Below are 40,878 nucleotides of genomic sequence, written 5' to 3' on the forward strand. Positions count from 1 at the left end.
AGTAATATATTCATGTCTGCACACAAACCTGCACGCATGAAAGAACCTTATGTAAATGAAACCAGTGTAGATCGTAATTTTTACGCAGCTGATAAAGCACAAGTAATGAAAGTTTCCAATACCTTAGGTTGGGATCAAAATTCAACTTTTGGTGACCCCATGTTTGTCAATCCTGAAAAAGGTGATTTTAGAGTAAAAGAAAATTCACCAGCTTTAAAAATGGGCTTCAAAAATTTCCCAATGAATCAATTTGGTGTGAAAAAGCCATCTTTAAAAGCCATTGCCCGTACACCTGAAATGCCAATTTTAAAGGCTAATAAGGTTGAAAGTGAAGTCACCCAAAAGGTAAAATGGCAAGGAGCTACTTTTAGCAATTTATCAGGTGAAGAATTTTCAGCATTTGGCGTGAGCAAAGAAGAAGGGGGCGTTGTGCTTTCAGAAATTTTAAAGAATAGTCCTTTGGCAAAAGCAGGTCTTTTAGAAGGCGATTTGATTCAAGCTGTAAACGGAATAAAAACCTCTAATGTTCAAGAATTTGGGAAAGTAACAAATGCGCTTAAAGGAACAGTAAATTTAAAGGTAGTTCGTAATCAGCAAGTAATGCAAATCAAACTAATTAACTAGAACAGAAAATATAATTGTAAACAAATAAGGTCATCTATGAAAGACAAACAAACATCCACTATTCAAAAACTAGGAATCTTAATACTGTCATTAGTATTGATGATTTCTTGTGGAAAAAAAAATAAATCCGAAATGAATATAGAAAATCAAACAATAAATAAAGAAGTACAAATGGAAACAAATAGTTATGGAGATGACGTTAGTTTTATGAAAGATTATATTCAAGTAATTGAATTATCAGATGAAGCCGGCCAATCCAAAGTTGCAGTTTCAGCTGCATTGCAAGGTAGAGTGATGACCAGTAGTGCTAATGGTGAAGATGGCAGAAGCTATGGTTGGATTAATAAAGCATTATTTGAATCAAAAGAAATTCAAGAACACATCAATGTATACGGTGGAGAGGAACGTTTTTGGCTAGGGCCAGAAGGCGGACAATACTCTATCTTTTTTAAAAAAGGAGCTGAGTTTACCTTAGAGGATTGGTACACACCAAAATTAATAGATTTAGAACCTTTTGATGTGAAAAATGTATCGTCAACCTCGGCTACGTTTACTAAAAAAGCATCTTTAAAAAATTACTCAGGTTTTCAGTTTGATATGGAAATTGAACGTGAAGTTGCTATCCTTTCTAAAGATGACATTCAAAAAGCATTGGGCTTGCATACGCTTCCAGAAAACTTAAAAACAGTAGCATATCAAACCACCAATATACTAACCAATATTGGAAAAACAGATTGGAAAAAAGATAGTGGATTGTTGTCTATTTGGTTGTTGGGTATGTTCAATCACTCCCCAAATACCACTATTGTTATTCCTTATGTTCAAGGAGATGAAGCCGAATTAGGAAAGGTAGTAAATGATAACTATTTTGGAAAAGTGCCTTCGGATAGATTGGTAGTAAAAGAGAATGCTATATTCTTTAAAGGCGATGGCGAATACAGAAGTAAAATAGGCTTAACACCAATGCGGGCAAAAGATATTGCAGGGTCTTACGATTCAGCAAACGGAATTTTAACCATTGTAAAATACAACAAACCTAAGAATGTTACGGATTACGTAAACTCTATGTGGGAAATTCAAGAGGAACCATTTAGTGGCGACGTCATTAATGCCTACAATGATGGTGCACCAGAGCCAGGGGCTAAACCTTTAGGGCCTTTTTATGAGTTAGAAACATCTTCTCCTGCTCTGGCATTAAAGTCAGGTGAAAGAGCCACACATATACAATCAACTTTTCACATTGAAGGAGATGAAGTTACTTTAAACCCAATTGTTAAAGCACTTTTTGGGGTGAGTATTAGCGATATAAAAACAGCTTTTAAATAAATTTAATTATAAACGAATATGAACTTAAAAAATTCAATTATAATTGCATCAACCGCTTTAACGCTGCTGTCTTGTAATTCTCAATCAAAGAAAAATGAAACAGCACAATTACCGTATGATGGTAGTTGGGAATCTCTACAAAAAATGCCTGTTCCAGACTGGTTTAACGACGGAAAAGTAGGCATCTTTATCCATTGGGGTCCTTACAGTGTTATAGGTCATCGTAAAGGTGGAAGCGGATATGCAGAACACGTTCCAAAAATGATATATAAAGATTCAACTTATTACTATCCTTATTTAAGAGAACGTTGGGGAGCAGCACCACCAGAATTTGGTTATAAAGACATTATTCCGGAGTTTAAAGCAGAAAATTGGAATCCGGAAGAGTGGGCCGAATTGTTTGCCAAAATAGGAGCCAAGTACGTAGTGTTAACTGCCGAACATCATGATGGTTGGGCTAATTGGGATTCAGACTTAACCCCTTGGAATGCTATGGATAAAGGTCCTAAAAGAGATTTGGTAGGAGATTTAGGAAAAGCGGTTAGAAAACAAGGTTTAAAATATGCACCATCATATCACAGAGAACGTCATACTAGTTTTTTTACCAAGGAGCAATATGTAGTAAATGCAAAAGCTCAAGATGATATTTTAGAAGAAATCAAAAGAAATCCAGAAGCAGCATCGTTGTATGGGCCTTTTGGGTTTAGCAAAGAAGCTGTTGATGAATATGTAGCAAGATGGAAAGAAATTCAAGATAAATACAAACCTGATTTTTTATGGATTGATGACATTCCTATTTTTACAAGAGATGGAAACAATACACTAGTAGAACCCAAAGTATTTAAACCAGAAATTCAGTATTACTATGACCAGTGTAGATTGATGATTACCGATTTTATGAATAATGGAGCCAAGAATAATCAAGAGGTTTACTTAAACAATAAAGGGAAAAATAGAAATTGGCCAGACGGCATAGGTTGTTTAGAAAAAGACAATTTAAAACTAAAAGTAATTGGTCCTAAATGGCAAAGTTGTACCACATTTGGTACTTCTTTTGGATATTTAGAAAATGACAAGTACAAATCTGCTAATGCAGTTATTGACGAAATGGTTGAGGTTATATCTAGAAACGGAAACTTTTTAGTAAATATAGGACCTAAAGCCGATGGAACCATTCCAGAGCCTCAATTAGAGTTGTTAAACGAAATGGGGAATTGGTTGAATATAAATGGAGATGCTATTTATGGAACCCGTTATTGGAAAGAAAATCACCAAGAAAATGGAAATTTAGCGTTTACAACTAAAGGAACAACATTATATGCTATTGCATTGGATGAGCCATCTTCTTCAATTTTGATAGAAGCAACCAAAGGCTGGACAAATAATGATGTTAAATCTGTAAAATTGTTAGGAGCAGATACTGAGGTTTCTTGGAACATTACAGCAAATGGGTTAGAAATTATTCCTCCAGCAAATTTAGGAAAAACGGACTATGCCTGGTCTTTTAGAATTGAAACAAATACCAATCAACATACACCAAGTGCCATTCAAAGAGATGCTAATAAAGCTTTAGAAGGGACTAAAAAAGTAGATTTAGATGGGCAACATTAAAAAAATTATACAACTTATTATTTGTTTTTGGTTAGTAGTTTCTTTTGCTCAGGAAAAACGACCAAACATCATTTTTATTATGGCAGACGATTTGGGTTGGCAAGATGTAGGTTTTATGGGTAGTAACTGGTTTGAAACACCTAATTTAGATGCTTTTGCCAAAGAAAGTTTGGTGTTTACAGATGCTTATATGTACCCAACCTGTTCGCCATCAAGAACCGCTTTAATGACAGGAAAACAGTCGTTCAGAACGGGCGTTTACAACGTGCCTGTATTGGAGAAAGGAGATAATCAGCACAATATCTTTTCACGTTGGACAGTGGGTTTGGAACATATCATGTACGCCCAACCTTTAAAAGAAGCAGGTTACAAATCTATTCACTTGGGTAAATGGCATGTGGTAGGACCAAATCCAGAAGAAGAAGCAAATTATCCGTTTGAAAAACCATTAAAACAACCTGATAACGGAAATTTAGACTGGCTACAAGAGCATCAATTGACTGAAATTCAGCAGTATTATCCAACAGGTAAAGGCTTTGATGAGAATGTTGGTGGTACCTGGTGGGGCGATCCTGCCAGAGGTTATGTTAAAGGGTATCAATCTGAAAGTGGTGGATACCGAGCACCCTTTAAAAATCCTTTTATTGAAGATAAAAAAGATGACGAATGGTTAACGGATAGATTAACTAATGATGCGATTGATTTTATAAAACGCAATAAAAACGAACCGTTTTTTGTAAACCTGCATTATTACGCACCGCATAGACCAACGATTCCGAGAAGCAAAGATCAATACCAAAAATTTTTAAACAAAGCTCCAGATGCCGTTACAGGACAAGGTGAAAAACGATTGGAAGAAATAGCCGGTTATGCGACTATGATTGCTTCGATTGACGAAAACGTAAAACGCATTTTCAATTATTTAGATGAACAAGGTTTAAGAGAAAACACGATTGTAATTTTCACTTCGGATAACGGATTCAACGGTTTACAAAGCAATACTAACACACTACGAGGTGAAAAAGGAACCATTTACGAAGGGGGTATTCGCGTGCCTGCTTTTATCAATTGGAAAGGAAATGTTGTTGAAGGAATTTCTAAAGTCCCTATTTGTGGGATGGATTATTTTCCAACCTTTTTAGACTTGGCACAAGTGAAAAATTACAAAGGAGTTTTGGATGGAACTTCTATTGTTCCCTTATTGAAAAATAAACCTTTTAAAGAACGTGCCTTGTTTTGGCATTTGGCGAGTACTTACAAAAATCCACCTTGTTCTGTAATTAGAAAAGGCGATTGGAAACTCATTCAGTTTTTGAATGATGGCAAAGTGGAGTTATACAATTTGAAAGAAGATTTAAAGGAAACAGAAAATCTTGCAGATAAAAACAAAAACAAAACTGGTGAACTATTAAGCCAACTTACAGCTTGGCGAAAGCAAAACAACGTGCCGCTTCCACCAGCTTCCATATTGGATTTTTAAATATGACTTGAAGTATAAATGTAAAAAAAGTGATTATTTGGATTTACAGACAAAGTATACCAATTACCACAGATGTAATTAAGCATAGCAAATTAAGTACTTAAAAAGTTATTTTTTTAAAAATCTTATAAGAGGTTTAATGAAACTTTCAAATTTTTCAATATGTGGCAAGTGTCCAACATTTTCTATTTCTACTAATTCTGAATTAGGTATTTCCTTCTGTGTTTTCTTTCCCAATTCGTTATATAAACCCATGGTTTTTTGCCCTTCTTCTGTCACTAAGGGTTTACCCAAAGCGGTTCGATCTCTAGTTCCAATAATTAGTAATGTTGGTGCTGTAATATTCTTAAACTCATATACTACTGGTTGCGTAAAAATCATATCATAGGTCAAAGCATTGTTCCAAGCTATTATTTTATAATTTGAATTAAGTGTCCAACCGGCAAGTAAATTTACCCATTGGTCGTATTCAGGTTTCCATTTGTTATCATAATAGTTTACTAATTGATACTTTTTTATACCATCGTAACTTTTTTTAAGTTCATTTTGGTACCACCATTCAACGGGTTGGTACGGTACAATTAATTTCCAATCTTCAAGGCCAATTGGGTTTTCCAAAATGAATTTTTCTGTCATTTTAGGATACATTAATGCAAAGCGCGTGGCTAACATGCCGCCCATAGAATGTCCTAAGATAGCTGTTTTTTCAACTTTTAAAGTGTCTAATAATGTTTTTGTATTTTGCGCTAATTGTTGAAACGTGTAATGAAAATGCTGTGGTTTAGAAGATTTTCCAAAACCTATTTGGTCTGGAACAATAACACGAAAACCTTCATTAGTTAAGGCTTCAATAGTAGTTTTCCAATAGGCACCATTAAAATTTTTACCGTGAAATAAAACGATGTTTTTGCCATTATAATTTTCGGGCTTAACATCCATATAAGCCATTTTTAAATCTTGTTCTTGTATTTTCAATTCTAAAACAGAAACAGCATAAGGATATGGATAGTTAGATAATTCAATATCTAGCCATTGTAAATTATCAGTTTGTGCCGTTATAAATTGAAAAGAAAATAATAGGGTGAGTATCGGTAATAAGCTTTTTTTCATTTTTTTCATTTTTGCTAATGGTAAATTGTATAAGTATTTTCAGATTGAAACAAAGATTGAATATACTACAAATTTAATGTTTAGAATTTACCCAGCCGTTACTTATGCAAAATGTTCTGTTCAGTATTAATTTTTTTGTTGATTTATATTCTACTTAGTTGGTATTACTTTTTGAATGGTGCCATCCTCATTGTAATTTAATTTATCAAAACATATGGATCGGCGGAAAGGGTGTGGGCTTCCGTCGTGACCCCAACCAAATTTCTCTTCTACATCAGGATGGTTGCTGTAGTACAAATCCGAGTTATGATAAAACATATACCATTGCCCCTTGTATTCAACTATGGAATGATGATTTGTACCGCTATTCATTTTTTCTAAAATGACGCCTTTATACTCAAATGGTCCTAAAGGATTGTTAGACATGCAATATTTTATTTCACCACTATTTCCAACATAAGATAAATAATAGTTTCCGTTATACTTATGCATCCACGAAGCTTCAAAAAAATCATCGGTACCTTCTAGTAAATGAACAACACCATCATATGAAATCATATCTTTATTAAGCTTAATGGCATTTACAACTAACTGTCCCATATATAAATAAGCTTGCCCATCATCATCAATAAATACACCGGGATCAATAAAATCTCTGTTACACACAACGCCTTCGGTATCCATTGAAATAAGTGGTTTACCTAAAGGATCAACAAATGGACCAGTTGGTTTATTGCTTACGGCAACACCTATATGAAATTGATCAGTTGGAAAATAAAAATAATACTTCCCATTTGCTTCTATACAGTCTGGTGCCCATGCGTATTTTTCGGCCCACTTCACATCTTTAATATCTAAAGCAACACCATGATCGGTCCAGTTTACCATATCGGTAGTTGAAAACACATGCCAATCTACCATATCGAACCAATCGGCATTATCTGGGTCGTGTGATGGATAGACGTAAAGAGTGTCGTTAAACACACGAGCAGAGGGATCTGCAGTATACATATGTCTAATAAATGGATTTTGACCAAAGGAAATACTTCCAACGAATGCTATTAAAAAAATGGGACTAACATGTTTCATATATTCTTATTTAGTTATTGTTTTTAGTGGTCCTTTATAGCCATTGCGAATTTGTGAGTTTAGATTTTCTGGAAAGAAACCCACAGGATCTAGTAAACGAGCAAATAAATTTTATTTAGCTAAAATTAGCAATTTTTTTTATACTGGCTTGGGCAACATCTTTATTTCAATTTAGAAATCTCTGTGTAATAGTTTTGTGGTTTTTTTTATTTGATTAACATCAATTATATATCGATTTTTAAGTAAGTAATTAATGAGTTTATTATTAAGTGTTTACGTAAATAAATTACTGTTTTTGTGGCTTTTTTTTTGTATGTTATATACGTTGCGAATCAATTATCAAGCGACTTTTAAAAGTTTTCCTGCTTATTTGTGGTCTTTGTTAATATTGTTTAAAAATGTTGAATTTCTCTGTGGTTATGAAAATCATTATTCAAGTGATTAATGATTTTTTAAACGGCCAATATTTGTAAATCCCTAAAAATGGGGATTGATTAAACTTCTCACAATTAGTAACTTGTTGCTTCTAAATAAACTTATCCCTAAGCACTAAAGAATTTAATTTAAACACAAAAATTATGATTTTTGAGGTGCTAAAGATTATTAAAGAAGAATTGGATTCCTATTTTCAGGATGAAAAAATTGTGTCTTTAGATAACATTGCTGCTATTGATATTGATAAAGATGGTGGTAATGGTAATATCATTGTATTGACTTTGATAAATATTCAAGAGGAGTTTGCTTTAAAGAACATATCTAATAATTACGTAAATAATACAGAGGTAAATTATAGGAATCCGAAAGTCAATTTAAACCTCTACGCGCTTTTTAGTAGTATTAATTCCAGTTACGAGGAAGCTTTAAAAAACCTTACTAAAATTATTGAGTTTTTCCAAGGAAAAATGGTTTTTACTCAAGATAATACAAACTTTATTCGTGAAGGCGATTTGATGCAGGTAAATGATTTTGAGTTTATTACTAGACTTTATACCCCCACATTCGAGGAACTCAATTTTATTTGGGGAACCCTTGGAGGTAAGCAATTTCCATCTGTAATTTATAAGATTACGTTGTTAAATATTGAACGTGATTTAACTCTTAAACAAGGTGAATTAATTACCGAGATCAATCATAATTTTAAAAACAAGTAGTATGTTTTATAAACCGCTTTTTAAGGTAAATATCCATCATGGCTATTTTTTGGATAGTAACGACAAGAAGTTTCTTCCTGTTGATGAAACCGATGATGTGCTGAGTGAAATTGAAAAAAAAGATGCCTTAGGCAAATATGCTATAAATGAGTTTTTAACTATAAGTCCTTACGGAGCTACTTTAAGTTTGCTTAAATACCAAAGATTGCTACTACGATATAATTCAGAGGGTTTTTGTCTTCTTATTTCAGCATTAAAAGAAGAAAACAAGTATGAGCCTTTTATTTTTTTAAATGAAACAACCACCTTCACTTTCGAGGTTCGAGCCACGGATGCTTACTTTAATAATTATACTAACCTTAAAGATCTTAATGAAAATAGGTTATATCTTTTTACAAATCAAGTACCAGAAGGACAATCTGTGAATTTTAAGAATGTATTTGTTGATGATGGCGGACCTATTGATGACCGTTATTTGTTAAATTCCAAAGCTTCACAAGATTTAATTCGTCAGTTGAATGAAGAAGAAGAGGCATTTCATACTTCAAAAAATCAATTTTCATTAAGTTATATTATTAACCTTATAGAGGAAAATAAAAATTTAACTGCGCAAGAAAAAAGAGATGAAATTGCAGCCTTACTAAACGCAAGTATCCAGAAAAAAAGAAAGAATAATGTTATTGGGTATTTACGAATATGTGCCAAGGGAGATAATGATAGCCATATTTTAGACTTTGACGATGCTAATAATAGGAAACAATACCTTTTAGAAACACCTCCTAGTATAACTTTAAGTTTTGTAAACAGAAAAACCTTCTGGAGGTATATTAGTAAATCTGATAACGCAAAATTAACAACTAACAGGAAATTATGGTCTATGAAAAATGGTTTCATAGAAATTAAAAGCGACCATTTTGATATTAATGGTTTAGAACCTCCCACTACAAACCCTGCTAATTATGTATTTCCAAATCCAAGAGTGACTTCTGTAAAAAAAGAGGGTGAAGATTATTATTCTGAAATATTTATTTAAAAACAAAATTTAACATTTAAAATTATGGCAAATTACAAAACACCAGGAGTCTACATCGAGGAGATTGTTAAATTTCCACCTTCAGTAGCTCAAGTTGAAACGGCAATTCCTGCTTTTATTGGTTATACGGAAAAGGCTAAAAAGAAAGAGGCCGGAGATCTTATTATGAATCCAGTACGAATTTCTTCAATGCTGGAATACGAAACTTTTTTTGGGTATGCAGAACCGGAAACGACCATTGGCGTAAATATTATTAATGCAGGTTTAAATAACCAAGAGGTAGTAGTATCTCAACCTACCAGTCCTTCACATTTTAAAATGTATTACAATATGCAAATGTATTTTGCAAATGGAGGCGGTCCATGTTACATAATAGCCGTTGGAACTTATACAACCTCAAAAACAAATAATTCTATTGCGCCAGTTATTTTGCAAGAAGTAGGAAACAATGGATTTAAAGGTCTTATGGATGGTTTAAATCGCTTAGAAATGTTGGATGAACCCACTTTAATTGTATTTCCTGATGCTACTTCCTTGATAAGCGACAGCGATTTCTATGGTTTGTACGAAGGAGCATTAAAGCAATGTAATAAATTACAAGACCGGTTTACAATTATTGACACTTATAGAGATCAGGAATACGACGATGGAAGTGGTGATGTAAATCCTGTAGAAGCTTTAAGAAGTAAAATTTCATTGGAAAAGGATTTCTTAAAATATGGTGCTTCTTATTATCCGTTTTTAGAAACCATACTAGATTATGCGTATAATGAAGCCAATGTAAGCGTAACTGGTATAGAAGAAAGCTTATCCAATATTGCTGATGGGGTAATTGATGGAATCGATTTATCAGAACTTTCTAGTCTATTACTAGCACTTGTAACCACTAAGGATAATATTGATTTAGCAACTCCATCAACTGCCATATCCTTTAAACCAACCGTGATCAGAAACACCCAAGATATTTTTAATTTTTTAAATAATATTAAAGATAATATCAACGGTTTAATTGATAAAGCAAATGCTGTAGAAGGAAGCGCTTTAGATCCGACTAGTAATAATATGACAGTTTGGATGGATACAAATTTAGAAGCAACACTATCTAGTTTAAGTGGACTTATTTTTAAATTAAACGAAGACGATAGTCAAACTAAATTAATGAATACTTTACAAAATAACTCAACAAACATCTTTGCATTACTTGGGTTAACGGATGAAGTTGATATGACTAATAATGGTATTTATACGAGTTTAGAAGGCCAAATAACAGCAAATGAATTATTCCTTTTTCATGAAGCTATTGTGGATTTGGGCGTGGTTAATGTACCAACATTAGCACAATTAAAAGATGCCAACAATGCACTTTATAATTTAATAAAAGCAGAGATTGGCTTATTACCAATAAAGCTGGCTCCAAGTGCAACAATGGCAGGCGTTTATGCAAGGGTAGACAGTACCCGCGGAGTGTGGAAAGCACCAGCAAACGTGGGTTTAAGTTATGTTGTTAAACCATCTGTACAAATATCTCATGAAGCGCAAATGGCCTTAAATGTAGATGTAACTGCAGGCAAATCTGTAAATGCAATTCGGGCGTTTGTTGGTAAAGGTAATTTAGTCTGGGGAGCTAGAACACTTGCAGGTAATGATAATGAATGGCGTTATATTTCCGTTAGACGGTTTTTCAATATGGCAGAGGAATCTATTAAAAAAGCAACCGAACAGTTTGTTTTTGAACCTAATGATAAAAACACCTGGGTACGTGTTAAGGCAATGATAGATAATTTCTTAACACAACAATGGAAGGCAGGTGCATTGGCAGGCTCTACACCCGATAAAGCATTTTATGTAAAAGTGGGTTTAGGTGAAACTATGACAGCTCTAGACGTGCTTGAGGGCAATTTGATTATTGAAATAGGTATGGCAGCAGTACGCCCCGCAGAATTTATTATTCTAAAATTCTCGCACAAAATGCAAGAAGCTTAATAAAACCAAAAATAGATTTCAACAAAGCAATTTTCAATTTTAATAGTTGAATAAGTCTTTCCGTAAAGCGGAATTCATATACCACAATAAATAATTTAAAAACATAAAATATCATGGCAACATATCCATTACCAAAATTTCATTTTAAAGTAACCCATGGCGACGTAGAGTTTAATTGTACGGAAGTGTCGGGATTAGATTTTGAGCGTGAAGTAATCGAATATAGAGCAGGTGCAGATAACGTGTATTATAAATCGAAACAACCTGGCTTGGAGAAATACAGTAATATAACTATTAAGCGAGGCTCTTTTGCTAATAAAAGCAAGGAGTTCTATAATCAATGGGTTAAAACCGTGTTTTTTCAAGAAGGGGAAGATCAATTCAGAGGCGATTTAACAATAAGTATGTTAGATGAAAAACACGAGCCTGTAATTACCTGGAAAGCTCAAAATGCTTACATCACTAAAATTCAGTCTACCGATTTAAAGGCAGATGGTAACGAAATAGCTATTGAAACGGCTGAATTTGTACACGAAAAACTTTCATTAGCATAATATGGCGTCTTATTATCCACCCGTAGGTTTTCATTTTAAGGTTGATTTTACAGATATTTCTAATAATAAAAATGACCACCAATTTCAATCGGTTTCTGGTTTATCAGTAGATCTTGAAACTGAAGAAATTGCTGAAGGTGGAGAAAACAGGTTCAAACATAAAATACCAGTACGAACTAAATATCCCAATTTAGTTTTAAAACGGGGAATGCTTATGGGTTCTGGAGTTATTTCTTGGTGCAGAAAAGCCTTGGAAGATTTTGAAATTGAACCAATAGATGTTACGGTAAGTTTGTTGGACGAAAAACATGAACCATTACAAACATGGAGCATTTCAAAAGCATATCCTGTAAAATGGAATGTGGCTGATTTTAATGCAGAGGAAAATAAAATCGTAATCGAAACCCTCGAATTAGCTTATAATTATTTCAAAATCTTAGACTAATGCCAATAGAAATAAAGGAACTATTCATAAAAATTAATGTAGACGAAAGCACGAATCGCACGGGAACTGTAAAAACATTGGAACGTGATAAATCTGAAATCATCGCCATATGTGTAGAAGAAGTGATGGAGCGTATTAAGGAACAAAAAGAGCGATAAGCCATGAGTGAAGGTAAGTTACAAAAGCTGATAATAAAGGCATATAAAGATGAAAAATTTAACGATCCTGTTGAAGATGGTGAATTTATTACATTGTTAAATCCAGAAAAGTATGTCATCGTTTATAAACCTGAATATCAGGAGGAACAAGGGCAGGGTACTAGTGCTGCACAACCAAAATTCACGAGAATATCTCCACAGGAATTGAATGTGGAATTACTTTTTGATAGTACAGGAGTTATAGATGGCAAGCCAAACCAAAAGGATGGAATTATAGATCAGATTGATAGGTTTAAAAAAATTGTATTTGATTATAGCGGTGAGGAGCATAAACCATATTATTTACAAATAGGATGGGGAGCGCTCCTTTTTAAAGGCTCATTGATAGACCTTTCTATAGAATTTAAATTATTTGCTCCCGATGGCACGCCCCTTAGAGCCTTGGCAAAATTAAAGGTTAAGGGAGCTGTAGATGAAGATTTAAGGGCCGCTAGAGAAAATAATAAATCGCCAGACTTAACACATAGGCGTATTGTGAAAGCAGGCGATACTTTGCCTTTAATGACTTTTAGAATTTATGGAGATTCAAAGTATTATTTGGAAGTGGCAAAATCAAACAATTTATACAATTTTAGAAAACTAATACCAGGACAAGAATTATTCTTTCCTCCTTTAATAAAAAAAGCATAAATGAATAATAGTGGCATTATCCAAACATCAAAAAATCCAGATCTTGTGACCTTCAAGATCTTAACGGATGGTGAAGAACTTTCAAAGGTTTACCAGGTAATAACTATTACGGTAACTAAAGAAGTTAATAGAATACCAACCGCTACCATTATTTTGTTGGATGGTGAAGCCTCTGTTAGGGATTTTAAATTGAGTAATGAAGATCTATTAATACCAGGAAAAAAAATTGAGATTACGGCTGGATACCATTCCGATGAGGAAACTATTTTTAAAGGGATTATAATTAAACACAATATAAAAATACGGTCCAGCACAGCTCACCTCATTGTTGAATGCAAAGATGAAGCTGTAAAGATGACTATGGGCAGAAAGAGCCATTATTTTTATGAAAGTAAGGATAGCGATGTTTTCGAGGAAATTCTAGCTAAATATTCATTAGAAAGTGATTTAGAGGCAACGAGCTTTGAGCATCCGGAGTTGGTTCAATACAATACATCCGATTGGGATTTTATGGTGGTTCGGGCACAGGCTAATGGTAAATTGTGTTTTGTTGATGACGGTAAGTTAACCATAGCTGCACCAAATATTAGGCAGTCCGAAATAGAAACTGTTACGTTTGGAGCATCCATGTTGGATTTTGATGCAGAAATAGATGCTAGACATCAGGTGAAAAAAGTATCTTCATTTGGTTGGAACCATGCCAATCAGGAACTATTGGAAATTGATGCTAATAATCCAGCAGTAGAACTCAATGGTAATTTAAGTGCCTCCGATTTAGAAGATGTTATAGGTTTAGAATCCATAGAGCTTAGGCACGGTGGGGCCATAACAGATTCCGAATTGCAAAATTGGGCCGATTCGAAATGGCTATTTCAGCAAATGGCTAAAATTAGAGGTCGCGTTAAGTTTCAAGGCATTCCAACTGTAAAACCAAATACCATGCTAAAACTTGAAGGTGTTGGCGATCGATTTAGTGGTAATGCGTACGTGTCTGGCGTAAGTCATACCATTTCGGAAGGTAACTGGACAGTTAATGCGCAGTTTGGACTAAACCCAGAATGGTTTTCAGAAACTTTTGATATCAACCCCAAACCAGCCGCCGGATTAGTATCTGCTATTCCAGGATTACAAATTGGCGTGGTTTCGCAATTGGAGGAAGACCCAGAGGGTGAAGAACGTATTTTAATACAAATTCCAATAATAAATAATAAAGAACAGGGCATTTGGTGTCGTATAGCATCTTTAGATGCAGGAGAGAACAGGGGGGCGTTTTTCAGACCCGAAATTGGCGACGAGGTTATCGTTGGTTTTATTAATGAAGACCCAAATGACGCTGTGGTTTTAGGAATGCTTCATAGTAGCGCAAAACCGGCACCATTTACAGCTAGCGATGATAATCATGAAAAAGGGTTTGTTACCAGAAGTGAAATGAAGGTAGTGTTTAACGACGACAAAAAATCCATTAGCATTTCAACACCAGCAGGAAAAATGATATCGCTAGATGAAGATGCAAATAAAATAACGGTAGAAGATGATAACTCAAATGTTATTATAATTGATAGTAATGGTATAAGTATGGAAAGTGGTGGAGACATTACTATAAAAGCATCTGGTGATGTGACTATAGAAGGCACAAACGTGGAAATTAAAGCCAATGCTGAGTTTAAAGCAGAAGGATCGGCCGGAGCCGAAGTGTCTACTAGTGCCATTGCTGTTTTAAAAGGATCATTAGTACAAATTAATTAGTTTATGGGAGCACCAGCAGCACGAATAACAGATATGCATGTATGCCCAATGGTAACAGCGGGTGTACCACATGTGGGAGGCCCTATTTTACCTGCAGGGGAACCAACTGTTATTATTGGAAATTTGCCAGCAGCAAGAGTAGGAGATATGGCAACCTGTGTAGGGCCTCCAGATACTATTATTATGGGGTCGTCCACCGTAATGATTGGTGGCATGCCAGCAGCAAGAATGGGAGATTCTACCGCCCATGGAGGCACCATAGCTCTTGGAGAGTTTACAGTTTTAATAGGGTAGTTATGAAAATTATAAAATCATTTTTAGGAACAGGTTGGGCTTTCCCTCCTGAGTTTATTAGAGAGCAAAAGCAAACTAAAATGTTTTCCAATGAGGATGACATAAAAAGTAGTTTGCATGTTTTGCTAACAACGCGGTTAGGAGAGCGCATTATGCTTCCAAATTACGGTTGTAATCTGGAAGAATTAATATTTGAATCGCTTAACAGAACACTAATAACTTATATCACCGATTTAATTAAAACAGCCATTCTTTATCATGAACCCAGAATAGATGTAAATAAAATAGATATTTCTGAGTCTGATTCTTTAGAAGGGAAATTAATTGTTGCGATAGATTATACGGTTAGAGCAACCAACTCTAGAACTAATGTTGTATTTCCTTTTTACAAAAATGAAGGAACAAATATATAAGCAAAATGAGCAATTGTAACAACATAGATAAGGTTTTAAAAAGACATGGTACAAGTCAAAATGAACGGTTTATAACCCAACTGAACCCTGAAAATTTTGAGTTGAACGATTTTAATGTTGAAGACTGGATTCTTTTTGCTTATAATTTTGCGAAGCATGTTAATTATTATAAAACTTCAGATAGCAATACACCGCATGGTGACTGGCAGGATTTTTTTAATTGTTTCGATTTTGTAAATACAGATATTTTTTCCCGTGAAAGCGAAATCAAAGAATATAATCTTCAAAAAGAACAAATTTCAAAAGTGCTTTCTTCCTTTAAAGAAGCAGGAGAATTAACACCACATCTTACCCTTTTTGTGTGTTTTTTACAACTTTTGGAGCAGACTAAGAAACGATTTAATAAAATAACGAAGCGGCATCTAGATTTTTATTTTAAGAATGTTTTACAGGTAAATAAGCGAGCAGCCATTCCTGATAAAGTTCATGTGCTTTTTGAGTTGGCAAAAAAAAGCATTCAAGTTCAAATTGCCGAAAATTCTGAGTTAAATGCAAATAAAGATAGTAATGGTACGCCTTTAATATATAAAACATCAGAAGAACTGATAGCTAATCAGGCCATGGTTGCTTCTTTAAAAACAATTTATAACGATTTAAATCTTAAAGAATTAAAGTCGAGTGGCGTAGCGAACACTTTAGATGGAGCTGAAGAGCCATTACCCAAAGAAATGCCTTATTGGTTACCATTTGGGTATCCATCAACAGAAAATAAATTCAAAGAATTACCTGATGCTACCGTTGGTTTTGCCATTAGTTCTCCTATGTTTTTACTTCAAGAAGGCAAAAGAACTGTTACAATAACTTTAACCTTTGATTCTGATATAACAAATAACGCAAAAACGACATGGAAAGAATCAAATTTAGAAATAGGAGATTTTAGTAAGGTCATTTCAATTTTTGGTAGCGGAAAAAAGGAATGGATAGATGTATCAGAATTAGCAAAAGATGATGTGGCAACTTTTATAAAAACAACGATCACTTCATCCAAAACCTTAGAAATTGAATTTCAATTAGGGAAAGACATTCCGGCCATTGTAAATTATAATGACGAGGTTTTAATTGAAAAATACAATACTACTTTTCCTGTATTTCGTTTTAATATTAATATGGCGCTACCAGAAGGTTATAACTTTTTTCGAGCCTTAGGAAATGCAACATTACATACCATAAAAATAAATGTGGATGTTAAAGAAGCAAAATCGCTTCATATTGAAAATGATAATGGCATTTTAAAAGCTGAAAAACCGTTCTTTCCTTTTACATCTCAACCAATTAAAAAGTCTAATTTTTATATAAATTACGAAGAAGCTTTTAAAAAGGCTTGGAAAAATATTACCATTAATTTTTCATGGAAGAATACACCAGACGATTTTGTAAGCTGGTATGAAGCTTATTTAAAACCAAGTATTTCTAGAGGAAAAGTAAGTATTTTTAGGGCTGCCTTACAAAAAGAACTTATTGCCGAAAATAAAATTGTAAAAAGTGACGCCTATTTTACAGCAGAAACTGCCATTCTTCATTCCGAAGAATGGGATGTTGTAGAAAAAAAGAAAATTCTTTTTCTTGCTGATGAAGATAAAAATTCAAAAGTAAAATTAGGATATAAATGCCACTTAGCTTTTAATAATCCAGGTGAAAACTATCCAATAAATAAGGCTGGTCCTTTGCGTTTATCTCTAAACGAATCTTTTCTTCAAGAGTTATTTCCTCATATTTACGCATTAACTATTACGGCAGAAGGCATCAATGATATTGTAATTCCAAATCAGCCTTATGTGCCAATGGCAGAAGCAATAACTTTAAATTATTCAGCAGAGGAAACTAGAATTATAAAGCAGCAATTATTGCCTATTAATCAAGGGAATCCTCTAGAGTATTTGAACACAGAAGAAGCTTATAAAAAAGAACGTATTAAACTTTTTCATATACATCCTTTTGGACAATGCGAAGAGCATAATTATTTAAAAACGAAGCTTCAAATAAAAGGTATTAAAGATGCTTATGATACGACACAAGTTAAAACCCGTTTAGTTCCAACTTATTGTGGAGGAGGCGAGTTGTTCATTGGCTTAACAGACGCTCATGTTTTGCAAAACATAGCACTTCTAATTCAAGTGTTAGAAGGTAGTGAGAATCCACAGGCAGATTCATTCGAAGACCAAGAGGATATACAATGGGCCGTACTATGCAGAAACAAATGGAAAAGTTTAAAAGATGATATTTTAACCAATAGCACAGGTAAGTTTTTAAGCTCGGGAATTATTAAGTTCACAATTCCTAGAGAAGCAACAAGCGATAATACGCGTTTACCTGAAGGTTATATCTGGATTCGAGCAAAAATGCACAAAGATTACAATGCAGTTTGTAAAGTGATTAATATTCATACACAGGCTGTTTTGTCGACTTTTGACAATAGAAGTAATGAATTTTCACACCTTTTGAATGGGCTTCCAGCAGATACTATTAAAAAATTAATCACACGTGTACCTCAAGTTAAAGGAGTCTCACAGCCATACAGTTCCTTTGGAGGCATTCCAGAAGAAACAGATGAAAATTTTTATAGAAGAATTAGCGAACGTTTAAGACATAAAAACCGAGCGATAACTATGTGGGATTATGAGCATTTAATTCTTCAGAAGTTTCCTGAAATATATAAAATTAAGTGTTTAAATCATACAAATGTTCCTGTAGAAAACAACACTGCAATGGATTGTTATGTGGCAGCTGGAAACGTTACGCTAATTGTAATTCCTGATACAAAAAACAAAAATATGTTTGATAACTATCAACCACGAGTGAGTAAAGGATTAATTAATAGAATAAAAATGTTTATAAACCAGCACAATACCCTGCATATTAATACAAATGTAATCAACCCGAGGTACGAAGAGGTTAAAGTAGCACTTGAAGTTCAGTTTCATGAAGGTTATGATAAAACATTTTATAGCAAGCAGTTAGAGTTGGATATAACAAAATTCCTTTCTCCTTGGGCTTTTGATACAACTAAAGAAATAGTTTTTGGTATAGATCTCCATAAAAGTGTACTGATTGATTACCTAGAAAAATTGATTTATGTGGATTATATACAAAATGTAATTTTAAAAAACAGCAATGGTCAGGATTTGAAAAATGTGGTTTCACCTACTAATCCAAGATCTATTTTGGTGTCCTCAAAAATACATGAAATAAGTACTGATTTAACGCCTTGTAAAGGTGAAAAACCTCAAACAAACCAGATATGTCAGTAAATAACAAACATATAGCAATACCAAAAAACGTTTCAACTCAAGATGATTTGGATTTTCATTATCTGCGTAGTTTGGGTATACAATATGTTGAAGAATTGGGAGGTAGTTTATGGACTGATTTTAACTCTCACGACCCCGGAATAACCATCTTAGAAATGTTATGCTACGCCATTACAGATTTAGGTAACAGAATTGAAATGCCCATTAACGATTTGTTGGCATCACAAGAATTGGAGTCCAAATTGGAAAGTCAGTTTTTTAAAGCATCAGAAGTTTTTCCTATCAAACCAGTCACCGAAGATGACTATAGAAAACTATTTATTAATATTGAAGGCGTTAGAAATTGTTGGTTAACAAAAGCAGAGAAAACCGTTTATGTAAATTGTAAGCATGATAAATTATCCTACAATGCTTCCGATTTTGAACAGATTCCAAAAGCATTTATAAAAGAATATAATTTTAAAGGCCTCTATAATATTCTAGTAGATTTTGAGGGTATTGATGAATCTTTAGCACATGATGAAAGGCAAATTGAAATGGATAGAATTAGCGTTGAAATTCGTGAAGTCTATCATAACAATCGAAATCTTTGTGAAGACCTCATAAAAATTACTGCAATAGGAACACAACCAATTTCAGTATGTGCCAGTATTGAATTAGTTTCAGAAGCAGATGAGGAATTAATTTATGCTAAGGTAGAACATGCGATTAATAACTATTTTTCAAGTGCATTGCGTTTTTATTCTATAAAAGAAATGCTAGCTAAAGGCTACACACCAGATGAAATATTTGATGGTCCTTTGTTAGAAAAAGGATTTATTGACCCGAAGGAACTAAAAGCTGCCAAATTACGAAGTGAAGTTCGGAAATCTGATATCATGAAAATAATCATGAATATTGAAGGTGTAAAGTTGATAAAAGATCTTTCCATAGGTCATTGCGACTCAAAAAAACCTTTACTAAATGAGTGGTTAATTTGCATTGATGAGAACAAAAAACCCATACTTTGTAATAAAAGTACCTTTAGTTTTTTTAAAGGTGTTTTGCCTTTAAATATTAATAAAAGTCAAGTTGCTTCTTATAAAAAAGAATTGGAAGAGGAATCTGGTTTGGGCAACGAAATATTAGAGAATGAAAAAGATCTTAATTTTCCCGAAAGTACATTTCGTCACTCAGGAATCTATGCTAGTATTCAGAATGATTTTCCTGAAACTTATGGTATCGGTCAATCAGGTTTAGCTGCTAGGGTAACCGAAGAAAGGAAATCGCAAGCCAAACAACTTAAAGGCTATTTACTATTTTTTGATAAAATTTTAGCGAGTTATTTTCAGCATTTATCTAAGGTAAATCAGTTGCTTTCCGTAAAAGGTAATCTTAATAAAACCTATTTTACTCAAGTGCTTACAGATATTAAAGGTTTGGATGAAATTGTAAATAATTATCCTAAGGATGATGATGATTTAACCAAGCTTCTCTACAATGCTCAGGATAATCACATTGAGCGTAGAAACAAGATATTAGATCACCTATTGGCACGTTTTGCCGAAAAATTTGGAGAATATGCCTTCTTAATGAAAACGCTTTATGGTTCTGTTTCTAACGAGATTGTGTTATCTAATAAAAAGGCTTTTTTAAACGATTACAAAGCTCTGGGCCTTGAAAGAGGGGCGGCATTTAACTATTACAAACAATCTGAAGAACATCTGTGGAATACCAGTAATATTTCGGGAGTACAGAAAAGAATAGCGCGGTTATTAGGAATAAAAAACTATAAAAGAAGGAAATTAAGCTCTTCGTACGCTGATGTTTTTTCTATTAAGAATTCAGATTTAAATACGGTTTTTAAATGGCGTATTAATGATGATAAGGGCATCGAAATTCTAACTTCTACGGAAGCATTTAAAACCTTAACAGCTCTGCATAAAAGCATGAATTCGGCCGTTTTGTTGGTAGTTCAAACTTCAGAAAATTTGGTGGAAAATTTATTTAATGAATTGATAAAACAAGGTATAGAAGCACTTAATAATGCCATTGTTGGTAATATAAGGTTGCATGCCAATGAAGAAAGTCTTTATTCATTTGATATTATTGATGAAAATAAACCTGTTGATAGTGATGCTTATAGTATAGCGAGATGTCCAAAAATATTTAATACAATTTCGGAACTGAAAAAAGGAATATTAGAAGTAGTTTTTTTTATGAAATTCACGTTTACAGAAGAAGGTATTTTTTTAGTAGAACACATTCTGCTTCGTCCGAATCATTCAGAAGAATCACCGGCTCATTTTCTCCCAATATGCACAGATAATTGTAAAGATGTTTGTGGAATCGATCCTTATTCTTATCGGGTTAGCATTATTATGCCAGGATACACCTTTAGATTTTCTAATCCAGATTTCAGGAATTATATGGAGATGGTTATTAAACAAGAATTACCAGCACATATCCTTCCTAAAATATGTTGGGTTGGTTATCGTGAAAATGATTTAGATAACAACAAAGAACTACGTCTACAAGAAATTAACAATCAAAAGGAATCAATATTGAAACAGCTTAATAAGAAGATAAAAGAGATTCAAGGTACAGAACCCAAACCAGAAAATGAAGCTGAGCAAATTTTGGCATTGGAAGCACAAAAAACAGAAGCAGAAACTTATTTTGATGGAATAAAAACGGCTTATATAGAAAGCACAAAGGATAAGTTGAACGACTTAGCAGAATTTGAAGACAAGTATAAAGCTTTTTTATTAGCAAAAACAACGTTGGGAGATACACAACCAGAAGAACTAGAACCTCTAATAATTGCCATGGGGAATTTAAATACTATTTACCCAGTAGGCCGTCTCTTAGATTGCGACGATGAAACCGATAATCTGCAAGGAAAAATAATATTAGGACAAACGAATATTGGAACACTATAAATAATACTCCGATGAAAAAGCTAACTACCATAACAACACAGTATAGTAAATTTAGTGATAATCAAGTGCTTACAAAAGGCCAGCTAAATGAGTTTTTAGATTATTTTGAAGATCAGGATCATCTGTCTAGAACCGCATTAAGTGGTGTGGGGATTGTTTGTGGTTTTAAGGTAATACACAACACTACCACAAAAGCGATATCGATAGGTAAAGGCTTTGGAATTACAACAGATGGGGATTTAATAACCTTAATGGAGCAAATACCTGTAGAGGAGAATGAAACTCAAAATAGGGGATTGCAATTACTTAGTGAAGACTATAAGACCTATACGCATTATAGCGATTTCCAAGACAATAAAGCTAATTATAAGCCTTTTTTCTATAATGAAGCCTCCCAAATAAAGCTTTTTGAAATTTTTGCCGAATCGGAAATCGATGTAACTACTGGTAGTTATAAAAATTTGAATGAATTAGAAGGATTAGCAGATAAAGTGGTGTTGCTTTACCTTGAAAACTATCCAAAAGAAGGGGACTTGTGTACAGCACTAGATTGTGATAACCAAGGTATTGAGCAAATTGCACGATTGCGAGTATTGTTGGTTTCTAGTGAAGATGCAGTAACTATTGCTAGCTTAGATACTTTATTTACCAAACACAATATTTATGAAAAAATACTGTCACTTCCACAAATGGCTGTTCAAAGGGTAGTTCTTAATGGTAATTTTGGGGGTAATAATAATATTTCCTCTTATGATAAGTTAGCGGTTTCTTATAAATCTAAAATAACAGCAGCAAAAAATAGTTTAAAAAAAGCTTACAATGATTTTTTTGAAGGGTTTTCTAATCTTTTGGGAATAACGGATTCTAGTAAAAATGCAATTTTAAAATATATAGATGAATTGGATAATTTTACAGATTTATACGGTGTTCAATATAGATATTCTCAAGTCATAAATATTAGTGATACCTTCAATGAAATACTTAATTTACTTTTAAAATTAAAGGAAGAATGCAGTCCTGATATTAATGCGTTTCCAAAACATCTGCTTTTGGGCAGATTAGAGTCAGTTAAAGAATATCCAGAATTACGACATGATTTTTATTATTCACCCACACACAATACTAATAATGTTTCATTAACTAAAAAAGTAAATTCACTTATTAATCGTGTACAATTATTATTAAAAAATTTTAATTTAAAAAACACCAACGGTATTGTTATAACACCCTCAAAAAAGAGTGGTGAGTTAGGAGGAAAAGCGATACCAGTGTATTATGATGTGGATAAAAGTTTATTAAAACATTGGGATTTTGAAAAAACGTTTAATTATAAACAAGGCTATAACTTAAGTTACCACAAAACAAATTTATCCTTAGAAAGTTGGGTTCAAAACCCCTTGAATTATGAAGTTCCAAATTTAGATTTTTATAGAATAGAGGGGTATTTGGGAGAAAACCCTGACAAGTGTGTCGATGTCATTGATTCTATAAAAATAGAAAAAGGACTAGACTTTGACAGTTTGGTTTTTAATTTGGATCTAGATTCAGATGCGTTTGCAAGTTTTGTAAAAAAGCATCCTTCCATATCTTATAAGGCTGGTGTAGAAAAGGGAGGTACGTTTATCTTGCTTTCCAATTCAAATAAGGTAGTAGCAGATTTTTGTATTTCTTATAAAATAAAAGAACAAGAAAAAGAACAAGGATGTTGTTCTTTAATGGAATGTACCTTCCCTTGGATAAGTTCACTTAAATACTTAAACAATCTTTCTAGGAGTATAAAAGGAACACAAAGTAGAAATAAATTTATGCCTAAAGATTACGTGTTAGATGTTATAGAGTATAAAATTAATGGAGTGCCTTTAATTAGTAGAACAACACGTATAAATATTCCTTTAAATCAAATATTTCTTCGCCGAATGCATGCTATTACTGATGCACTGAATACAAGATTTTCAAATGGTGTTGTTTTCGATTTTAATGAAAGTCAGAAACGTTTTGTTATAACACGAGCTAAAGAAGATAATTATGTAATCCGTTTACGGGATGCTACTTTAGGAGGGAACCCGATTTATACTTATAGCAATAGCGGAATGTTTAGAGAGAATAAAGTGTTTAGGCCAGATGCCATGAGATGTCGCAGCCTAAAAGGTCATAATGCTGCCTTTTATGAAAAACTTCATGCATCAATTGCACCTATTAATAAAGACGACGATTATGGTACTTACAATGATAAGTGGGCAAAATGGTATGCTTTACGCGATAAACTTATTAATAATAAGGATATAAGAGAATTAGGATTAACTAGAATGATTACCTCAGCAGAACAATTGCCTAAAGAAATTCGTTCGAGTATTTCTAAAATTAAAACTGATTTCGGATTAACAAGAGAATTCAACTTTCAATTAGATGGCGATTGGGTGAATGGACTATGGGTAGATAATCTTATGCTATCTCATCATAAAAAGAATCGTAAAAACACGCATGACGATATTGTACTTTTTGTAAACCTTAGAAAGTTATTACACAATGAAACTGGAGTTACAAAATTATCTATTTATATCACAGGCACCAATTATTCAGAGGAATTTGATAGTATTATTGAAAGGTATAAAACAATAGCCGATTTTTATTTCGGAAGTCCGAGTGGTGAAAATGCAATACAGATATAAGATGAAAAATTGGTTAAAAATAGAACAAAAAAAAGGGTATCAGTCGTTTTTAATTTGCAACACGAATGATACCCAATGGGTCCTATTACTGAAACTTCTTTGCTTTTGTTTTGCTTTACAATTTACATTTTGTCTTAACATATTGCCAAGTCTATTGTCTATCGCTTTGCTTAACTATCACATGAACATCTACTGAACTTAAACCCAGTAATTCATCTCTGAACTTGAGCATAAAGATAATAAAAAAAAATATAACATGATGAATTATAGATAAATATAAATGAATTTATAAAATAAATTAATATTGGGAACGATGAGGATTGTATTGATAGTGCAGTAAAAACATTATTAATAATATAATGGAATAGTTGTTTTAAAGACTGGTAATCCAAAATCAAAATACATTAAAGTATTAGTTTAAAATTTTGCATACATATGATTTCAAATCAAAAACATAGCATTAATAAAATTGTTCTAGAAGTTTATACCAATAGCACTAGCCTTGGCTATGAATTAAAAGATAATCTGCCTGTGTTTTTTAAAGATGATTTCTTGCCCAGTTTAGAAGATTACTTTTCGAGTATAGAGCATTTGCTTCCTCCCAAAATATTCCATATTCCAAAATTAAATTTAGAAATTAATGTGGGTAGTACGAATGGTTTTGAAGCTCTTAAAACAGAAGTTAAAGAAAAGCTTATTTATGAAATAGCAAATATTTTAAAGTCGCCATCGGAGTCTAAAAACCTTATTTTGATTGATACTCAAGAGCGGGAAGTTAATTCATTATTGTTTTTTATTGAGCATGGCTACCTACCATGGTGGCATTCTATAGAGGTAAGTTCACTTTTTACAATTGAAGGATTTAAATACATTGCAACCAATACATCGCTTCAAAACAAGCTAAAAGAACTGCTTAAAAAAGCAAATTCTAAAAAGCGATGCATACTTCAATTTTCAAACAAAGAATTGCAGTTTTTATTACGAGCTGTGTTTAATGAAGACGAAAAAATAAGTGTTGTAAATCAGCAAGTTGTTGGTAAACTAAAACAACTAACTACTCCATCAAGAGCGCTTGTTTGGGTTTTAATTATTGATTACTTACTATCAAAAAATGAATCTGTTTTAATTCAAAAACTTCATAATGAATTGGTGTTAACTTCAGGAAGTAATGATAAAAACAGGCCTGCCTTTGCAGAAATTACCTTAATTATCCTGAAACAATTACTTAGTTTAAGAAAAGCGGATATCAGTAGCGTTTTACAAAATCAATTTAAGGGAAATTCACAAAAAAAGGAAACTATAATTTCAAGTATTTTATCAATTTGTAATCAATTAGGACTTGCTGATACAGCAGATAAATTTGTGAAATCGGTTGGATATGAATTTGCAGACAAAATAAATAAATTAAAGTTTTTTGATACAGATAATTCCAAGGAAAACACATCACATCAAATAAAAAACGAATCCTTCAGTACGTTTAATTTTGAAGAAGAAAAGGAGGTTTTAGAAACAGATGCCTCATATTACATTCAAAATGCAGGACTTGTTATTACGCATCCTTATATACCACGGTTTTTACAGCATTGTGGGCTTCTGGACGATAGTTATGCGTTTACAGATAGAGAAATGGCGGCGCATACATTGCATTATCTGGCCACTAAAGAAGAACAGCAATTGGAAAGTGAAATGGTATTCGAAAAATTTATCTGTGGAATTCCAATAACGCAAAGTATAAATAGGCACATACAATTATCGGATACCATAAAAAACCAAGTAGAAATACTTTTAAAATCAATAATAGAAAATTGGGGTTCTCTAGGAAATGTTTCAACAGATTTGTTACGACACGAATTTTTGAAGCGCGAAGGTAAATTGTGTTTTAAAGACGATAATCCAAAAGTAATTATAGAACGAAAAACGCAGGATATTTTAGTCGATAAACTTCCATGGGGAATCAGTCTATTTAAACTCCCATGGATGGATAAAATAATATACACCAATTGGTAAATAATTAAAATTTAAAATCATGAGAAGACGCTATATTAAACCACCACCAAGCCAAGGAGTAGTTGGCGACCCCTTTATTAAACCTAAAGTTCAAACTAAATTAGAAATTGGGAAATCTGACGACAAATATGAAGCTGAAGCCGATAAAATGGCGGACCAAGTAGTAAATAAAACGGGAGCCGGCGAGGCTGTTCAAAAAACGGAATCTTCTGAAGAAGAAGTTGCAGTTCAAAAAATGGAAGAAGAAGAAGCTTTACAAACTAAGGAAGAAGAGGAGGCAATTCAAAGTAAAGAAGAGGAGGAAGCTGTTCAAATGAAGGAGGATGAAGAATCAATACAAACAAAATTCGATGATAAGCCAGTAAAACAACCTTCAATTGAAAATAACCTAAAGAATAGTTCTACAGGCAGCAAAATGGATGATACTATACAATCTGAAATGCAACAAAAATTCGGAACAGATTTCAGTCATATAAAGATTCATAATGATGGGGCGTCGGCAGCAATGTGTCAGGAATTAGGAGCTCAGGCATTTACTCGGGGCAATAATATCTATTTTAATGAAGGGAAATATAATCCAAATTCAGCGGAAGGAAAACGTTTGTTAGCACATGAGTTAACGCATACCATTCAACAAGGCAAGTAATATTCTAATTAATTATTAATTTAAAAAATCAAAACTATGAAAACACTAAAGAGATCAGTAATACTATGTTTTGTAGCTATCATGCTAAGTAGTTGTATGAGTCTTTACGACCATTATACGTACACCAACACTATAGAGGCTAAAGTAGAGGCCTTAAGTTTAATGGATAACAGTCATGAGGAATATGCGCTATACAAATTAAAAGCCGACGATTTAAGAAATAAAATGCAATCCATGGTTTTATATGAAAAAGGAAAAGCCAAAAATGAAATTACAGTAAAAATGTGGGAGGTTATGGGAAATGAAAATAAACTGATGGGAAGTTACCTTAAACTTTGGGAAAATAAAGGAACCTTAAATCCAGCATTTATTGAGGAAGCAAAGCCACAAATAGAAGAAGCCTTCAATATTTTAATTCAATTTGAAGAGAAGAAAGATAAAAAAAGTGAAAATGTATTAGCAACCTTTATTAATAACCTCTAAAAAAAAATATTATGGATTTCGATAAATTATTTAAAGAATTAAAAGAAGAGATTTTAGCCGAAGCCAAAGCGCAATACGGTACTCAGGGAAAAGATATAATTGCAGACATGGAGGCGTATCTGGCTCATTCTAAAGAAAAATTGAAAAAATGGGCGTTGTTGTTTTCTCAAAGAAAGATTGATAAAGACGAGTTAGCTTGGTTACTACAAAGCCAGAAAGACATTCTTGTATTGAAAAGTTTAGAAAAAGCAGGAGTGAGTAAAATAAGCCTAGGACATTTTAAAAATAAAGTAATAAGTGTGGTCCTTTCAAAAATTCTAATTCTAGTTACTTAACTCCCATTATGTTTGCTGCTAAAAGTAATACACAAGTTTCTAAGGCTTCCCCGTCAATTATTAATAATGGTCGGGACAGCTTTATTCAGCCTAAACTGAATATGGGTAAGCTAGGAGATAGGTATGAAATTGAAGCGGATAAAGCAGCAGACCAAATTGTAGCCAAAGGGAATGAGCCAACACCGTTTTTTTCTTCCAAGGCATCCGTTCAGAAACAATCAGAAGAAGATATACAGCAAAAACCTGTAGTTGATGGTATTTCATCTGGGATTCAACTTAAGGAAAAGCCAGAGAGTCCAACGGTAATACCAATAACCACTATTCAACCCATGTTTGCCGAAGATTTGCAAACAAAAGAAGAAGAGGACGTACAGGAAAAAGAGGAAGAAGATGTTCAAACTTTACAAAAACATTCTGATGGAGGTGAAGGTAATAGTACTGCCTCTATTGAAAGCACTTTAAACAATTCAAAAGGAGGTGGTAGCCCGTTAGATACGAATACCAAAAGTGAAATGGAGTCTGGGTTTGGTACAGATTTTAGCAATGTTAGAGTTCATATTGATAGCAATGCAGTCCAGATGAATCAACAATTAAACTCTCAGGCATTTACCAATGGTAGTGATGTTTATTTTAATGAGGGGAAATACAACCCAGGAAGTGATTCTGGAAGGCATTTGTTGGCGCATGAACTTACTCATACGGTGCAGCAGGGGGCCAGTGTGCAGCCTAAGATGATACAGAAGAATGGAGGTGACGAAGCTGTAATTCCGGAAACAGCTGTAGTAGATCCTCCACAAGGTGTAACTCCATTATCCGAGGATAATAATGAGTTTATTTTTAGCGAAAGTGGTCTCGTTTCTAATTTCAACCAACGTGAAGCAAAAATTACTTTACCAATACTAAGTTTGCCACGATTCAAAGCAAGAAACGAAGCACGAATTAATAATCTTAGAATACGTCTACAAGATGTTCAAAAATTAGAGGAAGCGGGTCAAACAGTTCCAACAACTCAGGTTGACCCAATTAATCCTCAAAAGCAAGAATGGCAAAACAATATCAGGGGTAGTGTTCAAAGACGAGCAGAAGACAAAATAAATGAAGCTAGAGCAAGTGGAGGGTTTAATCGTACAGAAAATGAATCGGACAGAACTTACTTTTTTAAAGGTATCGAAAATCAAAACTTATTGATTTTTGGTGATGAATCTCAATTTCTAGAAAGAGCTGAAATTCCAAGTTGGGATAGTGGAGGCAATCCTACAAATTTTCAAGTTGATCACGTTTTTGAGACGCAATTGGGAGGTCAAAACAGGGTAAGTAATTATGAACTATTAGAGGCTTCGGCAAACGGTAGCTCTGGATCCAAAATCATGTGGGAATTAAACAGAAGAGCCAAAAGATTATATGATGTTCTTGCCCATCCATATTATCAAGATAGAGTTGGAACTGAAAAACCAAATCTTCCAGCAAGACCTGGACTCCCACAACAATATATGAATAAGTTTTTGGGAGATTTGCAATTTAGCTTTGAATTTGCCGAATACGAATTCAATCTTAGTGTGTCTGGAAACCCAGAGCGATTTTGGGATTTTGGTCAAATATCACGTGGTGAGCATCTAAATAAAATTCGAGCTCTAACTGGCACGGAGGTTAGTGCAATGGGAACCGAAGATGACCCTGCTCTTTTTGCGTCTCCTACTGGTGGAAACCGCCTGCCTATACCCGAAGATTATCCAGAAGATAATTGGTTAAATAGGGTTGATTTACTACAAAGACCAGATTTCGATGCAGGAACTTTATTGGTACATGCTTATTACTCAGGTGGAAATACCAGTAACAATATGATTGGTTCAGAAAACCCTGTACTCGAATTAAAGTTAGGTCGAATTCCTGGCACATATGGGTTTTATATCGATTGGGAAAACACACCTAATAAAAATTCACTTATTCAAAGTTTAAGGCTTCCAGGAATGAGTCCTATTCGAATGGATCAAATAGATCTAACAGAAAATGGTTTTTACGGGGTTGGAAAGGTCTTACCCACTGTTCCATTAATTGGAAATGCGGATATCGACATAGTTATTGATGGAGATAGTATAAGGATGAGAAAATTATTTACAGCACAAGAGTTTGATTTTCCATCACCATTTAGCATTGAACAAGCATCGTTAGAAGTATCTTTTGGAACTGATGGATTGGGAATTGTTGGGAGCGTAGATTTTGGAATAAACAATGTAGGAACGGGTTTTATCGGTGCTTCAGCTTCAACAGGAAGTGGTTTCGAACTTGAAGGAGCATTCAATTTCGATTCAGAACTGTTCGATCCTGCCGAGATAAATGTAGAATATAAAGACAATATCTGGACTATTGGCGGAGAAATAGGCATCCCCGAAGGCAAAGTAAGAGGTGTTAAAAATGCTACTATAACGGCCACATATAGCGAAGGTAATTTCGCAGCAACAGGAGAGGCTGAACTAGACATCCCGGGCATTCAAAGGGGAACTATGAGCGTGAATTATGGTGATGAAGGCTTCTCCATAAGCGGTAATTTCGATCTCAGTGATGATATTCCAGGAATCCAGGGTGGAAATGTGGAAGCTCGAGTTTCAAAAGCTGAAGGCGCAGAGAACTATGATGTATTTGTTTCAGGTACAGCAATTCCAGATATTCCTGGAATTAGCACATCATTAACCGTAACTTACCATAATGGAGCGCTAACAATAGAGGGCTCCGCTGCCTATAGTAGAGGTATGTTAAGTGGCTCCATTGAAGTTGGCGCTACAAACAGAACTATAGACGAGGATGGGCAACCAACAGGCGAACCCGACGATACTATGCGGGTTTATGGTGGTGGAACTTTGACTTTACAACTTACTCCATGGTTAGCTGCTACAGCAGGGGTTAAACTCTTACCAAATGGAGAAATTGAAGTAACGGCACGATTGGCAACAGATACTTACGATGTGTTTGCGAGAAGAGAGTTTAATAGAAACCTATTCACGGTACCCACTATTGAGATTCCATTGTTTGCCATTCCTTTAGGGCCTAGGAGTCTTGGATTGGTAGCTCAAATTGGTGGAGGATTAGATTTTACAGCTGGTTTCGGTCCTGGTCAATTAAGGAACTTATCAGCAGAAATTACATACAATCCAGAAAGAGAAGAGGAGACTACTGTAACAGGTCATGGTGAATTCGGAATTCCTGCGGATGCTGGATTAACATTAAGAGGTGATCTTGGACTTGGTTTAAGTGTTGCTATTGCAAGTCTTTCAGGTGGTATAGAAATAGCAGGTAGTTTAGGCCTTGAAGGAGAGGCATTGGCATCGGTGGATGTTAACTGGAGTCCGCAAACAGGAATTATTTTAGATGCAGAAGGTCGAGTAACCGTTAACCCTAAGTTCATTTTTGATATAAATGCCTTCGCAAGGGCGAGTTTGGGCATCGGATTCCTTTCAATATCAGAAACGTGGAGATACAATCTGGCCTCTTTTTCTTGGGGACCAGATATTCAGTTTGGATTAGTGTTTCCAGTTCATTACCAGGAAGATCAACCTTTTGACATATCGTTTGATGATATTGAAGTTATTTATCCAGAATTAGATGTGGTAGACATGGCTGTAGATCTCGCTAGAGATATAAAAGATGATATTTTTTAAAATTTACGATTATGATAAACCAAGTTGAAAGATTAAACAAGGAAGGCGTAAAATTATTTTTAAATGGAAAATTTGAAGATGCTAAAAATAAATATATGGAAGCATTGGAAATAAATCCTAGTTTTCCAGCTACTTTAAACAATATTGGAATGTGTTTTTTGCAAGAACAAGATTTTATAAAAGCAGAAACTTATTTCAATAATGCCATCAATGAAAAGGAATCTGACTCTTATTTGCTTAATTTAGGACATGCTTTGGCTAATCAAGGATGTTTTGAGAAGGCAGAAAAAAAATATAAAAAGAGTATAGCAATCAACCCAACTTCTTTAATGGCTTATAAAAGCTTAGGGTCATTATATCAGAAACAAAAACGTTTTTCCGAATCAATTAAAGTTTGGGAAACTGTAATTAATAATTATAGTAGAGATCCTTTATTTATTATAGAATTAGCAAAAGATCTTATTCAACTTAGTGAATATTATAGTGCATTAGCAGCACTTTATGAAGCAGAAAAATTTGAGAAAAACAGAGATTTAACATGGTATTATATGTCTCTTATACATTTTCATTTAAAGAATTTTGGCCTTGCCGAAAAGGCAATTAAGAGAAGTGTTGGTATAAAGCCAGATAACCAATCTTTTAGAGCAATGTTAGCTGCAATTTATCTTGGTGTTTCAGATATCAAAAATGCTATTAAACAATGGGACTTTATATTAACATTAGATAAAAATAACACACCTATTAGATTAGACAAAGCAGTTGCATTATTAGCGTTTGGTTATAAAAAAGAGGCATTGGAAATCTTCGAATTTATCTTGAACCAGGATAGTAGTAATGAGAAGGCCAATTATTACAAAGCTTTAACTTTATTAGAAATTAATAAATCAGATAAAAATGCTATTAATACATTAAAAAATATAAGTAGCAACGAGTCATTATTTTCAAAACAAGCAAGCGATATACTTATGAAACTTAATTGTTAAAGTAAATAACACCATCAAAGGTTGTATTTCTTTTTAGAGATTAGTTAAGCAACCATTAGATTGAAATATACTACGCTTATATAAGTTTCATAAATTAATTAAAACCAATTTTAAAATATGCTTTTCAATTACCTTTTTAATCGATTAGATTCTCGACTTTCTTTTGAATTAAGGAATGTATCTAAAGTTGTTGAATTTCCAAAATTGAAAGCTTCAAAATCGGTTTTGGAAAGTTTTATTCTTGAAGAAGCGTTAAATGAAGATGAGGTTTTTGTGTTGTTATTAGCTTTGGTTCCTCACATTCAACCTAATTTTCTTAGTGGGATAATTTCAGATTATTTTCCTGCTGGTGGTGAATTTCCTGAGTTTGGTGGTGTAAAAGGAAAGAATCACAGAGGTGTTTTACCAACTGCTGAAACTGCTGTATTTATTTTAGCGGGTAATAATCCTCAAAAAAGATTAGAGGCCATTAAATGGATTCAGTTTAATAATAAACTCGTACAAAATAATATTGTAGATATAGCACCTGCTCCTTATGGAGAGCCTGTTTTAAGTGGATTGTTAGTCCTCGATAATGAATACATGCAATTATTTACCACAGGCGAAGTTTCAAAACCAAAAATGTCTGCTAATTTTCCAGCAGAATTAATTGATACAGATTTAGAATGGAGCGATTTAATATTAAATTCTAAAACTTTAGACCATATTAAAGAAATAGAAACTTGGTTAAAATACAACGATGTTTTACTGAATGATTGGAAAATGAAAAGCAGAATAAAACCAGGTTACCGAGTTATGTTTCATGGTGCACCTGGAACAGGAAAAACCTTAACGGCTAATTTACTTGGAAAATATACAAATCGGGATGTGTATCGAATTGACCTTTCCTTGGTAGTTTCCAAATATATAGGAGAAACAGAAAAAAACCTTTCTAAACTTTTTGATAAGGCCAAAAGTAAAGATTGGATCTTGTTTTTTGATGAAGCCGATGCTCTTTTTGGAAAACGAACTAATGTAAGAGATGCTCATGATAAATATGCCAATCAAGAAGTTTCTTATTTATTACAACGCATTGAAGCGCATCCAGGTTTAGTTATTTTAGCTTCAAATTTCAAAGGAAATATAGATACTGCTTTTACAAGGCGATTTCAATCTGTAATTGAATTTGAATTGCCAACATCCGAGGAGCGTTTAGCGCTTTGGAAGAACAATTTACCCAAGTCAATTCCCTTAGAAAAATCAATTTCATTGGAAACTTTGGCTAAAAAGCATGAAATAACTGGAGCAAACATTGTTAATATCATTCAACACGCCTGCTTAAAAACCATTGCTGAAAAGCATAGTGATATTCAGCATTCCTACCTTTTAGAGGGCATAAAAAAGGAATATCAAAAGGAAGGAAAATCACTTAATTTGTAATATTTTTCTATTTAATTTTGTGTAACACTTGTTTAAATACTTATTAATCAGTACATTTAGCATTCAATAACTTAATGTCTAAATGTCGCAGATAAATAGCAATGTGCGACTGTTTTTTTTATAGGGTCATGCCTTGTATTAAAGATATAGACTTTAATCTCCCTAAATTTTTATAAATGAAATGCCATTTTAGGGTATCATTATAAGAATCTGTTTTTTATAACATATTTTTTTGAATAGTAATATTTAAAACAAAACTGCTTTATGGGGGGGAATATTGGACATAAAAGTTATATAACTACTGCAAATGACATTTTTTTAGATAAAATTTCTAATTTAATAAATGCCATTAATTGTCTTGATAATTTACAAGTATTAATTTATTGGTTAGAAGAGAAAAAGGTAATTTATATCAATAAGGCATTAAGTAAAATTGTGGGAGCTCATGTAGATAAATTTAAAGAAGAGGGTTGGAGTTATTGGTATTCATTAATAAAGGGAGATGAATTGGAATTAGTAAAAAGTGGTATTAATAATTTGTTATACGAACCGTATTTTCAAGAACCATTTGTTATGAAGTATCGTATTTTAAATGAAAGCGGGGAAAATATTTGTTTAAGACATGAAATGTTGCTTCATAGCATAGAAAATCAAATGCTATCGATTCATTATTTTTTTGATGTTACCTCAAAGGAAAAAATGAATCAATATCTTCATATAGCTAACAATAATAATGTAACATGTGAAGAAAACATAGTTGCCTTAATTTCACCTAGAGAAAAAGAAGTATTGAAATTGGTGGCCGATGGCTTTTCATCTAAACAAATAGCACAAAAACTTTTTATTAGTAACCATACAGCTATTTCTCATAGAAAAAACCTGATTGAAAAATTCAATGTTAAAAACACGGCACAATTGATTAAAAGAGCCTCACGAACAATTGCATTTTGGTAAAACGTGATATTACTTTTTGTAAACCATTATTTAATCTCCTTTTATAAATTGAAATACTTCCAACAAAAATTGGTGTAAAGGCTTATTTCAAAGAGTTTTGGTTATAAATAGAAGCAACTTTGGGTTGTAATTCTGTATAGAATGGTTTATACTTCATGTCGTAAAGACTTATTTCTTAGGACTTTTTTAATTATTAAATCAATAATCCATAATGACTATATGACTTTTACTACGTAAATAAATAGAAATAAATACGATAAAACGATTGTTTTTAACGGTTAATTGCATAAATTTGTATTTTAAAATCCCTAAATCGTAGTTATGAAAACAAAAATTATTCTATTTAGTATTCTTTTATTTTTAATAGCAGGAGTAAGTTTTGCTCAAAAAAAGTATGAACCAAAAAGTATTATTGACGAAAAAGTAGCCATTAAAAAATATCATAAAAAAGAAGAATTAGGCCGAATGCAAAAAGGGGAACTTCTAACGCTGTATAGCGAACGTATTGAAGTTTTAACAAAAACGCTTCCTTATATTGCTTTTGCTACGAAACCTGGAATTACAATGACGACTCTGGGAATTCCTAACGATAGTGATAATAGAAAAATATTGGACAATCAGTTTGATGCTACGGATGATTATTTAAAAGCAACCAGTGAGTTTCATGAACGTATTTTACCTTATTCAGATACAAGTAAATTAATTTCAGCAATTATTTTCTTCGAAGAAATAATGAAGTCTTTGCATGAGTTTAGCGCTTATAATTAAAGTGTTGAGGATGGATTTCATTAAATTCTAAATTTTCAACCAAAAATTTAAAAATCAATCTTAAACTTTATAAGGTTGATTTTTTTCTTTTACAGAATGGATGATTTATAAAAATTTATTTACAGAAGACTTTTTAAAGGAGCAATGTTTAACTAAGTTAAATTGTAGTTCATCGATTTGAAATGATCTAAATATTAAAATTTCATGCATTTAATCGAAATATTCGGTATTTCAAAGGATTTTTTAGTAAATTTGAGCAATGATACGTCGAAAAATCGTATTTATTTTTAAATCAAAAAATTAGAGCTATGAGATATTTTACTAAAATAGCGTTTGTGTGTCTTTTCATGATAGGTAATGTAATGGCACAACAAGAAAAGGGAATTATTGGAGCAAGCAACTGGTTATATAACTGGACTGAGTTTAAACCGAACCAAAAACAATACGATGAGCCTACCCAAATATTAACTGGAAATATTGATAAAGATACGAGGCTGTCAAAAAGAGAAACCTACATGCTTTTAGGAAGTGTGTTTGTTACTAATAATGCGACATTAACAATAGAACCTGGTACGGTTATTTTAGCAGACTACACTTCAAAAGCATCTTTAACCATAACCAAAGGTTCAAAAATTATCGCTAATGGCTTAGAAACCGATCCAATTATTTTTACGTCTAGCAGAGGTGTTAAAAGATCTGGAGATTGGGGCGGTATTATCATTTTAGGGGATGCACCTACCAATAAATTTGGTAATGGTTCGGTTGCTTCTATGTATGAAGATTTACAACAGGCATCTTATGGTTTTACAAATTATGGCGGTACTAATGTTGAAAGTAATTCTGGTGTTTTAAGATATGTAAGAATTGAATTTTCAGGTAGAAGGGTTGTAAATGATAACTATTTTGATGGTTTACTGTTGGCTTGTGTAGGAAACAAAACCGTTTTGGAAAATGTAATGGTTAGTTATTCCGGAGGAAATTCGTTTGAAGTTTTAGGAGGTGAAGTCAATTTAAATAAATTGGTTTCATATAGATCAAATGGTAGCGATTTTAAATTTAATTATGGAGCGCAATGTAAAATAGATAACTCATTGGCAATTCGTTCACCATATATTTCAGGTAGTGATGCTACTAGATGTTTAGAAGTAGCGTCTTATGTAAATAAACAAGAAGTTGATTTCACTAAAAAAGCAACTAATGTAGAGGCTATGAATTTAACTTTTTTAAATGATAGTGAAGCCTTAAAATCAGACATTGACAAAGGTTTGGTAAAAGAGGCGGTGTATGTTGGTCAAAATTCTAAACTGGATATGAATAAAAGTGTTATTTCTGGATTTAATCCAGCCGTTATAATACAAAATACCATTGTTATTAATCAGGAAAATTTAGAGAAAATAAGATTTTCAAATATGTATTTTAACAATTGTAAAGGAAATATTTTTGTTGAAAACGATTCTAATAATGAGGATTTAGAAAACTGGTATGGAAATTCATCCTTCTTTAATGTATATTCAAAAAGTAACAATGCTGAAACTTTTATAGATTTTTCAAATGAAAAACGCCCAGATTTCAGGTTAAGAATTAATAAAATAATAGCATCAAAAGATGCTAGTTATGCACAAGAAGATTTAGGAATAAGTAATTAAATAACGGCTTATAATGTTAAAATAAAATTGGAATAACTCTAGTATATTATCTTGTTTGTAAACTTTAATATTTAAGAATTTCTTTTCTAATTATTTGATTTAGAACGATATAGTTTCTAGAAGTTTTTTTACATAAGAACATAATATCGAATGAGGAATTTTACTTTTATTTACATTTTTGTTTTATTTTTTTTCTGCACAAAAACTGTTGAAGGACAAATAATTATAGGAAAACCAACATTAGGTTTTAGTCAAGCTTGTGCGAGTTCTTCATTCAACACCTATTATACTACGTTTACATTTTCGCCTGAAACTGGATTAAATGTTACAAATCAGTTTGTTATTGAACTTTCAGATGCTTCCGGAAGTTTTACCAGTCCAACAATCGTTTTTACCTCTGTGCCAGGGGCTATTACGGTTTCGCCTGCAACTCTAAACTTTAAATTACCCGAAACTACTAGTGGAGAAGCCTATAAAATAAGAATAAAAAGTACGGCGCCAATAGCTACAAGTGTAGCATCAAATGCATTTGCGGCTTATTATAAAATTCAAGATAAACCTTTTTCAATAAACAATTTGATTCCAACAGGTGTCTTTTGTGCTGGTGGTAGTTATATCTTGGCAATTGATAATCCCGGTTTAACCGATAATGATTCTCCTTTAAACTATCCTTCTCTAACTTATAATTGGTATAAAGAAACAGGAACCACCTCATCTGTTTTGGTAGCTTCAGGAGAAACTTTAACAGTAAATACCCCTGGAACTTATTTTGCTAAAACTAACTATGGTACTTGTACATCCGATTCCTATTCAAATCGTGTTACTATAAGTGAAGCAACTTCAGGTACTACTTCGTCTATTAGTTCGAGTCTTGGTAACCCGTATTGTAGTAGTGAAGGACCAACTACACTAAGCGCTATAAAAGGTAATAGTTATCAATGGTATAGAGATGGTGAAACAATTACAGGCGCTACCAATCAAATGTATGAAACAAATGAAGCTGGCTTATATTCTGTTGTTGTTAATTTAGGAGTTTGTAATGCAAGTGCCTCAATTAATTTAGAGAATAGTGGGTTTGTTAGTAGTATAGATGTGTCTGAATTCAATACGATTGATGAAGGCGAAATTTTGACAGCAACTGTTACAACCGATGCCGTTAGCCCACAATTTGAATGGTATTTAAATGGGACTATTATTCCTTCAGAAACCAATAATAGTTATGATGCTTCACAAATGGGACAGTATAAAGTGGTTATTACCCAAACAGAAGGATGTAGGGCTACAAGTGAATTTGAATTTTCAGTTACCGAACCATTTCCTGATGTTGAAAATATACCAAATTTAATAAGTCCGAATAACGATGGACATAATGATACTTGGGTTATTCCAAAAGAATACATAAACGGCACTAATACCGAAGTAATAATTTTTAGTTCACAAGGAAAAGTTGTCTTTCAAACAACCAATTATCAAAATAACTGGCCTCAAAATGAAATCAATTTTAAGGACACTAATCCTGTTTACTATTATGTTATAACGACTTCTAATAATAAAACAAGAAAAGGCTCCATTACGGTCGTAAAATAACATGACAAAGCGGCTATTATATATAGTTATATTTATCTGTTTAGCGCAGACAATTCATGCTCAAGAGGATGGTGTTGTTGCGTTTTCAATTCCTGTTAGAAATTCATTAAAGTTTAATAAATATGCTATAAATCCGACCTTTAGCTTTGTAAGAGAGCAAAATAAATACCTAAGTTTTACCAATAAGCGGGAGTGGGTGCAGTTCGACAATGCGCCAGAAACCTATTTATTTAGTTTTTCAGGAAGATTAGCCGAAAACACAGGGGCTGGTATTGGCTTGTTTCAACAAAATTATGGAGTTTTAAGCACTTTTGGAGGCATACTTAATTATGCTCAAAATGTTGTTTTGGATAGAGATAGTAACCTAACGTTTGGTTTAAATTTAGCATTTTACAAAAGTGGTATTAACGAGGCTAACGTGATTACTAATTTTTCAGATCCGTCTTTAGAAAATATGCCTTCTAATATGATTGCTACCATTAGCCCAGGGATCAATTACGGAACTACCTTTTTAGATTTCGGTGTTTCATTGAATAATTTAGTGGCCTATAATATAAAAACTTCTAGTATTATTGAAGACAACCCAGAGCAATCTGTACAAGCTCATGTTATGTACACGGGCTACGTGGAAAGCAGAGGTTTTTTTGATAACAGTAAATTTTCTGGGTTGGTATGGTCGGAATTTAAAAGAGAACAAACTGTAATTTCAGGTATTATGATGCTTAATATTCCTAAAGGATTATGGGGGCAAGCAGGATACAATACGCTGTATGGTTTGTCTGCCGGAATTGGTTTAAACATCACAAAACAAATTGCTATTGAGTATAATTTTGAAAAAGAAATGGGTGAAATGGTGGAATTCGGTAATTCTCATGAAGTAACTTTAGCATATAAGTTTAGTAAAAGAGATCGTTATAATTATAGCGATGATGATGAAGAAACGGCACTTTTTGCACCTTCTAAATCCTATAAAAGAAGTTCGGGAAAACGCACAACAACTACCACAGCCAAGGTAGATCGTGCTGCCATAGCAGAAAAGAAAGCCATAGCTAGAGCTGAAGCCATAGCTAGAATAGAGGCTAAAAAAGAAGAGAGGCTGAAAGCCATAGAAGAAGCTAAAGGTAACAGCGCAGCAGAAAATAAAGTAGCAGAATCTACAAGTTCAGAACCTGTAATTAAATCAGAAGAATCAGTAGAACAAAAATTAGCTGAAGAAGCTGAGACAAAAGCAGCAGCCGAAGAAGCAGCGAGACTTAAACTCGTTGAAGAGGCTAAAGCAAAAGCTAAAGCAGCCGCCGATGAAGCAGCAAGACTTAAACTTGTTGAAGAGGCTAAAGCCAAAGCAGAAGCGTTAGCAAAACAAAAATTGGCAGATGAAGCTAAAGCTAAAGCAGCAGCCGAAGAAACCGCCAGACTTAAACTTGTTGAGGAGGCTAAAGCCAAATCTGAAGCATTAGCAAAACAAAAACAAGCGGATGAAGCAAAAGCTAAAGCAGCAGCCGAAGAAGCCGCCAGACTTAAACTTGTAGAGGAGGCTAAAGCCAAATCTGAAGCATTAGCAAAGCAAAAACAAGCGGATGAAGCAAAAGCTAAAGTAGCAGCCGAAGAAGCCACCAGACTTAAACTTGTAGAGGAGGCTAAAGCCAAATCTGAAGCATTAGCAAAACAAAAACAAGCGGATGAAGCCAAGGCTAAAGCAGCAGCCGAAGAAGCCGCCAGACTTAAACTTGTAGAGGAGGCTAAAGCCAAATCTGAAGCATTAGCAAAGCAAAAACAAGCGGATGAAGCCAAG

The 40,878-nt window shown here is 33.3% G+C and carries 31 protein-coding genes; 29 read left to right on the forward strand and 2 right to left on the reverse strand.

Annotated features, from left to right (window positions below; translation table 11 throughout):
- The 4 genes from ABYI63_RS13205 to ABYI63_RS13220 all read left to right on the forward strand — a co-directional run.
- The coding region (locus ABYI63_RS13205; protein ID WP_372756857.1) for a PDZ domain-containing protein at positions 1-624 on the forward strand (624 nt) is incomplete at its 5' end.
- A gap of 36 nt (positions 625-660) precedes the next feature.
- On the forward strand, positions 661-1,950 hold the full coding sequence (locus ABYI63_RS13210) for a DUF6786 family protein (RefSeq protein WP_372756860.1): 1,290 nt from the start codon (positions 661-663) through the stop codon (positions 1,948-1,950).
- An 18-nt stretch (positions 1,951-1,968) separates the two neighbouring features.
- Positions 1,969-3,561 carry an alpha-L-fucosidase gene (locus tag ABYI63_RS13215; RefSeq protein WP_372756862.1) on the forward strand — a complete coding sequence of 531 codons (1,593 nt, stop codon included), beginning with the start codon at positions 1,969-1,971 and terminating at the stop codon, positions 3,559-3,561.
- The gene (locus tag ABYI63_RS13220; RefSeq protein WP_372756864.1) at positions 3,548-5,041 is read left to right on the forward strand and encodes a sulfatase; all 1,494 of its coding nucleotides are present in this window, start codon (positions 3,548-3,550) and stop codon (positions 5,039-5,041) included. The genes ABYI63_RS13215 and ABYI63_RS13220 overlap by 14 nt, the downstream gene beginning before the upstream one ends.
- Positions 5,042-5,149: 108 nt before the next feature.
- Here ABYI63_RS13220 and ABYI63_RS13225 read toward each other — a convergent pair whose 3' ends face one another.
- Both ABYI63_RS13225 and ABYI63_RS13230 read right to left on the reverse strand, forming a co-directional pair.
- Positions 5,150-6,151 (reverse strand): alpha/beta fold hydrolase, encoded by a 1,002-nt coding sequence (locus tag ABYI63_RS13225; protein WP_372756865.1) that lies wholly within the window; start codon positions 6,149-6,151, stop codon positions 5,150-5,152.
- 150 nt (positions 6,152-6,301) lie between these two features.
- A complete protein-coding gene (locus ABYI63_RS13230) occupies positions 6,302-7,240 on the reverse strand; it encodes a family 43 glycosylhydrolase (protein WP_372756866.1) in 939 nt (312 codons plus the stop codon).
- 578 nt (positions 7,241-7,818) lie between these two features.
- On the opposite strand from ABYI63_RS13230, the gene ABYI63_RS13235 reads away from it, so the two are divergent.
- From ABYI63_RS13235 to ABYI63_RS13355, 25 genes are all read left to right on the forward strand, one after another.
- On the forward strand, positions 7,819-8,391 hold the full coding sequence (locus ABYI63_RS13235) for a DUF4255 domain-containing protein (protein ID WP_372756868.1): 573 nt from the start codon (positions 7,819-7,821) through the stop codon (positions 8,389-8,391).
- Between the two features lies 1 nt (position 8,392).
- Positions 8,393-9,424 (forward strand): hypothetical protein, encoded by a 1,032-nt coding sequence (locus ABYI63_RS13240; RefSeq protein ID WP_372756869.1) that lies wholly within the window; start codon positions 8,393-8,395, stop codon positions 9,422-9,424.
- A gap of 24 nt (positions 9,425-9,448) precedes the next feature.
- Positions 9,449-11,407, forward strand: a complete 1,959-nt coding sequence (locus ABYI63_RS13245) for a phage tail sheath family protein (protein WP_372756871.1) — start codon at positions 9,449-9,451, stop codon at positions 11,405-11,407.
- Positions 11,408-11,520: 113 nt separating this feature from the next.
- Positions 11,521-11,961, forward strand: coding sequence for a phage tail protein (locus tag ABYI63_RS13250; RefSeq protein ID WP_372756873.1), 441 nt, complete (start codon positions 11,521-11,523; stop codon positions 11,959-11,961).
- A 1-nt stretch (position 11,962) separates the two neighbouring features.
- Positions 11,963-12,406 (forward strand): phage tail protein, encoded by a 444-nt coding sequence (locus ABYI63_RS13255; protein ID WP_372756874.1) that lies wholly within the window; start codon positions 11,963-11,965, stop codon positions 12,404-12,406.
- Entirely contained in the window at positions 12,406-12,564 is a 159-nt protein-coding gene (locus ABYI63_RS13260) for a DUF5908 family protein (protein ID WP_372756875.1), read from the forward strand. The genes ABYI63_RS13255 and ABYI63_RS13260 overlap by 1 nt, the downstream gene beginning before the upstream one ends.
- A gap of 3 nt (positions 12,565-12,567) precedes the next feature.
- Complete coding sequence (locus ABYI63_RS13265; protein WP_372756877.1) at positions 12,568-13,254, forward strand: LysM peptidoglycan-binding domain-containing protein; 687 nt, start codon at positions 12,568-12,570, stop codon at positions 13,252-13,254.
- A complete protein-coding gene (gene vgrG, locus ABYI63_RS13270; RefSeq protein ID WP_372756879.1) occupies positions 13,255-15,000 on the forward strand; it encodes a type VI secretion system tip protein VgrG in 1,746 nt (581 codons plus the stop codon).
- A gap of 3 nt (positions 15,001-15,003) precedes the next feature.
- Complete coding sequence (locus ABYI63_RS13275; RefSeq protein WP_372756881.1) at positions 15,004-15,294, forward strand: PAAR domain-containing protein; 291 nt, start codon at positions 15,004-15,006, stop codon at positions 15,292-15,294.
- A 2-nt stretch (positions 15,295-15,296) separates the two neighbouring features.
- The gene (locus ABYI63_RS13280; RefSeq protein WP_372756883.1) at positions 15,297-15,707 is read left to right on the forward strand and encodes a GPW/gp25 family protein; all 411 of its coding nucleotides are present in this window, start codon (positions 15,297-15,299) and stop codon (positions 15,705-15,707) included.
- Between the two features lie 5 nt (positions 15,708-15,712).
- Positions 15,713-19,015: a baseplate J/gp47 family protein gene (locus ABYI63_RS13285; protein WP_372756885.1), complete on the forward strand. Its 3,303-nt coding sequence runs from the start codon at positions 15,713-15,715 to the stop codon at positions 19,013-19,015.
- Positions 19,006-21,936, forward strand: a complete 2,931-nt coding sequence (locus ABYI63_RS13290; RefSeq protein WP_372756887.1) for a hypothetical protein — start codon at positions 19,006-19,008, stop codon at positions 21,934-21,936. The genes ABYI63_RS13285 and ABYI63_RS13290 overlap by 10 nt, the downstream gene beginning before the upstream one ends.
- Positions 21,937-21,947: 11 nt before the next feature.
- Positions 21,948-24,605: a hypothetical protein gene (locus ABYI63_RS13295; RefSeq protein ID WP_372756889.1), complete on the forward strand. Its 2,658-nt coding sequence runs from the start codon at positions 21,948-21,950 to the stop codon at positions 24,603-24,605.
- A gap of 435 nt (positions 24,606-25,040) precedes the next feature.
- Positions 25,041-26,612, forward strand: coding sequence for a contractile injection system tape measure protein (locus ABYI63_RS13300; RefSeq protein WP_372756891.1), 1,572 nt, complete (start codon positions 25,041-25,043; stop codon positions 26,610-26,612).
- A 19-nt stretch (positions 26,613-26,631) separates the two neighbouring features.
- Positions 26,632-27,258: a DUF4157 domain-containing protein gene (locus ABYI63_RS13305; RefSeq protein WP_372756893.1), complete on the forward strand. Its 627-nt coding sequence runs from the start codon at positions 26,632-26,634 to the stop codon at positions 27,256-27,258.
- 36 nt (positions 27,259-27,294) lie between these two features.
- Positions 27,295-27,741, forward strand: a complete 447-nt coding sequence (locus ABYI63_RS13310; protein WP_372756895.1) for a hypothetical protein — start codon at positions 27,295-27,297, stop codon at positions 27,739-27,741.
- Between the two features lie 11 nt (positions 27,742-27,752).
- Entirely contained in the window at positions 27,753-28,076 is a 324-nt protein-coding gene (locus ABYI63_RS13315) for a hypothetical protein (RefSeq protein ID WP_372756897.1), read from the forward strand.
- A gap of 8 nt (positions 28,077-28,084) precedes the next feature.
- Positions 28,085-31,729 (forward strand): DUF4157 domain-containing protein, encoded by a 3,645-nt coding sequence (locus ABYI63_RS13320; RefSeq protein WP_372756899.1) that lies wholly within the window; start codon positions 28,085-28,087, stop codon positions 31,727-31,729.
- 11 nt (positions 31,730-31,740) lie between these two features.
- Complete coding sequence (locus tag ABYI63_RS13325; RefSeq protein ID WP_372756901.1) at positions 31,741-32,712, forward strand: tetratricopeptide repeat protein; 972 nt, start codon at positions 31,741-31,743, stop codon at positions 32,710-32,712.
- 117 nt (positions 32,713-32,829) lie between these two features.
- Positions 32,830-34,131 (forward strand): ATP-binding protein, encoded by a 1,302-nt coding sequence (locus ABYI63_RS13330; RefSeq protein ID WP_372756903.1) that lies wholly within the window; start codon positions 32,830-32,832, stop codon positions 34,129-34,131.
- A 264-nt stretch (positions 34,132-34,395) separates the two neighbouring features.
- Positions 34,396-35,085, forward strand: a complete 690-nt coding sequence (locus tag ABYI63_RS13335) for a response regulator transcription factor (RefSeq protein WP_372756905.1) — start codon at positions 34,396-34,398, stop codon at positions 35,083-35,085.
- 321 nt (positions 35,086-35,406) lie between these two features.
- Positions 35,407-35,853: a hypothetical protein gene (locus ABYI63_RS13340; RefSeq protein ID WP_372756907.1), complete on the forward strand. Its 447-nt coding sequence runs from the start codon at positions 35,407-35,409 to the stop codon at positions 35,851-35,853.
- A 308-nt stretch (positions 35,854-36,161) separates the two neighbouring features.
- Positions 36,162-37,499 (forward strand): hypothetical protein, encoded by a 1,338-nt coding sequence (locus ABYI63_RS13345; RefSeq protein ID WP_372756909.1) that lies wholly within the window; start codon positions 36,162-36,164, stop codon positions 37,497-37,499.
- Between the two features lie 150 nt (positions 37,500-37,649).
- Complete coding sequence (locus ABYI63_RS13350; protein WP_372756911.1) at positions 37,650-39,086, forward strand: gliding motility-associated C-terminal domain-containing protein; 1,437 nt, start codon at positions 37,650-37,652, stop codon at positions 39,084-39,086.
- 1 nt (position 39,087) lies between these two features.
- On the forward strand, positions 39,088-40,878 hold a 1,791-nt coding region (locus ABYI63_RS13355; protein ID WP_372756913.1), incomplete at its 3' end, for a PorP/SprF family type IX secretion system membrane protein.

Origin of the sequence: Mariniflexile sp. (assembly GCF_041583155.1) — a bacterium.
Taxonomy (GTDB): domain Bacteria; phylum Bacteroidota; class Bacteroidia; order Flavobacteriales; family Flavobacteriaceae; genus Mariniflexile.

Bases quoted from the DNA above. Each gene is read 5' to 3' on its own strand.
- ABYI63_RS13250 (WP_372756873.1), top strand. From the start codon at position 11,521: ATGGCAACATATCCATTACCAAAATTTCATTTTAAAGTAACCCATGGC.
- ABYI63_RS13220 (WP_372756864.1), top strand. From the start codon at position 3,548: ATGGGCAACATTAAAAAAATTATACAACTTATTATTTGTTTTTGGTTA.
- ABYI63_RS13315 (WP_372756897.1), top strand. From the start codon at position 27,753: ATGGATTTCGATAAATTATTTAAAGAATTAAAAGAAGAGATTTTAGCC.
- ABYI63_RS13325 (WP_372756901.1), top strand. From the start codon at position 31,741: ATGATAAACCAAGTTGAAAGATTAAACAAGGAAGGCGTAAAATTATTT.
- ABYI63_RS13295 (WP_372756889.1), top strand. From the start codon at position 21,948: ATGAAAAAGCTAACTACCATAACAACACAGTATAGTAAATTTAGTGAT.
- ABYI63_RS13235 (WP_372756868.1), top strand. From the start codon at position 7,819: ATGATTTTTGAGGTGCTAAAGATTATTAAAGAAGAATTGGATTCCTAT.
- ABYI63_RS13225 (WP_372756865.1), bottom strand. From the start codon at position 6,151: ATGAAAAAAAGCTTATTACCGATACTCACCCTATTATTTTCTTTTCAA.
- ABYI63_RS13265 (WP_372756877.1), top strand. From the start codon at position 12,568: ATGAGTGAAGGTAAGTTACAAAAGCTGATAATAAAGGCATATAAAGAT.
- ABYI63_RS13305 (WP_372756893.1), top strand. From the start codon at position 26,632: ATGAGAAGACGCTATATTAAACCACCACCAAGCCAAGGAGTAGTTGGC.
- ABYI63_RS13330 (WP_372756903.1), top strand. From the start codon at position 32,830: ATGCTTTTCAATTACCTTTTTAATCGATTAGATTCTCGACTTTCTTTT.
- ABYI63_RS13245 (WP_372756871.1), top strand. From the start codon at position 9,449: ATGGCAAATTACAAAACACCAGGAGTCTACATCGAGGAGATTGTTAAA.
- ABYI63_RS13300 (WP_372756891.1), top strand. From the start codon at position 25,041: ATGATTTCAAATCAAAAACATAGCATTAATAAAATTGTTCTAGAAGTT.
- ABYI63_RS13345 (WP_372756909.1), top strand. From the start codon at position 36,162: ATGAGATATTTTACTAAAATAGCGTTTGTGTGTCTTTTCATGATAGGT.
- ABYI63_RS13280 (WP_372756883.1), top strand. From the start codon at position 15,297: ATGAAAATTATAAAATCATTTTTAGGAACAGGTTGGGCTTTCCCTCCT.
- ABYI63_RS13290 (WP_372756887.1), top strand. From the start codon at position 19,006: ATGTCAGTAAATAACAAACATATAGCAATACCAAAAAACGTTTCAACT.
- ABYI63_RS13210 (WP_372756860.1), top strand. From the start codon at position 661: ATGAAAGACAAACAAACATCCACTATTCAAAAACTAGGAATCTTAATA.
- ABYI63_RS13275 (WP_372756881.1), top strand. From the start codon at position 15,004: ATGGGAGCACCAGCAGCACGAATAACAGATATGCATGTATGCCCAATG.
- ABYI63_RS13310 (WP_372756895.1), top strand. From the start codon at position 27,295: ATGAAAACACTAAAGAGATCAGTAATACTATGTTTTGTAGCTATCATG.
- ABYI63_RS13340 (WP_372756907.1), top strand. From the start codon at position 35,407: ATGAAAACAAAAATTATTCTATTTAGTATTCTTTTATTTTTAATAGCA.
- ABYI63_RS13230 (WP_372756866.1), bottom strand. From the start codon at position 7,240: ATGAAACATGTTAGTCCCATTTTTTTAATAGCATTCGTTGGAAGTATT.
- ABYI63_RS13260 (WP_372756875.1), top strand. From the start codon at position 12,406: ATGCCAATAGAAATAAAGGAACTATTCATAAAAATTAATGTAGACGAA.
- ABYI63_RS13285 (WP_372756885.1), top strand. From the start codon at position 15,713: ATGAGCAATTGTAACAACATAGATAAGGTTTTAAAAAGACATGGTACA.
- ABYI63_RS13255 (WP_372756874.1), top strand. From the start codon at position 11,963: ATGGCGTCTTATTATCCACCCGTAGGTTTTCATTTTAAGGTTGATTTT.
- ABYI63_RS13350 (WP_372756911.1), top strand. From the start codon at position 37,650: ATGAGGAATTTTACTTTTATTTACATTTTTGTTTTATTTTTTTTCTGC.
- vgrG (WP_372756879.1), top strand. From the start codon at position 13,255: ATGAATAATAGTGGCATTATCCAAACATCAAAAAATCCAGATCTTGTG.
- ABYI63_RS13320 (WP_372756899.1), top strand. From the start codon at position 28,085: ATGTTTGCTGCTAAAAGTAATACACAAGTTTCTAAGGCTTCCCCGTCA.
- ABYI63_RS13215 (WP_372756862.1), top strand. From the start codon at position 1,969: ATGAACTTAAAAAATTCAATTATAATTGCATCAACCGCTTTAACGCTG.
- ABYI63_RS13335 (WP_372756905.1), top strand. From the start codon at position 34,396: ATGGGGGGGAATATTGGACATAAAAGTTATATAACTACTGCAAATGAC.
- ABYI63_RS13240 (WP_372756869.1), top strand. From the start codon at position 8,393: ATGTTTTATAAACCGCTTTTTAAGGTAAATATCCATCATGGCTATTTT.